The organism is Paenibacillus sp. cl141a, assembly GCF_900109305.1.
In the GTDB taxonomy this organism is placed as follows: domain Bacteria; phylum Bacillota; class Bacilli; order Paenibacillales; family Paenibacillaceae; genus Paenibacillus_AQ; species Paenibacillus_AQ lautus_A.
Genome location: NZ_FNZO01000017.1, coordinates 1 through 55,532 on the forward strand (window position 1 = coordinate 1; position 55,532 = coordinate 55,532).

General features: G+C 48.9%; 72 protein-coding genes, 1 rRNA gene and 1 other annotated feature (1 of these 74 running past the window's edge). Of the genes, 3 read left to right on the plus strand and 70 right to left on the minus strand.

Annotation, left to right across the window (positions count from 1 at the left end; genetic code table 11):
* From BMX45_RS28960 to BMX45_RS28970, 3 genes are all read right to left on the minus strand, one after another.
* Positions 1-309: ribosomal RNA gene (locus BMX45_RS28960) — 16S ribosomal RNA — on the minus strand; the annotation flags it as partial.
* A 320-nt stretch (positions 310-629) separates the two neighbouring features.
* Complete coding sequence (locus tag BMX45_RS28965; RefSeq protein WP_009592811.1) at positions 630-860, minus strand: hypothetical protein; 231 nt, start codon at positions 858-860, stop codon at positions 630-632.
* A gap of 210 nt (positions 861-1,070) precedes the next feature.
* Positions 1,071-1,679 (minus strand): stage II sporulation protein M, encoded by a 609-nt coding sequence (locus BMX45_RS28970; protein WP_009589220.1) that lies wholly within the window; start codon positions 1,677-1,679, stop codon positions 1,071-1,073.
* A 95-nt stretch (positions 1,680-1,774) separates the two neighbouring features.
* Here BMX45_RS28970 and pdaB point away from each other — a divergent pair, with 95 nt between their 5' ends.
* Positions 1,775-2,578, plus strand: coding sequence for a polysaccharide deacetylase family sporulation protein PdaB (pdaB, locus tag BMX45_RS28975; RefSeq protein ID WP_090914078.1), 804 nt, complete (start codon positions 1,775-1,777; stop codon positions 2,576-2,578).
* Positions 2,579-2,631: 53 nt separating this feature from the next.
* Here the strand turns inward: pdaB and BMX45_RS28980 are convergent, their stop codons facing one another.
* Complete coding sequence (locus tag BMX45_RS28980) at positions 2,632-3,225, minus strand: KinB-signaling pathway activation protein (RefSeq protein WP_015737612.1); 594 nt, start codon at positions 3,223-3,225, stop codon at positions 2,632-2,634.
* A 193-nt stretch (positions 3,226-3,418) separates the two neighbouring features.
* On the opposite strand from BMX45_RS28980, the gene gerD reads away from it, so the two are divergent.
* The gene (gene gerD / locus BMX45_RS28985) at positions 3,419-4,132 is read left to right on the plus strand and encodes a spore germination lipoprotein GerD (protein ID WP_090914080.1); all 714 of its coding nucleotides are present in this window, start codon (positions 3,419-3,421) and stop codon (positions 4,130-4,132) included.
* Between the two features lie 70 nt (positions 4,133-4,202).
* Here gerD and BMX45_RS28990 read toward each other — a convergent pair whose 3' ends face one another.
* From BMX45_RS28990 to cysE, 63 genes are all read right to left on the minus strand, one after another.
* The gene (locus BMX45_RS28990; protein WP_015737614.1) at positions 4,203-5,297 is read right to left on the minus strand and encodes an Mrp/NBP35 family ATP-binding protein; all 1,095 of its coding nucleotides are present in this window, start codon (positions 5,295-5,297) and stop codon (positions 4,203-4,205) included.
* A 63-nt stretch (positions 5,298-5,360) separates the two neighbouring features.
* Positions 5,361-6,134 carry an N-acetylmuramoyl-L-alanine amidase CwlD gene (cwlD, locus tag BMX45_RS28995; protein WP_009589216.1) on the minus strand — a complete coding sequence of 258 codons (774 nt, stop codon included), beginning with the start codon at positions 6,132-6,134 and terminating at the stop codon, positions 5,361-5,363.
* A gap of 70 nt (positions 6,135-6,204) precedes the next feature.
* A complete protein-coding gene (gene sat, locus BMX45_RS29000) occupies positions 6,205-7,374 on the minus strand; it encodes a sulfate adenylyltransferase (RefSeq protein WP_090914082.1) in 1,170 nt (389 codons plus the stop codon).
* Between the two features lie 55 nt (positions 7,375-7,429).
* Positions 7,430-8,122 (minus strand): phosphoadenylyl-sulfate reductase, encoded by a 693-nt coding sequence (locus BMX45_RS29005; RefSeq protein ID WP_090914085.1) that lies wholly within the window; start codon positions 8,120-8,122, stop codon positions 7,430-7,432.
* 195 nt (positions 8,123-8,317) lie between these two features.
* A complete protein-coding gene (locus BMX45_RS29010) occupies positions 8,318-9,964 on the minus strand; it encodes an MDR family MFS transporter (RefSeq protein ID WP_090914087.1) in 1,647 nt (548 codons plus the stop codon).
* Positions 9,965-9,973: 9 nt separating this feature from the next.
* Positions 9,974-10,423, minus strand: coding sequence for a MarR family winged helix-turn-helix transcriptional regulator (locus BMX45_RS29015; protein ID WP_090914089.1), 450 nt, complete (start codon positions 10,421-10,423; stop codon positions 9,974-9,976).
* 428 nt (positions 10,424-10,851) lie between these two features.
* Positions 10,852-11,244 (minus strand): 30S ribosomal protein S9, encoded by a 393-nt coding sequence (gene rpsI, locus BMX45_RS29020; protein ID WP_006212891.1) that lies wholly within the window; start codon positions 11,242-11,244, stop codon positions 10,852-10,854.
* 20 nt (positions 11,245-11,264) lie between these two features.
* On the minus strand, positions 11,265-11,702 hold the full coding sequence (rplM, locus tag BMX45_RS29025) for a 50S ribosomal protein L13 (RefSeq protein WP_090914091.1): 438 nt from the start codon (positions 11,700-11,702) through the stop codon (positions 11,265-11,267).
* A 301-nt stretch (positions 11,703-12,003) separates the two neighbouring features.
* A complete protein-coding gene (truA, locus tag BMX45_RS29030; RefSeq protein ID WP_090914093.1) occupies positions 12,004-12,795 on the minus strand; it encodes a tRNA pseudouridine(38-40) synthase TruA in 792 nt (263 codons plus the stop codon).
* Between the two features lie 326 nt (positions 12,796-13,121).
* Complete coding sequence (rplQ, locus tag BMX45_RS29035) at positions 13,122-13,487, minus strand: 50S ribosomal protein L17 (protein WP_009589203.1); 366 nt, start codon at positions 13,485-13,487, stop codon at positions 13,122-13,124.
* A gap of 37 nt (positions 13,488-13,524) precedes the next feature.
* Complete coding sequence (locus tag BMX45_RS29040) at positions 13,525-14,469, minus strand: DNA-directed RNA polymerase subunit alpha (protein WP_006212895.1); 945 nt, start codon at positions 14,467-14,469, stop codon at positions 13,525-13,527.
* A 134-nt stretch (positions 14,470-14,603) separates the two neighbouring features.
* Positions 14,604-14,999, minus strand: coding sequence for a 30S ribosomal protein S11 (gene rpsK / locus BMX45_RS29045; RefSeq protein WP_009589209.1), 396 nt, complete (start codon positions 14,997-14,999; stop codon positions 14,604-14,606).
* Positions 15,000-15,018: 19 nt separating this feature from the next.
* Positions 15,019-15,387 (minus strand): 30S ribosomal protein S13, encoded by a 369-nt coding sequence (gene rpsM, locus BMX45_RS29050; RefSeq protein ID WP_006212897.1) that lies wholly within the window; start codon positions 15,385-15,387, stop codon positions 15,019-15,021.
* Positions 15,388-15,407: 20 nt separating this feature from the next.
* On the minus strand, positions 15,408-15,521 hold the full coding sequence (gene rpmJ / locus BMX45_RS29055; protein WP_003333770.1) for a 50S ribosomal protein L36: 114 nt from the start codon (positions 15,519-15,521) through the stop codon (positions 15,408-15,410).
* Positions 15,522-15,652: 131 nt separating this feature from the next.
* Positions 15,653-15,868 carry a translation initiation factor IF-1 gene (gene infA, locus BMX45_RS29060; protein WP_006212898.1) on the minus strand — a complete coding sequence of 72 codons (216 nt, stop codon included), beginning with the start codon at positions 15,866-15,868 and terminating at the stop codon, positions 15,653-15,655.
* 2 nt (positions 15,869-15,870) lie between these two features.
* Positions 15,871-16,182, minus strand: coding sequence for a KOW domain-containing RNA-binding protein (locus BMX45_RS29065; protein WP_015737620.1), 312 nt, complete (start codon positions 16,180-16,182; stop codon positions 15,871-15,873).
* 4 nt (positions 16,183-16,186) lie between these two features.
* Positions 16,187-16,939 carry a type I methionyl aminopeptidase gene (gene map / locus BMX45_RS29070; protein WP_009589222.1) on the minus strand — a complete coding sequence of 251 codons (753 nt, stop codon included), beginning with the start codon at positions 16,937-16,939 and terminating at the stop codon, positions 16,187-16,189.
* A 5-nt stretch (positions 16,940-16,944) separates the two neighbouring features.
* Complete coding sequence (locus BMX45_RS29075; protein ID WP_009589204.1) at positions 16,945-17,589, minus strand: adenylate kinase; 645 nt, start codon at positions 17,587-17,589, stop codon at positions 16,945-16,947.
* 89 nt (positions 17,590-17,678) lie between these two features.
* Entirely contained in the window at positions 17,679-18,977 is a 1,299-nt protein-coding gene (secY, locus tag BMX45_RS29080; RefSeq protein ID WP_090914095.1) for a preprotein translocase subunit SecY, read from the minus strand.
* Positions 18,977-19,417 (minus strand): 50S ribosomal protein L15, encoded by a 441-nt coding sequence (rplO, locus tag BMX45_RS29085; RefSeq protein ID WP_006212903.1) that lies wholly within the window; start codon positions 19,415-19,417, stop codon positions 18,977-18,979. The genes secY and rplO overlap by 1 nt, the downstream gene beginning before the upstream one ends.
* A gap of 46 nt (positions 19,418-19,463) precedes the next feature.
* Positions 19,464-19,649 carry a 50S ribosomal protein L30 gene (rpmD, locus tag BMX45_RS29090; RefSeq protein ID WP_006212904.1) on the minus strand — a complete coding sequence of 62 codons (186 nt, stop codon included), beginning with the start codon at positions 19,647-19,649 and terminating at the stop codon, positions 19,464-19,466.
* Between the two features lie 12 nt (positions 19,650-19,661).
* Complete coding sequence (rpsE, locus tag BMX45_RS29095; RefSeq protein ID WP_009589212.1) at positions 19,662-20,159, minus strand: 30S ribosomal protein S5; 498 nt, start codon at positions 20,157-20,159, stop codon at positions 19,662-19,664.
* A gap of 26 nt (positions 20,160-20,185) precedes the next feature.
* Positions 20,186-20,554, minus strand: a complete 369-nt coding sequence (gene rplR, locus BMX45_RS29100) for a 50S ribosomal protein L18 (RefSeq protein ID WP_090914097.1) — start codon at positions 20,552-20,554, stop codon at positions 20,186-20,188.
* A gap of 112 nt (positions 20,555-20,666) precedes the next feature.
* Positions 20,667-21,209: a 50S ribosomal protein L6 gene (gene rplF / locus BMX45_RS29105; protein ID WP_015737622.1), complete on the minus strand. Its 543-nt coding sequence runs from the start codon at positions 21,207-21,209 to the stop codon at positions 20,667-20,669.
* 29 nt (positions 21,210-21,238) lie between these two features.
* On the minus strand, positions 21,239-21,637 hold the full coding sequence (gene rpsH, locus BMX45_RS29110) for a 30S ribosomal protein S8 (RefSeq protein WP_006212908.1): 399 nt from the start codon (positions 21,635-21,637) through the stop codon (positions 21,239-21,241).
* Between the two features lie 33 nt (positions 21,638-21,670).
* Entirely contained in the window at positions 21,671-21,856 is a 186-nt protein-coding gene (locus tag BMX45_RS29115; protein WP_013312154.1) for a type Z 30S ribosomal protein S14, read from the minus strand.
* Between the two features lie 46 nt (positions 21,857-21,902).
* Positions 21,903-22,445, minus strand: coding sequence for a 50S ribosomal protein L5 (gene rplE / locus BMX45_RS29120; RefSeq protein ID WP_007132558.1), 543 nt, complete (start codon positions 22,443-22,445; stop codon positions 21,903-21,905).
* A 28-nt stretch (positions 22,446-22,473) separates the two neighbouring features.
* Complete coding sequence (rplX, locus tag BMX45_RS29125) at positions 22,474-22,830, minus strand: 50S ribosomal protein L24 (RefSeq protein WP_006212910.1); 357 nt, start codon at positions 22,828-22,830, stop codon at positions 22,474-22,476.
* 77 nt (positions 22,831-22,907) lie between these two features.
* Positions 22,908-23,276 carry a 50S ribosomal protein L14 gene (gene rplN / locus BMX45_RS29130; protein ID WP_006212911.1) on the minus strand — a complete coding sequence of 123 codons (369 nt, stop codon included), beginning with the start codon at positions 23,274-23,276 and terminating at the stop codon, positions 22,908-22,910.
* 36 nt (positions 23,277-23,312) lie between these two features.
* Entirely contained in the window at positions 23,313-23,579 is a 267-nt protein-coding gene (gene rpsQ / locus BMX45_RS29135; protein WP_009589223.1) for a 30S ribosomal protein S17, read from the minus strand.
* Positions 23,580-23,623: 44 nt separating this feature from the next.
* Positions 23,624-23,821 (minus strand): 50S ribosomal protein L29, encoded by a 198-nt coding sequence (gene rpmC, locus BMX45_RS29140; protein WP_007132561.1) that lies wholly within the window; start codon positions 23,819-23,821, stop codon positions 23,624-23,626.
* Positions 23,811-24,245 (minus strand): 50S ribosomal protein L16, encoded by a 435-nt coding sequence (gene rplP, locus BMX45_RS29145; RefSeq protein ID WP_009589221.1) that lies wholly within the window; start codon positions 24,243-24,245, stop codon positions 23,811-23,813. The genes rpmC and rplP overlap by 11 nt, the downstream gene beginning before the upstream one ends.
* 2 nt (positions 24,246-24,247) lie before the next feature.
* The gene (gene rpsC / locus BMX45_RS29150) at positions 24,248-24,913 is read right to left on the minus strand and encodes a 30S ribosomal protein S3 (RefSeq protein ID WP_006212915.1); all 666 of its coding nucleotides are present in this window, start codon (positions 24,911-24,913) and stop codon (positions 24,248-24,250) included.
* 13 nt (positions 24,914-24,926) lie between these two features.
* Entirely contained in the window at positions 24,927-25,259 is a 333-nt protein-coding gene (gene rplV / locus BMX45_RS29155) for a 50S ribosomal protein L22 (protein ID WP_015737624.1), read from the minus strand.
* 36 nt (positions 25,260-25,295) lie between these two features.
* Positions 25,296-25,571, minus strand: coding sequence for a 30S ribosomal protein S19 (gene rpsS, locus BMX45_RS29160; protein ID WP_006212917.1), 276 nt, complete (start codon positions 25,569-25,571; stop codon positions 25,296-25,298).
* Between the two features lie 73 nt (positions 25,572-25,644).
* On the minus strand, positions 25,645-26,475 hold the full coding sequence (rplB, locus tag BMX45_RS29165) for a 50S ribosomal protein L2 (RefSeq protein ID WP_009589218.1): 831 nt from the start codon (positions 26,473-26,475) through the stop codon (positions 25,645-25,647).
* A 29-nt stretch (positions 26,476-26,504) separates the two neighbouring features.
* A complete protein-coding gene (gene rplW / locus BMX45_RS29170) occupies positions 26,505-26,798 on the minus strand; it encodes a 50S ribosomal protein L23 (RefSeq protein ID WP_006212919.1) in 294 nt (97 codons plus the stop codon).
* Positions 26,798-27,421 (minus strand): 50S ribosomal protein L4, encoded by a 624-nt coding sequence (rplD, locus tag BMX45_RS29175; RefSeq protein ID WP_009589231.1) that lies wholly within the window; start codon positions 27,419-27,421, stop codon positions 26,798-26,800. Before rplD ends, rplW begins: the two co-directional genes overlap by 1 nt.
* Positions 27,422-27,447: 26 nt before the next feature.
* A complete protein-coding gene (gene rplC, locus BMX45_RS29180; RefSeq protein ID WP_009589211.1) occupies positions 27,448-28,071 on the minus strand; it encodes a 50S ribosomal protein L3 in 624 nt (207 codons plus the stop codon).
* 41 nt (positions 28,072-28,112) lie between these two features.
* The gene (gene rpsJ / locus BMX45_RS29185; protein WP_009589214.1) at positions 28,113-28,421 is read right to left on the minus strand and encodes a 30S ribosomal protein S10; all 309 of its coding nucleotides are present in this window, start codon (positions 28,419-28,421) and stop codon (positions 28,113-28,115) included.
* 287 nt (positions 28,422-28,708) lie between these two features.
* Positions 28,709-29,335: a methyl-accepting chemotaxis protein gene (locus tag BMX45_RS29190; RefSeq protein WP_090914099.1), complete on the minus strand. Its 627-nt coding sequence runs from the start codon at positions 29,333-29,335 to the stop codon at positions 28,709-28,711.
* 30 nt (positions 29,336-29,365) lie between these two features.
* Positions 29,366-29,545 (minus strand): protoglobin domain-containing protein, encoded by a 180-nt coding sequence (locus BMX45_RS32310; protein ID WP_090914102.1) that lies wholly within the window; start codon positions 29,543-29,545, stop codon positions 29,366-29,368.
* A gap of 506 nt (positions 29,546-30,051) precedes the next feature.
* Complete coding sequence (gene tuf / locus BMX45_RS29200) at positions 30,052-31,242, minus strand: elongation factor Tu (protein WP_090914104.1); 1,191 nt, start codon at positions 31,240-31,242, stop codon at positions 30,052-30,054.
* 96 nt (positions 31,243-31,338) lie between these two features.
* Positions 31,339-33,420, minus strand: coding sequence for an elongation factor G (gene fusA, locus BMX45_RS29205; protein WP_090914106.1), 2,082 nt, complete (start codon positions 33,418-33,420; stop codon positions 31,339-31,341).
* A gap of 48 nt (positions 33,421-33,468) precedes the next feature.
* A complete protein-coding gene (rpsG, locus tag BMX45_RS29210) occupies positions 33,469-33,939 on the minus strand; it encodes a 30S ribosomal protein S7 (RefSeq protein WP_006212929.1) in 471 nt (156 codons plus the stop codon).
* A gap of 53 nt (positions 33,940-33,992) precedes the next feature.
* Entirely contained in the window at positions 33,993-34,412 is a 420-nt protein-coding gene (gene rpsL, locus BMX45_RS29215; RefSeq protein WP_006212930.1) for a 30S ribosomal protein S12, read from the minus strand.
* A 139-nt stretch (positions 34,413-34,551) separates the two neighbouring features.
* On the minus strand, positions 34,552-34,803 hold the full coding sequence (locus BMX45_RS29220; protein ID WP_009591977.1) for a ribosomal L7Ae/L30e/S12e/Gadd45 family protein: 252 nt from the start codon (positions 34,801-34,803) through the stop codon (positions 34,552-34,554).
* Between the two features lie 164 nt (positions 34,804-34,967).
* On the minus strand, positions 34,968-38,582 hold the full coding sequence (gene rpoC, locus BMX45_RS29225; RefSeq protein WP_009592004.1) for a DNA-directed RNA polymerase subunit beta': 3,615 nt from the start codon (positions 38,580-38,582) through the stop codon (positions 34,968-34,970).
* Between the two features lie 93 nt (positions 38,583-38,675).
* Positions 38,676-42,221 carry a DNA-directed RNA polymerase subunit beta gene (gene rpoB, locus BMX45_RS29230; RefSeq protein WP_090914108.1) on the minus strand — a complete coding sequence of 1,182 codons (3,546 nt, stop codon included), beginning with the start codon at positions 42,219-42,221 and terminating at the stop codon, positions 38,676-38,678.
* A 348-nt stretch (positions 42,222-42,569) separates the two neighbouring features.
* Positions 42,570-43,175 carry a class I SAM-dependent methyltransferase gene (locus tag BMX45_RS29235; protein WP_090914110.1) on the minus strand — a complete coding sequence of 202 codons (606 nt, stop codon included), beginning with the start codon at positions 43,173-43,175 and terminating at the stop codon, positions 42,570-42,572.
* 182 nt (positions 43,176-43,357) lie between these two features.
* Positions 43,358-43,720 carry a 50S ribosomal protein L7/L12 gene (gene rplL / locus BMX45_RS29240; protein ID WP_009591984.1) on the minus strand — a complete coding sequence of 121 codons (363 nt, stop codon included), beginning with the start codon at positions 43,718-43,720 and terminating at the stop codon, positions 43,358-43,360.
* A 68-nt stretch (positions 43,721-43,788) separates the two neighbouring features.
* Entirely contained in the window at positions 43,789-44,292 is a 504-nt protein-coding gene (rplJ, locus tag BMX45_RS29245; RefSeq protein WP_090914113.1) for a 50S ribosomal protein L10, read from the minus strand.
* Between the two features lie 58 nt (positions 44,293-44,350).
* Positions 44,351-44,509 (minus strand) — a sequence feature (ribosomal protein L10 leader region).
* A 69-nt stretch (positions 44,510-44,578) separates the two neighbouring features.
* Positions 44,579-45,271, minus strand: coding sequence for a 50S ribosomal protein L1 (gene rplA, locus BMX45_RS29250; protein WP_009591966.1), 693 nt, complete (start codon positions 45,269-45,271; stop codon positions 44,579-44,581).
* Between the two features lie 80 nt (positions 45,272-45,351).
* Complete coding sequence (gene rplK / locus BMX45_RS29255; RefSeq protein ID WP_006212938.1) at positions 45,352-45,777, minus strand: 50S ribosomal protein L11; 426 nt, start codon at positions 45,775-45,777, stop codon at positions 45,352-45,354.
* 72 nt (positions 45,778-45,849) lie between these two features.
* Entirely contained in the window at positions 45,850-46,383 is a 534-nt protein-coding gene (gene nusG, locus BMX45_RS29260; RefSeq protein WP_006212939.1) for a transcription termination/antitermination protein NusG, read from the minus strand.
* Between the two features lie 21 nt (positions 46,384-46,404).
* Positions 46,405-46,596, minus strand: coding sequence for a preprotein translocase subunit SecE (gene secE, locus BMX45_RS29265; protein ID WP_006212940.1), 192 nt, complete (start codon positions 46,594-46,596; stop codon positions 46,405-46,407).
* A gap of 24 nt (positions 46,597-46,620) precedes the next feature.
* Positions 46,621-46,770 (minus strand): 50S ribosomal protein L33, encoded by a 150-nt coding sequence (gene rpmG, locus BMX45_RS29270; RefSeq protein ID WP_006212941.1) that lies wholly within the window; start codon positions 46,768-46,770, stop codon positions 46,621-46,623.
* A 561-nt stretch (positions 46,771-47,331) separates the two neighbouring features.
* A complete protein-coding gene (sigH, locus tag BMX45_RS29275; RefSeq protein ID WP_006212942.1) occupies positions 47,332-47,976 on the minus strand; it encodes an RNA polymerase sporulation sigma factor SigH in 645 nt (214 codons plus the stop codon).
* Positions 47,977-48,180: 204 nt separating this feature from the next.
* On the minus strand, positions 48,181-48,699 hold the full coding sequence (locus BMX45_RS29280; RefSeq protein WP_036662755.1) for an NYN domain-containing protein: 519 nt from the start codon (positions 48,697-48,699) through the stop codon (positions 48,181-48,183).
* A gap of 5 nt (positions 48,700-48,704) precedes the next feature.
* Positions 48,705-49,457 carry a 23S rRNA (guanosine(2251)-2'-O)-methyltransferase RlmB gene (gene rlmB, locus BMX45_RS29285; RefSeq protein WP_090914115.1) on the minus strand — a complete coding sequence of 251 codons (753 nt, stop codon included), beginning with the start codon at positions 49,455-49,457 and terminating at the stop codon, positions 48,705-48,707.
* Between the two features lie 91 nt (positions 49,458-49,548).
* The gene (locus BMX45_RS29290; RefSeq protein WP_090914117.1) at positions 49,549-49,995 is read right to left on the minus strand and encodes a Mini-ribonuclease 3; all 447 of its coding nucleotides are present in this window, start codon (positions 49,993-49,995) and stop codon (positions 49,549-49,551) included.
* Positions 49,992-51,398: a cysteine--tRNA ligase gene (cysS, locus tag BMX45_RS29295; protein WP_090914119.1), complete on the minus strand. Its 1,407-nt coding sequence runs from the start codon at positions 51,396-51,398 to the stop codon at positions 49,992-49,994. The genes BMX45_RS29290 and cysS overlap by 4 nt, the downstream gene beginning before the upstream one ends.
* A gap of 153 nt (positions 51,399-51,551) precedes the next feature.
* Positions 51,552-52,241: a serine O-acetyltransferase gene (gene cysE / locus BMX45_RS29300; RefSeq protein ID WP_036662760.1), complete on the minus strand. Its 690-nt coding sequence runs from the start codon at positions 52,239-52,241 to the stop codon at positions 51,552-51,554.
* A gap of 180 nt (positions 52,242-52,421) precedes the next feature.
* Here cysE and BMX45_RS31520 point away from each other — a divergent pair, with 180 nt between their 5' ends.
* Positions 52,422-52,616, plus strand: a complete 195-nt coding sequence (locus BMX45_RS31520; RefSeq protein WP_145041115.1) for a hypothetical protein — start codon at positions 52,422-52,424, stop codon at positions 52,614-52,616.
* Between the two features lie 313 nt (positions 52,617-52,929).
* Here BMX45_RS31520 and gltX read toward each other — a convergent pair whose 3' ends face one another.
* The 3 genes from gltX to ispD all read right to left on the minus strand — a co-directional run.
* On the minus strand, positions 52,930-54,393 hold the full coding sequence (gene gltX / locus BMX45_RS29305) for a glutamate--tRNA ligase (protein WP_090914121.1): 1,464 nt from the start codon (positions 54,391-54,393) through the stop codon (positions 52,930-52,932).
* A gap of 68 nt (positions 54,394-54,461) precedes the next feature.
* Positions 54,462-54,950 (minus strand): 2-C-methyl-D-erythritol 2,4-cyclodiphosphate synthase, encoded by a 489-nt coding sequence (gene ispF, locus BMX45_RS29310; protein ID WP_009591976.1) that lies wholly within the window; start codon positions 54,948-54,950, stop codon positions 54,462-54,464.
* Positions 54,947-55,532, minus strand: the 3' portion of a protein-coding gene (ispD, locus tag BMX45_RS29315) for a 2-C-methyl-D-erythritol 4-phosphate cytidylyltransferase (RefSeq protein WP_090914123.1). The gene runs 110 nt beyond the window's last position; 586 of the gene's 696 nt are visible here — the last part of the coding sequence; the start codon falls outside the window, past its right edge; it ends in the stop codon at positions 54,947-54,949. The genes ispF and ispD overlap by 4 nt, the downstream gene beginning before the upstream one ends.

Consider the following 55,532-nt stretch of genomic DNA (forward strand, 5'->3'; position numbering starts at 1 on the left):
CTCAGGTCGGCTACGCATCGTCGCCTTGGTGGGCCGTTACCCCACCAACTAGCTAATGCGCCGCAGGCCCATCCTCAAGTGACAGATTGCTCCGCCTTTCATTATTTCACAATGCTGCAAAATAAATTATCCGGTATTAGCTACCGTTTCCGGTAGTTATCCCAGTCTTGAGGGCAGGTTGCCTACGTGTTACTCACCCGTCCGCCGCTAACCTTCAGGAGTGCAAGCACTCCATCAAGTCCGCTCGACTTGCATGTATTAGGCACGCCGCCAGCGTTCGTCCTGAGCCAGGATCAAACTCTCCAATAAAGTTTGACTTGCTCATTTCTAAACTGACGAGAATTTGTTCAATTCTCTATTTCAACGTCCCACCAAAGTGGTTCGTTTTACTCACTCGTTGTTCAGTTTTCAAAGATCAATCTGTGTTTCTTGTTTGTCGTCCGCATCTCAGCGGCGACTTTTATAATATATCACACTTCCTATCAACTTTGCAAGCATTTTTTTTAAAAAAGTTTTTTGAAGTTTGTTTTGAAGTTTGATGGCCGCCGGTTGGCGGCATCACCTTCGAAAAGGAAGCGAAAATTAATTTAACATATAGTTAGCTGGTTAGTCAACACTTTTTCGCAGAATTAGTGTTTGATTTGCGGAAACTTCCCGTTACGCGCATATTTGGAGAGTTCTTTCTGCGGGGCAAACCGGGCATACATGCGAAATACCGTTTTATATCGGTTAGCGATTGCCTGCCTGATATTTTGGTCCAATCGTTGGTCGCTCAAATCCAGCAGCATTTCATCCAGTTCTTTTCGCAGTACATAATCAAGCTCTTTGCACTCTTTCTCATTGAATAGCATTCCCAGCATGATAGGACCTCCTTATATATTTAAGCGAACATGTCATGTCTCTTCAATCGGATTTAAAGCTGCACTTGCCTATGTAATGGTGATTAACCGTTTTGGCGGGATCTCTAAACCGAAAGTAAGCTGTCTGCACATCATGATGAACGCCCTGTCCACGCAGCTCTCTTTGCTCTGCCAAGCTGCTTTATTAGGTATGCACAAATTCCGGGAAAATTATGACATCAGCCACAACGTAATTGTACTTTCGATCATAGCGGCCACGAGCAGCAGCACGACAACCCATAAGGAAGCAGTACCCAGCTTCCGCCAAAAGCCGCGCCACTCCGCGCCTATGCCGCTTCTGCGCTCCCCTGTTGCCACAACGCTTCTCAATACCAGCCCGCCAAAAGCCAGGCCGTACCCGCAGGCAATCACAATGACCGGTATCTCAATGATGCCATGAGGCAGCAGCCCCTTCACGATCAGATCGAACAGACTCTCTCCGCTCTCCCCCACGACCTTCACCAGGAAACCAATCACCATGCCGTTAACGACCAGGAAGAAAAATGGAATCACTCCCAGCAGCAAGCCCGAAAACATAACCAGCACGCTTTTAATGCTGTTGTTCAGAAAGATGAACACAAAAAAGTTCCATTCCGGATGATCGGAGGAACCTAGCTGCTGGCTAATCTCCCCTAGCCCTTGAAGCTGACCCAGGAGGAATTGTTCAAATCCCTCAGAGCTTGCTCCCGCTGCGATTCCGGCTATGAATAAAACGGCTGCCAAGAGCAATGCCTTCCGGATGGATCTTAAATCTCTAAGAAAAATGCTAAAACGTAACATTCGAGAACCTCCTAAATTGGTATAACTCGCAAGTACGAGCATATGTTGAAAGTAAACAAGCTATTGCACACTGAAGGGAGAGGGGCGCACGTATTATGAATTCTTTTTATGTATTCAACGGCAGAAAGATTAAGCGGTTTTTCTTCGTTCTTGCCGCGGCGATCTTTGCAATCGGCGTTATTTATGTGGAGAGTGACAACATCTCGGTCTTCTCCGAGGACAACCCATCAGCGATTTACAGCGTGTCTACGGACAAGAAACAGATTGCGTTGACCTTTGACATCAGCTGGGGCGAAAAACGCGCAGAGCCCATTTTACAGGCCTTAAAGGACAATGGAGTTCAAAAGGCAACCTTCTTCCTGTCTGCGCCATGGAGCAAAACGCATCCCGATATCGTGAATGCCATCAAGGAAAGCGGATTTGAAATCGGGAGCCACGGATTCAAGCACGATAATTACAGCACGCTCACCGACGAGGAAATACGCAAGCAGATTTCTTCGGCACACACTATTTTAACCGCAATGACCGGACAAGAACCCAAATTGATACGGATGCCGAACGGGGATTTTGACAAAAGAGTCCTCAGCATCGCCCAAAGCCTGAACTACACGGTGATCCAGTGGGATACCGACTCCAGGGATTGGAAGAACATCGGCGTCGAGAAAATCGTCGATCGCGTCGTCTCCAAAGCCCATCCGGGAGATATCGTGCTGATGCACGCCAGCGATTCGGTGAAGCAAACCCATGAAGCGCTGCCTCTCATCATCAAGGAACTTCGCAATCAAGGCTACGAGTTCGTTACGGTCACCGATCTGCTTCAACAGGGCAGCACCCAAGGCACCGAGGTCCGCGATCACGCTTCATTGCAGAAGAGCATCGAAGACGCAGGCGGGCTATGACTCATGAAGACCCTTAACATTCAATAATGCTTAACAAAAAAAGAGCTAAGGCGTTAGCTCTTTTTTTCGTCTTGTGTAACTTTATGAAGCGTCAGAATCTGGTATGCATTACAGATCAGCAACGGTACAACCATAAAAATCGTGGCGTTGCTCACTCCGATTTGCAGCACGCCGATAATCTCTACGATGGAAATGGCCATCATGAAGAACAGCGTCGGGATCCACGCGTTGGCATTTGTGCTCTTTACTTTGAGGTAAGCAACGACAATGGCAATGACCAGTATGGAGATACCCAAAATCAAATCCTGCTGCAGGCTGGTGGATCCGCCGACAAACGTACGGAAGAACATCAGCTCCAGCAATGCCAGTACAGCCAACACAATCTGAATGTATTGCCAAGTCTTTCTTCGGAATATGCCAATCCCCATATAATTTAACGTCAGGTATGCAAAAAAGCCCATCTGGGAGTATACGCTCACCAGCGCCCCAGAGCCTAACAAAATCAGCGGGTATATCAATAAATCGGCCATTCCCGTGAACTCGATAGCGCCATTAAACAACTGCAGGATCAGACCTACGATCAATGCCGCCACTGCCCCGACGAGCAGCGTTTTCAAAAACAATTTGGACCACTTACGTAAGCTCAACTAACTTCCACCCCCACAGATCATTATTTTACCAACGTTCACAATAAAAAACCATTCTGAATCCGACATATTTCTGCAAATCCATCGCATACTATGCGAAGACCCGTAAGAAAAATGACAATCAACTTACTTTCACGAAAAGACAGACCGTATGCAGAAGGATTTTTCTTGCGAAAAAAGGAGGACAACGGTAATGAAGTGGCCGTTATTTCGTTTATGTATTATCGTCTTCGTTGCTGCCATGGTGCTTACCGCTTGTGGCGCAGAACAAAGCTCGTCCCCACAGCTTGGCTATAAAGAAATCAAGTCTATGGTGGTCGACATTCTGAAAACCGATGAAGGCAAAAAAGCGGTGGAAGAAGCGATTGGGGGCGGAACCGGCGGTTCCTCAAGCAGCGGAGGCTCAATGGGAATGCGAATGATGTCCGCCCAATCTGGCGATCAAATTCGCCTGGCTGTTAAGGATACGCTGGTGTCGGAGGAATATAAGAAAGAAATTGAGAAGATCATGACCGATCCTAAATTCGCCGGTGAATTTGCCAAAGCCATCAATAGCGAAAGCAAGCAATTGCATATGCAGCTCATCAAGGACCCGACGTATCAAAAATCGATTCAGGATATGTTAAAGTCTCCCGATGTGATGAAATCCTTTCTTGAATTGACCAAAACCCCGGACTATCGCAAACAGTCCATGACCGTGATGCAGGAAGCTATGGAGAACCCGCTGTTCCGCTTGGAGGTAATGGAACTTCTTAAAACGGTTGTGAAAGACGAACTGCAGCCTAAAGTAGAGAAGAAAAAACAAGGCGAGGGAAAAGGCCAAGAAGGGCAAGGCGGCAGTGGGGGTGATGGTGGCAGTGAAAGTGGTGGCGGTGAAGAAGGCGGCGGCGATGGGGGCGGCGGTTAGAGCATCCATTCCGAAAAATAGAACAAGCTCCCTGCAGAGGGAGCTTGTTTCGTCATATTATGAGCTGGTCTTAAACGGATCCTTCAAGCTTAGCCGCGATTCGTGAGGCGATCTCTTCGTAAATCGCTGCGCTCTCGGTCCCCGGTTTATAAACCGATGGCGAGAAATCCGGTTCCGAAGGGTGATTATCCGGGGCCCCCAACGGAAGCTGCGCGAGAAGCTCCGTATGAAGCGTCTCGGCAAGCTTGCCTCCGCCTCCACGACCAAACACATAATCCTTCTCTCCGCCATGGGAGCAGACATAATAGGACATGTTCTCGACGACGCCCAGAATTTCGTGATCGGTCTGCAAGGCCATCGCACCCGCTCTGGCGGCAACAAACGCCGCCGTAGCATGAGGGGTGGTTACGATGATCTCTTTGCTCTGCGGAATCATCTGATGCACGTCCAGCGCCACGTCACCTGTTCCTGGCGGCAGATCAAGCAGCATGTAGTCCAAATCCCCCCAAGCGACATCAGTGAAAAATTGACGCAGCATTTTGCCAAGCATCGGTCCGCGCCAAATCACCGGACTGTTCTCACGGATGAAGAAGCCCATCGACATGACCTTGACGCCAAAGCGCTCAACCGGGTGAATGACGCCGTCTTCGGTTACGGAGGGCCCTTCCTCAATGCCCATCATGTCCGGCACGCTGAATCCGTAAATATCCGCGTCGATCAGACCGACTCTCTTCCCTTGTCGGGCCAAAGCTGCGGCTAAATTCACCGTAACGGTGGATTTGCCGACGCCGCCTTTGCCGCTTGCGATCGCAATGAAATGAACGCCGGATTGTTCGCTTAGAAGCGTATTCTGCTCCATGCCGGCAGCATGCCCTTTTGTCAGCTTATCGCGATCGTTGGCTTCCTCGCGGTTCGCTTGGTTTGAGGCATTGTCCAGGGGACGCATGCGGATATGAATATCCTCTGCCCCCATCGCCTCCAGAATTTCTCTGATCTGCGCTTCCAGGGAAGCGCGTACATCTTCGCTGCTGTACGTCACGGATAATCGAACCGTGCGTTCCTTGACTACAATATCTCGAATACGCTGGAGCTCCATCAGGCTCTTCCCGGTTTCGGGATCACGTAAAGGCTGGAGTATCTCCTGTACCGTTTCTCTAGTCAGCATATAAGCACCTCTGCTCTATGTAATGGAATAGACAATGTTTCGATATTCGTGTCTATTATACCATTACTCTGCAGCTTGTGACGACTCGCTGATGGACTCTCCGGAGGTATACCGCAAAATGCCGTTATACACGGAAGCTGCGACCTTCCTCTGATATTTCTCGTCCCGAAGCAATTCGGATTCCTGCGGGTGGGACAAGAAACCGACCTCGACCAGGGCGGATGGCATGCGCAGGGCTTGGAGCAAATATATCTTATCGTCCGTTTTGGCCAGACGCTGCGTATTCTCCAGGTTATGCCTGATTTCAGCCTGGATCAATTCCGCAAGTTTTTTGCTGTCCTCGTTATTCGGCGGGAAAAAGGTCTGCGCGCCTCTCCACCGATTGGACGGAATGCTGTTCAGATGCATGCTGATAAACAGGTCGGCCTTGCTGTCCTCGATCATCCGCACGCGTTGTTTGAGGTCTTCCGTTTTCCGCTTGGAATAGCCCTTGGTGCTTTCCGCCGCCAGGTCGTAATCTCCTTCTCTTGTCATAATGACAAGCGCGCCTGCCTGCTGCAAGTAATCACGTAGATACAAGGTGATGGCCAGATTTACATCCTTCTCTATGACGCCTTGGCGGCTTACTGCTCCCCCGTCTGGCCCGCCATGGCCTGCATCAAGGGCAATGACTTTGCCGGCAAGCGGCAGGCTCCAGGTATTGGATGTTTTAGCAGAGGGGATTTCGTACGTCACTACGATAATGAGCAGTGCCAGTAGTACGGCACCAATCAGGGTTTGCTTGATTCTCTTCAACGATATCCATACCGTAACCTTGTCCGTTCTCCGCCTGGACATAACAAAACCACCTCGTCCCATGAGTTGTTCTACTCCATCATATGGGACAAGGCAGTTATTTATGCCTTCGTTATACCGTGATCTGCTCTTTCATGCCTTCGATCAGTACTTGCGCAACTTCCGGGCGCGTAAATTCCGGCGGCGGGCACTGCCCCTCGCGAAGCAAGCCGCGAACCTTCGTTCCCGACAAGGTTAGATGATCCTCTTTAGGATGCGGGCATGTTTTGCTCGAGGCCATGTTTCCGCATGTTGTGCAGAAGAAGCTGTGCTCGAAGAACAGCGGAGTAATGCCTAACTCTTCCGCAGTGAAATTCTTGAAAATTTCCTGTGCCTCATAAGTGCCGTAGTAGTCGCCGACTCCGGCGTGATCCCGGCCCACGATAAAATGAGTGCATCCATAATTTTTGCGAACCATGGCATGGAATATGGCTTCCCTTGGGCCTGCATAACGCATGGCAGCCGGAAATACGCCCAGGAAGGTACGATCAGCGGGGTAATAGTTCTCCAGCAAGGTCAGGTAACTCTTCATCCGCACGTTGGCAGGAACGTCATCCGATTTGGTCTCTCCCACGAGCGGATTGAGGAATAGCGCATCTACGATTTCCATTGCGCTTTTCTGAATGTACTCATGTGCACGGTGAACCGGATTTCGAGTCTGAAAGCCGACAACCGTATTCCAGCCCTTGGCTTTAAACTGCGCGCGTGTTTCAGCCGGGTCATAATAAAACTCGCCAAACCGTTCCGGCTGCGGGCGATTCAATACTTGAATCGGACCTCCAACATACGTCGCAGGTCGTTCCAAAAGCTTTTTCACGCCTGGATGCTCCGGATCATCGGTCTTGAATACTTGTACAGCCTCGACTTGCTGATCGACCTGGTAGACGCTCTCGACATCGATGACGCCATAAACGACGCCGTCTTCTTCGCCTACAAGCGCCGCCTTCTCGCCGACAATGAGCTTCGCGGCCGTGTCTTCATCTACGGCCAGCGTGACCGGTATGCTCCACACCGTTCCGTCAGATAAACGCATATTGGAAACGACGGACTTATAGTCCTGCTCGTTCAGAAATCCCACCAATGGCGAAAATGCTCCGACCCCGATTAGATCCAAGTCCGAAATGCTCCAGGCGTTTACAGGGATCCTATGAAAGGTGTCAACCTGCTTCAACAAAGCTTCACGTTCTTCTCCTTGGGCTACCCGCTGCACCAGCGTTCCGCCATGAGGGAGTATGGCTGTCATGAATAATTCCTCCTTCTAATGCTGCAACTGTAATAAGGCAAGTGGTCTTATCTGTTTATTTATGAAGCCCGCACTCCGTCTTCTCATGCCCGGACCAGCGGCCTGCACGTGGATCTTCTCCCGGCATGACCTGCCGCGTGCAGTATTCGCAGCCAATGCTAGGATAATTCTGATCATGCAGCGGGTTATAGATGATCTCGTTCGTGCGGATATAATCCCACACATCCTCACTCGTCCAGCCCGCGATCGGATTGAACTTCACCAAACCGAACTTGGTATCATATTCAATCTTCTTCGAGTTCGCCCGGGTAGGGGCTTGATCTCTTCGTATGCCTGTGATCCAAGCCTCGTATTGAGACAGAATCCGGGTCAACGGCTCTACCTTGCGGATGTTGCAGCATTCGTTCGGGCTGACGCTCCATAATGCTTCTCCATGCTGAGCCGCTTGCTCTTCCGGCGTGATGAGCGGAGATACGCGTACAAATTCCAGGCCATAACGTTCTGCCATACGATCCCGCGTTTCATATGTCTCCTTGAAATGAAAGTCGGTATCCAGATAAAAAATATCCGTCGACGGACTGATCTTCTGAATCATGTCGACCAATACCACATCTTCTGCTCCAAAGCTGCAAGCAAACGTTATGTTAGGAAACGTCTTGATTGCGAATTCGATGACTTCCTCAGCCGATGCATGCTCAAGCTCTTCAGCTTGCACTCTGATCAGATCTTCTTTCTCCAGCAAATTCATGATTGGATGCCTCCCCCATTATTCATTAATCCCGATAATCCTACTGAAATAATATGAATTAAATACAGTATAAAACATTCCTAATAAATGTCAACCATCAAATCGTTACCATAAGAAACGAAAAAACCCTTCCTGCTCAAGCAGGAAGGGACTTCTCTCTATTCTATTTTCCAAACATTATGACAAGTCTTGGACTTACTCCGATGCTACGGATACCTCTTTGGCTCTCATGCCTGCGCCGGAACTCTTTCCTTCCGAATCCTCGGACTTGGAAGCCGATGCCTGATTCGTTGTCCGCAGCGGGATTTCCTTCAAAAAGAATACGAGAAGCAATGCGACTACGAGAACTAACGTGCCTGTGAGAAACACCATCGACAATGTATTTCCGAGTGCATCGCGGATACTATCGATCATTTGTACGAATAATGGCTGTACCTCAGCAGGAAGACTTGCCTGCGTCTGCTCAATCAGCGGTTTATTCATCAGTGTCTGTGGATTGGCGAAGGAGAGCATCTGCTGAGCTAGCTGCGGATCCACAGAGCTAAAATCAGGTGCATTAGCTGACTGAAGTGCTTCCTTCAGATTCTTTGTCAGGTTGTTCGACATAACCGTGCCCATGACCGCGATCCCGATTGTCCCCCCAAGATTACGGAATAATTGGGATGAAGCCGTTGCTACACCGAGCTCTTTGTGCGGTACCGCATTCTGCGTAGCCAGCGAGAATACCGGCATGCCCAAACCAAGACCGACACCGAATATAATGGTACTAACCACAGTAAGCCAAATGTTGTCCATGAACACCATAATTCCCATACCGACCATCATAATTGGAACTCCAAGAAGTGCGTACCGTTTGTACTTACCACTCTTAGCAATGAGTTGACCTGCTACGGCACTTGTACCCATCATGAAAATCGACATGGGTATGGTTACATAACCCGCATAAGTTGGTGAGATACCAAGTACACCTTGAACATAGAAGGAAATATAAATCATGGCACCCATCAAACCAAAGTTCATAAAAAATCCAATCAGATTAGAAACCGTAACGACACTATTTTTGAACAAACTAAGCGGCAATACAGGTTCTTTCGCTTTCATCTCAACCAAGATAAAGATAAGAGCCGATACGACCGAAGCTGCGATGAGACCAATAATCTCCGGTGATCCCCAAGGATACTCCGTACCTGCCCAAGAAAAGGCCAGTAGTAAAGGAACGATGGACGTTGTAAGAAACAGAGAGCCCAGATAGTCAATGGACTGGCCAGGTTTGCGTTCAACCTTCGGAAACAACGTCCAGATCATGATAAAGGCCACTACACCCAGCGGCAGGAAGATCCAGAACAACCAACGCCACTCGATGTTATCGACCAGATATCCGCCTAGCGTAGGACCCAGGACACTGGAAAAACCGAATACCGCCGTCATCAGGCCCATCCATTTACCACGTTCCCGCGGCGGGAATAAATCCCCGACCGACATAAATGCCGTCGACTGGATAATGCCGGCACCTATACCTTGAATTCCACGATAAATAATGAATTGGTACACGTCTGTGGATGTACCCGTCAGGAAAGCCCCTAACATGAAAAATAATATACCTATCAAAATAAACGGCTTACGTCCGAACATATCGGACAGCTTGCCAACCAGTATGGTTGCGATCGTTGATGTTAACAAATAAATGTTGATGGTCCATGTATAATAATCCATGCCATCGAGAATGGCGATAATCCGCGGCATCGCGGTGCTTGTTATCGTCTGGTTAATGGCTGCGAAGAACATTGCAGCCATGATCGCGATCATAATCGAAACTTTACGTTTAAGCGTTAAATGCTCCATGCTCCACCTCTACCCGTTGTGATTGTTTTTATCTATGTTTGACAGCATCAAGGAGAAGATTCTTCTTAAATGCTGAATGTCTTCCTCAGAGAGGAAGTCAAAAAATCCCTGGATCATTTCTTTTTGATCCTTCTTCACTTTTTTAATGATCTCTAGCCCCGGTTCCAAGAGCGTGATGTTGACAACTCTGCGATCATCCTCGGCGCGTTCTTTCTGCAGATATCCTTCTGCAACCAATTTATCCGTCAGTCCGGTTATAGCCGGCGGCGTCAAAGACAAAACTTCAGCAAGCTCCGAGACCTTTAGAGGCCCTTTCATCTTTAATACATACAGCACCTGAAATTGAGGGAAACTTAAATTGTATTTCCCGGCGCTCGACTTGTTCCATTCTTGAGAAATGTTCTTTAGCAGCGCCCGGAACATCGACGACACCTTAAAAATCTCTTCATTGCGATCCAACCATATCCCCCCCTTACTGCTCCAAGAAATTACTTATCTAATTAATGATTAAATATTAATTATTTAAGCACTTAATTAATTTGCAATTAATAATATATCTCTATTTACATATGAAGTCAAGTGGTTAACGATGTCAGATAATCATGCTCGGAAGCCAGCTTCATTCTTTCTATCCTCAGCCTGTGCACATGATGTGAACAACATGCCCCAAAACACGCGAACGTATCCCTAATGGGCTCACCATAATGTGCATATCTTTGTGGACAATCTGACAACAAATGTCTTGTCCACTTCCTAATCAGTAGAGAGACTTCGATGCAGATAACGGTGAGTTGCGATAGCCGGAGTCCTATGCTTCGAGAATTATGCTTTCTTACACTACAAAAAAGCCCTTGACCGTAATGGCCAAGGGCTTCGTAAATCGAATATTAACGTTTGGAGAACTGAGGCGCGCGACGAGCTGCTTTAAGACCGTATTTCTTACGTTCTTTCATACGAGGGTCGCGAGTCAGGAATCCAGCTCTTTTCAGAGAAGGACGGAATTCAGGATCTGCTTTCAGAAGAGCACGGGAGATACCGTGACGGATTGCTCCAGCTTGACCGGAGATGCCGCCACCGTGAGCGATGACAAGCACGTCATATTTGCCCAGTGTTTCTGTCAGATTCAAAGGTTGTTTAACGATCAGTTTGAGTGTTTCCAAACCGAAATATTCATTGATATCACGTTTATTGATGACAATGCGTCCTTCACCCGGTACGAGGCGTACACGTGCTACCGAGTGCTTACGACGACCTGTCCCATAGTATTGTACTTGTGCCATGAAACTGTCCTCCTTTTTAATTAACCGCGAAGTTCGTAAACTTCTGGTTTTTGTGCTTCATGTGGATGTGCCGTGCCTGCGTATGCTTTCAGTCTCAGCTTCATTTTCTCGCCCATGCGAGTTTTAGGAAGCATGCCGTGAACCGCGCTTTCGATTACACGTTCTGGGAATTTAGCAATCAGGTCTTGAGCTGAAGTTACTTTCAATCCACCTGGATGCAGGGAGTGACGATAATATTTCTTGTTCTCCATCTTTTTGCCAGTGAGGTGGATTTTCTCGGAGTTGATAACAACCACGAAATCCCCTGTGTCAACATGTGGAGTGAATTGAGGCTTATGTTTGCCGCGGATCAGAGCCGCAACTTCACTTGCCAAACGGCCAAGCGTTTTGCCTTCGGCATCAACGATGTACCATTTGCGCTCAACTTCATTTGGCTTCGCCATATAGGTGGTACGCATGTATAGTTCCTCCTTGTATTCGTCCGAAAATCATCATTAATTTTCATCATTTATCTTCGTTCATGTGTAAAGCATTTTCATGGTGTTGCTGTCTTGCTATTGGCATTCTCTTAACCGGGGCTGTGGGAGAGCCGTTAAGAAAACACAACTTATATAATACAGGATTACGCCCACTTCCGCAAGTGTTTTTTGCTTTTCCACCTTACACCATGCGATTTGATTCAAACAAGCCGGCAAACGCATTCCGAACGCTTTCCGGTTCTTGGGGGAATAGCCGTCTGCGTGGTACGTATCGCATCAGTCATTGCGGCTTCTCTTGGCCGGCGATATCGTAATCCACTTCCCATAACATCAGGCCCTTGCCCATCGCTGTGGGACCGGCTGCCGCCCGATTTTGGGCTTCCAATATGACCTTCATATCATCCGGATGGCGCTTGCCTTCCCCTACCTCAATCAACGTTCCCATAATGATCCGGACCATGTGCTGCAGAAACCCGTTCCCGGATATGAACGTATGAATGATTCCTTGATCTCTGGTGCCTGGGCGGCACATGGATGTATCCTTCTCGATCCAAGCATCAAAAATCGTACGGACATGGGACGGCTTCGTCGACTTTCGTGACGCAAACGTTGTAAAGTCATGCGTTCCGATCAGATGAGAAAGTCCCTGCTCCATCGCTGCGATATCCAGTTTTCCATGATGATGGATCTGGTACCGACGGTTGAATAGATCCGGATATTGATTCGCATTGATGGTAAAACGATAGGTTTTGCGTTTCGCTGCATGGCGGGAATGGAATTCCATCGGTACCTCCATTGCATCCGAAACCACGATATCTTCCGGCAGCCAAGTGTTTAATGCCATGCACCAACGCTCCACGGGAATAGGGGAAGCCGTGTAAAAATTAAACACCTGGGCGCGGGCATGCACCCCGGCATCTGTCCGGCCGGAAGCCGTAATCTTGAGCTGCTCTCCGGACAAGCGGCGAATGGCTTCCTCTAAATAGTCCTGAATCGTGTGGCCACCGGGCTGGGTCTGAAAGCCGTTATAATCGGTACCGTCGTAACTGACCTTCATCAGAAGATTACGCATTGCTTGCCTCCTGCGTGCTTTCATCGAATGATTCCGCAACGAAACTTGCGATTTAGAATCTCATCAGCATCGCTGATAACTCATGAGTTCCATATCTATCAAAAAAAGAGCCCCATAGGAGCTCCTTTTCATCATGTTAAGCCGAACCCTTCGAGTCAGCCACATGACTAGAAGGTCCCCGTTATCGTAGCCCATGGAGTAGTCGAGACGAGTCGAACCAAATGATCGACTATATCTCGCACCACTTCCCGTTCATGGCCCCTAGAATAAACATCTGAAGAGCCGGGCATACATAACTTCAGTCACTTCAATGGAACAAAACGAAATTACGCGCGATCTACCAGTTCCAAATAAACCATTGGAGCTGCGTCACCACGACGAGGACCCAGTTTCAGGATACGCGTGTATCCGCCTGGACGCTCTACGTAGCGAGGAGCGATTTCGGAGAACAATTTTTGGATTGCATCTTGTTCACCGTCAACCGTTTCACGACGCACGAATGCAGCTACTTGACGACGAGCGTGCAGATCACCTTTTTTTGCTTTTGTGATCAGTCTCTCAGCGATCGAACGAACTTCTTTCGCTTTGGCTTCAGTCGTTTGAATACGCTCATATAAGAAAAGGTCGGTTACCAGGTCACGGAACAACGCTTTACGCGCACTGGAATCGCGGCCCAACTTTTGGTATGCCATGTGTTTTTCCCTCCTTTGCTAAGCTAAGCCGAATCTGCTATTCTTCCGTACGAAGTCCCAGGCCCAACTCTTCGAGCTTCTCTTGAACTTCCTCCAAGGATTTGCGTCCGAGGTTCCGGACTTTCATCATATCCTCTTCGGTTTTCGTAGTCAGCTCTTGTACCGTATTAATGCCGGCACGTTTCAAGCAGTTGTAGGAACGAACGGAAAGATCCAGCTCTTCGATCGTCATTTCAAGCACTTTTTCTTTCTTGTCTTCTTCTTTCTCGACCATGATCTCCGCATCCTTCGCTTCGTCGGTCAGACCCACGAAGAGGAACAGATGCTCAGTCAAGATTTTCGCACCGAGACTAACGGCTTCTTCTGGGCGGATGCTGCCATCCGTCCAAATTTCAAGCGTCAGTTTGTCGTAGTTGGTTACTTGGCCAACACGCGTATTTTCCACGCCGTAGTTAACACGGCTAATCGGAGTGTAGATCGAATCGACGGGAATGACGCCGATAGGCTGGTCATCGCGTTTGTTCCGATCCGCCTGGACATAGCCACGACCGCGACTGGCAAAAATACGCATATGAAGTCTTGCACCAGGGCCCAGCGTCGCAATATGAAGATCCGGATTCAGAATCTCCACATCACTATCCGCTCGGATGTCACCAGCAGTAACAACCCCTTCACCCTCCGCATCAATCTCGAACACTTTCTCTTCATCGGAATGAATTTTCAGAGACAAAGCTTTCAGGTTCAGGATGACCTCGGTCACGTCTTCCATGACACCCGGAATCGTGGAGAATTCATGAAGCACGCCATCGATCTGAATCGATGTGACGGCTGCACCCGGGAGTGAGGATAACAAGATGCGGCGAAGCGAGTTCCCCAGCGTCGTGCCATATCCTCTCTCTAGAGGCTCAACAACGAATTTCCCATAGGTTCCTTCTTCATTGACATCAACGGTCTCAATTTTCGGCTTTTCGATTTCAATCACGCAAGTACCCCTCCTTCAAACGTCGCTCCTATATGAAACTGTCATCTTATCCAGTAATCCATGTAGTAGTATGCCTAAACAACCATTATTAGCAGATTGCAACGGATTTATACCACATTAACAGGATGACTTCATTATACGCGACGACGTTTTGGTGGGCGGCATCCGTTATGTGGAATTGGTGTTACGTCTTTGATCAGGTTAACTTCGAGACCTGCTGCTTGCAGGGAACGAATGGCTGCTTCACGACCAGCACCAGGACCTTTAACCATGACTTCCACCGCTTTCATACCGTGTTCCATAGCCGCTTTGGCAGCTGTTTCAGCAGCCATTTGCGCAGCGAACGGGGTCGACTTACGGGAACCTTTAAATCCAAGGCCGCCGGAGCTTGCCCAAGAAATCGCGTTTCCGTGAGGATCCGTAATCGTTACGATGGTATTGTTGAACGTGGAGCGGATATGAGCCACGCCACTTTCAATATTTTTGCGGTCACGACGTTTAGTACGTACGACTTTTTTTGGTTTAGCCATTGTCTATTATCCCCCTTTCTTATTTCTTCTTGTTCGCTACGGTACGACGAGGACCTTTACGTGTACGAGCATTCGTTTTAGTACGTTGACCACGAACAGGCAATCCACGACGGTGACGAATACCGCGGTAGCAGCCGATCTCCGTGAGACGTTTAATATTTAAGGAAATTTCACGACGCAGGTCACCTTCTACCTTAACCATACCATCGATCGTTTCGCGCAATTTGCTGACTTCATCTTCTGTCAAATCACGGACACGAGTGTCTGCATTGATTCCAGTTTCTTTCAATACTTTCTGGGAAGTCGTTTTACCGATTCCGAAAATGTAAGTCAAGGCGATCTCAACGCGTTTGTCACGTGGCAAATCCACACCAGCTATACGAGCCATTTTACGCTACACCCCCTTCTTTAACCTTGTTTTTGTTTGTGTTTCGGATTTTCACAGATAACCATTACGTTCCCTTTGCGGCGAATGACTTTGCATTTTTCGCAAATAGGCTTTACAGAAGGTCTTACCTTCATGCTAATTACCTCCTCCAAGTTTTACGTTGTAAAACCAGCTTCGAAACTAAAGTAGTTTGTTACCGCTGCTGAGTTTTACGTCAGTAAAACCGCTTCGCAGCTTTCCTTGATTCCCCAGGGGAACCTTGAATCTATTTACGGTACGTGATACGACCTTTGGTTAAATCGTACGGCGAGAGTTGAACAACCACTTTGTCTCCTGTAAGGATACGGATAAAGTGCATCCGCAGCTTTCCGGAAACATGAGCGAGAATCTGGTGACCATTCTCCAGCTCGACTTTAAAGGTAGCATTCGGCAACGGCTCGATGACCGTTCCTTCGACTTCAATGACATCTTCTTTAGCCACAGTTAGTCTCCTTTCTGATCTGCCTTGGATTTATCGGATACAAATTGGCCAAGTGCGAAACGCAGTTTACCGTTTGTAACCCGACCGCTTTCTTGCAAACTGTTTACCACTTCACTGCTAATGTAGGATTGAGGTTCAAGATGAAGAACATTCTTCTTCTTGGCCCCGTCAAACTTGCGTTTGTCCCCATCCGCGATCCACACGAACCTGCTGTCCTCAATCGAAACGATAACGGCATACTGTCCGGCATCTCTGCCCTTCAGTATCTTGACAATCTGACCGGGTTGAAGCGTGATTTCATGATTCAATGTCATCACCCTATTCCGGCAGCTTCGTCAAAATTTCCATGCCATCCGGCGTGACTGCTACCGTATGCTCGAAGTGAGCACATAGCGAGCCGTCAACCGTTACAACCGTCCAGTTGTCTTCCAGCGTCTTGACATTCCGTTTCCCGGCATTGACCATCGGCTCAATCGCGAGCACCATGCCCGGTTTGAGTCTTGGTCCGCGGTCAGGGATGCCATAGTTCGGAATTTGCGGATCCTCATGCAGATCGGTACCCACGCCATGACCAACGTACTCCCGGACGACAGAGAAACCTGCATCCTCGATATGACGCTGAATGGCATGAGAGATTGTAAACAAGCGGACATCGGGTTTGACTAGCGCAAGTCCAGCATAGAGCGATCCTTCCGTAACGTCCAGCAAACGCTGGGCCTCTTCGGAGATTTCTCCTACAGCGTAGGTCCATGCCGAGTCACCATGGTAACCCTGGTATTGCGCGCCGATATCAAACGTAACGATATCGCCCTCGATCAATTTGCGTTTGCCTGGAAATCCATGCACCAATTCTTCGTTGACTGATGCGCAAATGCTGGAAGGAAATCCGTTGTAGCCTTTAAAAGATGGCACAGCGCCTTGGCTTCGAATGAACTTGTCGGCCATAAGGTCCAGTTCCCCGGTCGTAATGCCCGGTTCAACATGAGCGGCAAGGAGCTTGTGGCATTCCGCCACGATCCTTCCTGCTTCTCTCATCAAGCTCAGTTCCGTTTCGGATTTACAAATGATCATTATACTTAACCTCTCAGTATAGACGCAATTTGTGATGAAACCGCGTCGATTTCCTGATCACCATCGATTTGACGCAAAAGACCTTTGTTCTCATAAAACGTGAGGAGTGGTGCTGTTTTGTTGATATATTCGTCTAAACGAATGCCGACGCTCTCTTCGTTATCATCGGAGCGTTGGTACAATTCGCCGCCGCATTTATCACAAATGCCTTCCTGTTTAGGAGGATTAAAGATCACATGATAAGTCGAACCGCAGTTTTTGCAAATCCGGCGGCCGGTTAGGCGGGCCAGAAGCTTTTCCCGATCCACTTTCAGGTTGATGACGTGATCGAGACCAGTATTCAAGCGGGCGAGAATGTCATCCAGCGCTTCCGCTTGCGAAAGGGTTCTTGGAAAGCCGTCCAATAAAAAACCTTTTTCGCAATCGGACTGCTGCAAACGCTCTTCCACAATACCAATCGTTACGTCATCGGGTACCAGCAGACCCTGATCCATGAATTCCTTCGCTTTGATCCCGATGGGAGTTCCTTGTTTAATCGCGAGACGAAATGCATCGCCTGTAGAAATATGAGGAATACCGAATTCATTCACGATGTTTTCTGCTTGCGTTCCTTTTCCTGCCCCAGGAGGACCCATGAATAAGATGTTCACCTTACGTCACTCCCTCCCCTTGATTGACTAGCAAGAACAACACAATAGGCGCCGGGAAGCGATACAGACCACTCGCCGGAACCTATCGCCTATTTATTGATAAAACCTTTGTAATGACGTTTGATCAGTTGGCTTTCGATCTGCTTCATCGTATCCAGTGCAACACCGACCACGATCAAGATGGACGTACCACCAATCTGAACTGTACGCGGGAGACCTGCAAGTGATCCAAAGAACACCGGAAGTACGGAGATCACGGCCAGGAACAGAGCCCCTGTCATGGTCAGACGGGTCATAACCCGAGTCAGATACTTCTCGGTAGCTTTACCAGGACGAATACCCGGTACATAGCCGCCGTTCTTCTTCATATTGTCAGCCATTTGGTTCGGATTCATCTGCACGAAGGTGTAGAAGAACGTGAAACCAATGATCATGAGTACATACAGTACCATTCCAAGCGGGCTGTCATAAGCCAGGTTCGCCGTAATCCACTTCGCCCAGTTCTGGTGTGCCCAGAAGCTGGCCAGGATAACCGGGAACTGCAGCAATGACATCGCAAAGATTACCGGAATAACGCCTGCTCCGTTAATCTTGAGCGGAATGTGTGTGTTCTGTCCGCCGTACATTTTGTTTCCTACAACACGCTTCGCGTATTGAACCGGAATTTTACGGATACCTTGCTGAATGAATACAACACCGGTAATGATCAGAACCAAAATCAGGAGGATGATGACACCCTTCAGAATGTTCATGAAGACCTGACCATCCTGAATGAAGTTCGATTCAATCGTTGTCCGAATGTGCATCGGAATACCAGCAGCGATACCTGCAAAGATAATGATCGAAATACCGTTACCGATTCCGCGTTCCGTAATCTGTTCACCGAGCCACATCAGGAATGATGTACCTGCGGTAAGCACGATCGCAATAACAACAAAATCGATAAAGGTTGCTCCAGGCACCATATCCATGCCATACAGGCGGTTAAACCCGATGGACATACCGAACGCCTGAATCAGACCCAGTATTACCGTACCATAACGAGTAATTTGAGCCAACTGCTTCTTCCCGTGTTCCCCTTGTTTATTCCATTCCGCAAACTTTGGAATGACGTCCATCGACAGCAACTGAACGATAATGGACGAAGTAATATATGGAAATATCGAAAGGGCGAAGATCGAAAACTGTGATAACGCGCCCCCCGAGAACGTGTTAAGAAGACCGAACAATTCATTGCCTGCCTGATTCGTCTGGGTAAAGACATCCTTGTTAACACCGGGAACCGGTACAAAGGATCCGATACGGAAGATGATCAGAACGAATAAGGTGAACAAAATACGCTTGCGAAGGTCCTCGACACGCCATATATTTTTCAGGGTCTTAAACATTAGATCACCTCGGTTTTACCGCCGGCAGCCTCGATCTTCTCTACCGCAGATTGAGAAAACTTATTAGCTTTTACAGTCAAAGAAACGGTAACTTCACCGTTGCCAAGAATTTTGATTCCGCTCTTTGTATTGTTAACAATACCGCTCTCAACCAAAACTTCTGGAGTCACTTCAGTACCTGCTGCAAAGCTGTTAAGTTCTTCGATGTTCACAATCGCGTACTCTTTCCGAGTTGGGTTTACGAAACCGCGCTTCGGAAGACGACGATACAATGGGTTCTGTCCACCTTCGAAGCCTGGACGTACACCACCGCCGGAACGAGAGTTTTGTCCTTTGTGACCGCGACCCGACGTTTTACCCGTACCGCTACTAGTACCGCGTCCAACGCGCTTGCGCTCTTTGCGGGATCCAGGTGCTGGGCTCAGCTCATGTAACTTCATCGTTCGTTGCACCTCCTTAATATGTCCGGGGATAAACTGCCCGGGATTAACCTTCGATTTCTTTAACAGAAACCAGGTGATTTACTTTCTTGATCATTCCGCGAATTGCAGCATTGTCGCTTTGAACCACGGAATGGTTGATTTTGCGAAGTCCGAGTGTTTTCACGGTTGCACGCTGATCCTCTGGACGACCAATCACGCTGCGTACGAGGGTGATTTCAAGTTTAGCCATGAGATTCCCTCCTTAACCCAACAGCTCTTCGACGGATTTGCCGCGAAGCTTGGCAACATCTTCAACACGCTTCAGGCGGGACAAGCCTTCCAAAGTCGCATTGACCATGTTCATGGAGTTCGAAGAACCTAGAGATTTTGTCAAAATGTCGCCTACGCCAGCCAGCTCGAGTACTGCACGAACCGGTCCGCCAGCGATAACCCCAGTACCTTCAGATGCCGGCTTCAACAATACGCGGCCTGCTCCGAAGTGTCCTGTTACGAGGTGAGGAATAGTGGTTCCAACAAGTGGAATGTGAATCAGGTTTTTCTTAGCATCTTCAATACCTTTGCGGATTGCATCCGGTACTTCGCCTGCTTTACCGATACCTGCTCCTACCCAACCTTTGCCATCACCGACAACTACCAGTGCGCTAAAGCTAAAGCGACGTCCGCCTTTTACAACTTTAGCAACGCGGTTAATGTTTACTACTCTTTCAGTCAGTTCTAAAGTGTTAGGATCTACACGCAAGTCGTTTACCTCCTTTTGAAAATATCTTAGAATTCAAGGCCTGCCTCGCGAGCTGCCTCTGCAAGTGCTTGAATACGTCCATGGTACAAATATCCACCACGATCGAATACGATCGATTTATAACCTTTGTCTGCAGCACGTTTTGCAACGAGTTCGCCGACTTTACGAGCGGATTCAACGCTTCCGCCGTTCTTGATGTCGCTAACCAGTTCTTTGTCCAGCGTAGAAGCTGATGCCAAAGTCACGCCAGCCACGTCGTCGATCAATTGAGCATAGATGTGTTTCGAAGAACGGAACACGTTCAGACGTGGACGTTCTGCAGTGCCTTGGATTTTCTTACGGACACGCAGGTGTCTTTTCAGACGAGCTTTGTTCTTGTCTTGTTTCGTGATCATGCTTCCATTTCCTCCCTTCAGTTTTGCCTTAAGAGCTTCACTTTTAGACGCATCGGGTAAGTATGGGAGAAGAGGCAAGTTATCAACCAGGCAGATCCCCAGTTATCTAACCTTACTTCTTCTTACCAGCTTTACCTTCCTTACGGATAATGCGTTCACCTTCGTATTTAATCCCTTTACCTTTGTAAGGCTCAGGCTCACGTACGGAACGAATCTTAGCAGCGTATGCACCTACGCGCTCTTTATCGATACCGCGAACCGTGATTTTCGTGTTAGCCGGTACGTCGAATTCAATACCTGGCTCCGGTGTAATTTCAACTGGGTGGGAGTAACCCACGTTCAGAACGATTTTATCTCCGGATTTGCTTGCACGGTATCCGACACCAACCAACTCAAGGTTTTTCGAGAATCCTTCAGTTACACCGTTGACCATATTCGAGACAACGCTGCGGGTCGTGCCGTGAAGAGAGCGATGTGTTTTGTTGTCGGAAGGACGAACAACATTGATCTCGTTGTTTTCTACTGTAATTTGCATGTCTTTATGCAATTCACGAGTCAAGGTACCTTTAGGTCCTTTTACAGTGATTACAGCGTTATCCAGTGTGACTTCCACACCGTTAGGAATAGCAATTGGTTTACGACCAATACGGGACATTCATTACACCTCCTATCTTGTGACGTTGATTACCATACGTAGCAGAGAACTTCTCCGCCAGCTTTGGATTGACGAGCTTCTTTGTCGGTCATAACTCCCTTAGACGTGGAGATGATCGCAATACCCAAACCACCAAGTACGCGAGGTACTTCGTTGCTTTTCGTGTAAACGCGAAGACCTGGTTTGCTGATTCTTTTCAGACCTGTGATTACGCGCTCGTTGTTGGAACCATATTTCAGGAATACACGAATGATCCCTTGTTTATTGTCTTCCACAAACTCTGCATCACGGATGAAGCCTTCACGCTTCAAGATGTCAGCGATTTGTTTTTTAATCGTCGAAGCAGGCATTTCTACTGTTTCGTGGCGAACCGTGTTCGCGTTACGAATACGAGTTAGCATATCTGCAATTGGATCGGACATAGTCATGTAGGATAAACCTCCTTCCCGTTTATAAACTTCTTACCAGCTTGCTTTTTTCACGCCAGGAATCTGGCCTTTATAAGCTAATTCACGGAAACAAATTCTGCAAATTTTAAACTTCTGCAGTACCGAATGTGGGCGACCACAACGTTCACAACGGGTATATGCCCGTACTTTGAATTTCGGTGTACGTTGTTGTTTAACTTTCATCGAAGTTTTTGCCACTTAGCCTGACACCTCCTAAATAGTTTCGGAGAAAAGGACAACCGTCTTATTTCGCGAAAGGCATGCCCAGTTGAGCAAGCAGTTCACGGGATTCTTCGTCGGTTTTGGCAGTCGTTACGATAACGATGTCCATACCGCGAACCTTATCCACTTTGTCATACTCAATTTCAGGGAAAATGAGCTGCTCTTTCAGACCGAGCGTATAGTTACCGCGTCCGTCAAATGCTTTGGTGGACACGCCTTGGAAGTCACGTACACGTGGGAGTGTAACGTTGAACAGCTTGTCGAGGAAGTAGTACATACGCTCACCGCGCAGCGTTACCTTCACACCGATTGGCATGTTCTCACGCAGTTTGAATCCCGCGATGGATTTCTTTGCACGGGTGATAACCGGTTTTTGACCAGCAATCAGCTGCATGTCGTTCACAGCGGAATCAAGCACTTTCGAGTTGGCTACAGCGTCACCCACACCCATGTTGATGACAACCTTCTCGATTTTTGGTACCTGCATTACTGTTTTATAGCTAAACTTCTGCATCAGAGCAGGAGTTACTTCGTTCAAAAAACGCTCTTTCATTCTTGCTGCCATGATTCAAGGACCTCCTTTCTAAACCGTCTTATTTATCGATAACTTCTCCGGATCTTTTAGCTACGCGAACTTTTTTACCGTTGTCCAGTACTTTGTAACCGATACGAGTTACTTTTCCGCTCTTCGGATCAACGTGCATAACGTTCGATACATGGATCGGAGCTTCCTTCTCGATGATACCGCCTTGTGGGTTCATTTGGTTTGGCTTCTGGTGTTTCTTGATCATGTTCACACCTTCAACCAAAACACGATTTTCACGAGGGTACGCTGCGATGACACGGCCTTTTTTGCCTTTGTCTTTACCGCTGATGACGATAACTGTATCATCTTTTTTCACGTGCAGTTTGTTGCTATGGGATTCCAGAACTTTTTTCACTTTAGGCATTCGTTACACCTCCTATGACTAGCCAGTTCAACTATTTATCGGGTTCCCGAAAAGTTACGTCACTTTTTGGGGTGTTATTAGATTACTTCCGGAGCCAAGGAAACGATTTTCATGTAGTCTCTTTCGCGAAGTTCGCGAGCAACTGGTCCGAAAATACGAGTTCCGCGTGGGCTTCTGTCGTCTTTAACAACAACAGCTGCATTCTCGTCAAATGAGATGTAAGATCCGTCTTTACGACGTACAGAACGCTTCGTACGAACGACTACCGCTCTTACCACATCACCCTTTTTGACAACGCCGCCTGGTGTTGCTTGTTTGACGGAACATACGATCAAATCACCGATTTGAGCTGTACGACGACCAGTACCACCCAATACGCGGATACACATCAGTTCCTTCGCACCGGAGTTGTCAGCAACAGCTAAACGTGTAAATGGTTGAATCATTTAAATTTCCTCCTTCCATCAAAAACTGATCATATCTTAGATGATAACCGCTTTTTCAACCACTTCTACCAGTCTCCAGCGCTTGTCTTTGGAGAGAGGGCGAGTTTCCATGATTTTAACGGTATCTCCGATTTGAGCTTGATTGTTCTCATCATGCGCTTTAAATTTTTTCGTGTATTTAATGCGTTTGTGATACAAGTCATGCTTCTTATAAGTTTCAACAGCTACAACAATGGTTTTATCCATTTTATCGCTGACAACTTTACCGATTTGCACTTTACGAGCATTGCGTTCTTCGCTCATTTGTTAGCCTCCTTCCTGAATACAGAACATGACGTTCCATTTCATTAACTAATCCCAAGTTCTCTTTCACGGATAACGGTTTTAGCACGAGCTATTTCTTTGCGAACGTCACGGATCCGAGTCGGGTTATCAAGCTGGCCAGTGGCCAATTGAAAACGGAGGTTAAAGAGTTCCTCTTTAAATCCGGCGATTTTTTGCTCGATTTCTGCAGTGGTTAAGTTGCGCAGTTCATTAGCTTTCATTTGCTTCACCACCCACTTCTTCTCGTTTCACAAACTTCGTTTTTACAGGCAGCTTGTGAGCGGCGAGACGCATCGCTTCGCGGGCGATTTCCTCGGACACGCCTCCAAGTTCAAACATGATCTTGCCTGGTTTTACAACGGCAACCCATTTCTCAACGTTACCTTTACCGCTACCCATCCGCACTTCGAGAGGCTTTTGAGTAATCGGCTTATCTGGGAAAATCTTAATCCATACTTTACCGCCACGACGGATGTAACGAGTCATCGCGATACGAGCAGCTTCGATCTGACGGTTCGTGATCCAGCCTGGTTCTGTAGCTTGCAGACCGAATTCGCCGAAGTTCAGTTCAGTACCGCCTTTCGCTTGGCCTCTCATATGGCCGCGCTGTTGTTTGCGGTGTTTTACACGTTTTGGTACCAACATGATTAGTTGCCTCCTTCCTGAGCAGCTTGTTTCTTAGCCGTAGGAAGAACCTCTCCACGATAGATCCATACTTTCACGCCGATACGGCCGTAAGTCGTATGCGCTTCTGCTGTACCATAGTCGATGTCTGCACGAAGCGTATGAAGTGGAACAGTTCCTTCACTGTAGCCTTCCGTACGAGCAATCTCGGCTCCGCCAAGACGTCCGCTGACCGATGTTTTAATCCCTTTCGCTCCAGAGCGCATAGTTCTTTGAATCGCTTGTTTCAGTGCACGACGGAAAGATACACGACGTTCCAGCTGTTGTGCAATGCTTTCAGCAACAAGAATTGCGTCCAGTTCAGGGTTTTTGATTTCAGAAATGTTGATATGAACTTTTTTACCGCCGGCAATTTTAGTCACTTGTCCGCGCAGTACTTCTACTTCGGAACCACCTTTACCGATAACCATACCTGGCTTCGCAGTGTGGATCGTCACGTTCACACGATTAGCCGCTCTCTCGATTTCGATACGGGATACAGCGGAGTCTTTCAATTTATTTTTCAGGTATTCACGGATTTTCACGTCTTCCAGCAAAAGATCACCGAAATCTTTGCCTGCATACCATTTGGATTCCCAATCACGGATAATACCGATACGGAGTCCTACTGGATTTACCTTTTGGCCCACACGTTTTCCCTCCTTATTTTTCAGCTACCACCAAAGTAATGTGGCTGGTGCGTTTATTGATCCGGCTTGCACGTCCCATCGCACGAGGGCGGAAACGTTTCATAGTCGGTCCCTGGTTGACATAAGCTTGCGTCACAACCAATTTAGTTACATCCAAAGAGTAGTTATGCTCAGCGTTTGCGATAGCCGAGTTCAAAAGCTTCTCAACAACCGGAGATGCAGCTTTCGGAGTGTGACGAAGAATTGCGATCGCTTCGCCGACTTGCTTACCGCGGATCAAGTCAACAACGAGTTGAGCTTTACGAGGAGCAATACGAATCGATCTAGCATGTGCTTTTGCTTCCATATGTTTAACCTCCTCTCAAACAAAGAGCTTCGTTAATTATCTTCTTGTTTTCTTATCGTCTTCATGACCTTTGTAAGTACGGGTTGGAGCGAACTCACCCAACTTATGTCCTACCATGTCCTCAGTTACATATACAGGTACATGTTTACGGCCATCGTATACACCGAACGTGTGACCGATAAATTGCGGGAAAATAGTGGAGCGGCGGGACCAGGTTTTGATCACAGCCTTTTTGCTTGCGGCGTTCATATCCTCCACTTTTTTGAGCAGATATCCGTCAATAAAAGGTCCTTTTTTCAAACTACGGCTCATATTGAAATCCTCCCTTCATCAAATTGTCTCGTTACCTTCGGGCCTGACACGAAGTTATGCACTTAAGCGCGCATTACTTCGTGCGGCGGCGAACGATATATTTGTCAGAAGCTTTACCTTTTTTACGAGTCTTGGCACCAAGGGTTGGTTTACCCCATGGAGACATAGGAGACTTACGTCCGATTGGAGCGCGGCCTTCACCACCACCGTGAGGGTGATCGTTAGGGTTCATGACGACACCGCGTACTTCAGGACGTTGTCCGAGCCAGCGGCTGCGGCCTGCTTTACCGATTTTGATCAACTCATGGTCTTGGTTACCCACAGAACCGATGGTTGCACGGCAAACTTTCAGGATGCGGCGAACTTCACCGGAAGAAAGACGAACCGTTACGTACTTGTCTTCTTTACCGAGAAGTTGAGCTTCCGTACCAGCAGCACGAACCAATTGTCCGCCTTTGCCTGGTTTCAATTCGATGTTGTGGATAACTGTGCCTACTGGAATGTTTTCCAGAGGAAGCGCGTTACCGATCTTGATGTCAGCACCTACTCCAGATACTACTTGGTCTCCAACTTTCAGACCTTTAGGAGCGATGATATAACGCTTTTCACCATCTACATAGTGAATCAGAGCGATGTTGGAAGTACGGTTCGGGTCGTATTCGATTGTAGCAACGCGACCTGGAATGCCGTCTTTATTCCGTTTGAAGTCGATGATACGGTATTTACGTTTGTGTCCGCCGCCATGGTGACGAACCGTAATTTTACCTTGGTTGTTGCGGCCAGCTGTTTTGCTCAGTGGAGCCAGCAACGATTTCTCCGGCTGATTCGTGGTGATCTCTTCGAAAGTCGACACGGACATGTTGCGTCGAGCCGGGGATGTCGGTTTATACTTTTTAATAGGCACTGAATTTTCCCTCCTTACTTAAGAAATTCTTATTCAACCGATTCAAAGAACTCGAGCGGTTTGCTGTCTGGTGCCAAAGTCACGATTGCCTTTTTCCATTCGGTTGTGTAACCGGAATAACGGCCGTAACGTTTTGGTTTAGCAGGGACACGCATCGTATTCACGTTCGATACTTTTACTTTAAAAATAGATTCGACAGCTTGCTTGATCTCGGTCTTGTTAGCACGGATATCCACTTCAAAAGCATATTTCAGCTCTGCCATGTAGTCAGCCGTACGTTCCGTGATCACCGGGCGCTTGATTATATCGCGTGGGTCTTTCATTACGCGAGCACCTCCTCTACCTTCTGAACTGCTTCCTTCGTAATGATCAGTTGATCGTACGACAGTACGTCAAGAACATTAATGCCGTCAGCCGCTACGAATTTCACACCAGGAATATTGCGTGCGGAAAGGGCTACATTATCATCATAGCTTGGAGCAACGATCAGAGCTTTACGGCCTACTTTCAGGTTGCTAAGGATGTTAGCAAACTCTTTCGTTTTCGGCGTGTTCAGCGTCAGTTGATCCAATACGATAATTGCGTTGTCAATCACTTTGGAAGACAAAGCGGATTTGATAGCCAAACGACGAACTTTCTTAGGAAGTTTAAACGTGTAGCTGCGCGGAGTCGGTCCAAATACCACGCCGCCGCCTTTCCATTGTGGAGAACGGATCGAACCTTGACGAGCACGGCCGGTACCTTTTTGTTTCCAAGGCTTACGTCCGCCGCCGCGTACTTCAGAACGTCCTTTTACTTTGTGGGTACCACGACGAAGGGAAGCGCGCTGCAGCAATACTGCGCTGTGCAGCACGTGAGCGTTCGGCTCGATGCCGAATACAGCTTCATTCAATTCTACTTCGCCAACCTGGCTACCGCTGACATTATAAAGTGCTACTTTAGGCATTGTTTGTTCCTCCTTTCTTTAGGCGATTATTTCTTCACCGTTTCTTTGATTTGAACGAAACCTTTTTTAGGTCCAGGAATGGAGCCTTTAACAAGGATTACGTTACGCTCTGCGTCGACTTTAACAACTTCGAGCTTTTGGATCGTAACTGTCTCATTGCCCATGTGACCTGGCAGACGCTTTCCTTTAGGAACACGGTTTGCCTGGATCGAACCCATGGAACCTGGTCTACGGTGATAACGGGAACCGTGAGACATTGGTCCGCGGCTTTGGCCCCAACGCTTGATTACGCCTTGGAATCCTTTACCTTTGGAAATACCCGTTACGTCAACAAATTCGCCTTCTGCGAAGACATCAGCCTTCAGCTCTTGTCCAACCTCGACACTCGCGAGGTCAACACCGCGAATTTCGCGAACGTAGCGCTTAGGCGCAGTGTTTGCTTTTTTCGCATGGCCTGCTTCTGGTTTGTTAGATCTGTTCTCTTTCTTATCGGAGAAACCAACTTGGATCGCTTCGTATCCGTCGTTTTCCAGATCTTTCTTTTGAAGAACAACACAAGGACCTGCTTCGATAACCGTTACAGGAATTACAACACCCTCAGGGGTAAATACTTGAGTCATTCCGAGCTTTCTACCTAAGATACCTTTCATGTTGACACCTCTTTTCTCTTCTCTAATTCGTTATGCAATGCTTACAGTTTGATTTCGATATCTACACCGGACGGCAGGTCCAAGCGCATCAAGGCATCCACAGTTTGTGGAGTCGGGTTCACGATGTCGATCAAGCGTTTATGTGTACGCATTTCGAACTGTTCCCGAGAATCCTTATACTTGTGCACCGCACGGAGAATGGTAATTACTTGTTTCTCAGTTGGAAGCGGGATCGGACCGGATACACCAGCACCCGAACGTTTTGCTGTCTCAACAATTTTCTCAGCGGATTGATCAAGAACTCTGTGGTCGTATGCTTTCAAGCGAATACGAATTTTTTGCTTTGCCATTTTATTCCCTCCTTCTATCGCCCAATTTGGTATCGGACATACTCCGTGAAAATTTTCCAACCACCCACCTCATGGCAAAGGGGCCGGGTGTGTCGGTAACCTCTCACATCATCGCAACGTCGCAGAACAACATTCACTATTATATATAAAAGATAGGCGCAATGCAAGCACTAATTCATAATTGATATGTATTTACATTCGCTCCGTGCTTTCCTTAAAATTTTCGGCAGAAACCGCAGTTTTGGACGTCGCTTCCCGGATGCTTCCGATCGTCATGGAGAGCTGCTTCATTTCTTTCTCCGCCTCATCATTCGATCCGCACTGGACTGTACGGACATCAGAATGCTGGAGAACCGCTTGCTGGATTCCTCAGATTGTCTCTTCCCTTGCTTCGTTAGCTGCTGCAGCTGATTAATAGATTCTACCACTTCCGCCGTGATGGATCTCGACTTGGATACGATACCGGCAATTCGGTTCACGGTCGCCCTCGTGTCCTCCGACAGGCGGCTTACCTCTTGAGCTACAACGGCAAAACCTTTACCATGCTCTCCGGTGGCATTTAAGGAAAGCAGTTTGATCTGGTAGGCTATTTCCTGAACACTCACCGCTATAACAGAAATCTGCTTGGAGGATTCCTGAAGTTCTTGCACCGCCTGCTGCATCCCGACCGCGCTTTGATCGATCGCATTCATCTGGTCCTCCAACTCTGCTATGTTTGCTTCACCGGCCCTTGCATCCGATATCGAGCACTGCGTTATCGTTGAAGTGCGTCCGCCAACAAAAGAAGCAATGTTCTGTTTCAGCTCTTTTCTTCCCCTCTCATACTGGACCTGCTTCTCACTTACATTTTCTCTCTCGTAAGCTTCCAGCACAAGCTGCTGCTCCAGGTTAAGCAACTTGGTTATCGTCGACACTAGCCGTATTTGTTGTTCTTCTCCTATAACCTATCTATAGATCATCTTGAAAAATTCGTTCTGTAAGTTCTGGAAAGCGGACAAGCACCATTTAAGCTCAAGCCCCACGCGCTTATGCACCTCGGCAATGCGCAGCCTTTTAGCCACATAAGCTTCATTGATGTCTCCATTCCATATTTCGAGGAGATGATCACGCCAGACTGATAAAATGCTTCTGTTATCTCCTCGAGCCTCTCCTCCATTTGCGGACGGAGCTGCCTCTCAAAAGTTGAAGATCTCCATCGGTAATGCCAATCATCCGCATTTGATCATTCAGCTCGCCCAATGGTTCTTGATACACATAACAGGCCTCTTCTGATTTGCGCTACTGCAGGCTGAACTTCATCTTCCAAACTCCTCTTCATCATTGCAAACGGACATATCATACAAGACTATGATCTCCATTCTATATATGTAGATATCTTCTAATTCCTTAATTGACTTCAATCAAAGATTGTAATCACATTGGAAGCAAATAAATAGAATAAATCCTTGAATATATGGCATATTCTGTACAGTAAGCTTGACTAAGCTTAGTTTGGAGGTAGAGATCACAGGGGTATCACGGCAAATAGAAAAAGAGCCCGATCCAAGGGATCAGACTCTTTTATCAGGACATCACATTGTTGCTCGTTACAATACACTGTTGCTATATGCAAGGCTGTTCGAAGCCTTAATTATTTAATGATGGTAGCAACGGAGCCAGCACCTACGGTACGGCCGCCTTCACGAATGGAGAACTTAGTTCCTTCTTCGATCGCGATTGGGCTGATCAGGTTAACCGTAACGGTGATGTTATCACCAGGCATAACCATTTCAGAACCTTCTGGCAAGTTGATCACGCCAGTTACGTCCGTAGTACGGAAGTAGAACTGTGGACGGTAGCCAGTGAAGAAAGGCTTATGACGTCCGCCTTCTTCTTTGCTCAGTACGTATACTTGAGCTGTGAACTCAGTGTGTGGTTTAACGGAAGCAGGCTTAGCAAGTACTTGACCGCGCTCGATTTGAGTACGCTCAACACCACGAAGCAATGCACCGATGTTGTCACCAGCTTGTGCGGAATCCAGCAATTTACGGAACATTTCAACGCCCGTAACAACGGATTTCTTAGTTTCTTCAGCGATACCCACGATTTCGATCTCGTCACCAACTTTGATCGTACCACGCTCTACACGACCTGTAGCAACGGTACCACGACCAGTGATGGAGAATACGTCCTCGACAGGCATCAAGAAAGGCTTGTCAGTGTCGCGCTCAGGCAATGGGATGTACTCGTCGATTGTTTTGAACATTTCAACGATTTTTTGTGCCCATTCGCCATCTGGGTTTTGCAGAGCTTCACGAGCGGAACCACGAGTGATCGGAGTGTCGTCGCCTGGGAAGTCGTACTCGCTCAGAAGGTCGCGAACTTCCATTTCAACCAATTCCAAGAGCTCTTCGTCTTCAACCATGTCGCATTTGTTCAAGAATACAACGATGTAAGGAACGCCTACTTGGCGGGACAACAGGATGTGCTCGCGAGTTTGCGGCATTGGGCCGTCAGCTGCGGATACAACCAGGATCGCTCCGTCCATTTGAGCAGCACCAGTGATCATGTTTTTAACATAGTCGGCGTGACCTGGGCAGTCAACGTGTGCATAGTGACGAGTATCAGTTTCGTATTCAACGTGAGCAGTGGAGATTGTGATACCGCGCTCGCGCTCTTCTGGAGCTTTGTCGATTTGGTCGAATGCTACAGCAGCACCACCGTAAGTTTTGGACAATACAGTTGTGATTGCAGCAGTCAAAGTTGTTTTACCATGGTCAACGTGACCGATAGTACCGATGTTAACATGGGGTTTCGTACGTTCGTATTTAGCCTTTGCCATTTGAACAATTCCTCCTTAAGGGGATTATATATGTTGGGCCGGAAGCGGAGTTAACGGGATGATGCTCCCGCCTCCTATCCAGCAGGTAAAACGTTATTACTCTCCGCCTTTGATCTTGGACACAATTTCATCTGAGATGTTCTTAGGAACTTCTTCGTAGTGGGAGAGTTCCATGGAGAACACGCCGCGTCCTTGCGTACCGGAGCGAAGGGTAGTGGAGTAACCGAACATTTCGGAAAGAGGCACTTTCGCACGGATAATTTGAGTGCCGCCACGGGAGTCCATACCTTCGATACGTCCACGGCGGGAGTTCAGCATACCCATTACGTCGCCCATGTATTCCTCAGGCACGGTAACTTCAACTTTCATGATTGGCTCGAGCAGGACAGGCTTACACTTGTCTTTAGCTGCTTTCAGAGCCATGGAACCGGCGATTTTAAACGCCATTTCATTGGAGTCAACATCATGGTACGAACCGTCGACGATGGTTGCTTTAACGTCAACAAGCGGGAAGCCGGCAAGTACACCGTTCTTCATTTGCTCTTCAATACCTTGTTGTGCAGGACCAATGTATTCTCTTGGTACAGAACCACCGACAACCTTGCTGTCGAATTGGTTACCGCTACCTGGTTCCAGAGGTTCGAACTCAACCCATACGTGACCGTATTGACCACGACCACCGGACTGACGAACGAATTTACCTTCAACGCGAGCTGGCGCACGGAATGTTTCGCGGTAAGCTACCTGTGGTTTACCCACGTTGGTTTCTACCTTGAACTCACGACGCATACGGTCAATGATGATGTCCAAGTGAAGCTCACCCATACCTGCCAAGATGGTTTGGCCAGTTTCTTCATCGGTATGCGCACGAAGAGTTGGGTCCTCTTCCGTCAACTTACCGAGAGCCACGCCCATTTTATCTTGGTCAGCTTTTGTTTTAGGCTCAACTGCGATTTCGATAACCGGATCAGGGAAGTTCATGGACTCCAGGATAACCGGATTTTTCTCATCACATAGTGTATCACCTGTGCCCGTATCTTTCAAACCTACGGCAGCTGCGATATCTCCGGCGAATACTTCGGAAATTTCTTGACGGCTGTTCGCATGCATTTGAAGGATACGACCAATGCGCTCGCGCTTGCCTTTTGTTGCATTCAGTACGTAAGAACCGGATTGCAGTACACCGGAGTATACGCGGAAGAATGTCAGCTTACCAACGTAAGGGTCGGTTGCGATTTTGAATGCCAAAGCCGAGAACGGCTCTTCATCGGAAGAATGCCGAATAGCTTCAGTTCCGTCTTCAAGGGTACCCTTGATGTCTGGAACGTCAGTTGGAGCCGGCAAATAATCGATTACGGCATCAAGCATCAACTGAACGCCTTTGTTACGGTAAGAAGATCCACAGATAACCGGGAAGATCTTAACTTCGACAACACCTTTACGCAGAGCAGCTTTCAACTCAGCGATGGTGATTTCTTCACCTTCAAGATATTTCATTGTCAAGTCTTCGTCAAGTTCTGCTACCTTCTCAACCAACTCGTTTCGAAGCTCTTCCACTTGATCCTTGAATTCTGCTGGAATTTCGGTTTCTTCGATATTTTGCCCGAGGTCATCCTTATACATATAAGCTTTTTCCTCGATAATATCGATGATGCCAATGAAATCATTCTCTGCACCGATCGGAAGCTGAATTGCTACCGCGTTCGCTTGCAGACGCTCTCTCATATCTTTAACTACGTTCAAGTAGTCGGCACCGATAATATCCATTTTGTTTACGTATGCGATCCGCGGAACTCCGTAACGGTCTGCTTGTCTCCAAACAGTCTCCGACTGAGGTTCAACGCCCTCTTTCGCACTGAATACACCTACTGCCCCATCCAATACACGAAGGGAACGTTCAACTTCTACTGTGAAGTCAACGTGCCCCGGGGTGTCGATAATATTAACGCGATGACCCTTCCAAGAAGCGGTAGTCGCAGCGGACGTAATCGTGATACCGCGCTCCTGCTCCTGTTCCATCCAGTCCATTGTAGCTGCACCCTCGTGAACTTCCCCGATTTTGTGCGTACGGCCTGTATAGAACAAAATCCGCTCTGTAGTGGTCGTTTTACCAGCGTCAATATGCGCCATGATCCCGATATTACGTGTATTTTTCAAGGAGAACTCTCTTGTCGCCATGCGAATAGTCTCCCTTCAAAATTTGAAGTATAAATTAGTTGCTGAATCCTACCAGCGGTAGTGAGCAAACGCTTTGTTCGCTTCAGCCATTTTGTGCGTGTCTTCGCGTTTCTTAACGGAAGCGCCTGTGTTGTTGGAAGCGTCGATGATCTCAGCCGCCAAACGCTCTTCCATCGTCTTCTCACCGCGGTTGCGGGAGTAGTTTACGAGCCAACGTAATCCAAGGGATGTACGTCTCTCTGGTTTAACTTCGATCGGAACCTGGTAGTTAGCACCGCCGACACGACGAGCTTTAACTTCCAATACTGGCATGATGTTCTTGATAGCTGCTTCAAACACTTCCATCGGATCATTACCAGTACGTTCCTTGATGATGTTGAACGAATTGTAAAGGATGCTTTGAGCAACACCTCTTTTACCATCCAACATGATGCGGTTGATCAGACGAGTTACCAGTTTGCTGTTATACACCGGATCTGGCAGCACGTCTCTTTTAGTTACTGGACCTTTGCGTGGCATGGATATCCCCCTTTCTTCAGTCATGAGTCATGTTAAGAAAACATGAGCATCAATTAGCTTTTTGCTTTAGGACGCTTCGTGCCGTATTTGGAACGAGCTTGCATCCGGTTGTTAACACCAGCGGTATCAAGTGCGCCGCGAACGATATGGTAACGTACACCCGGAAGGTCTTTTACCCGTCCACCGCGAACCAATACAACACTGTGCTCTTGCAGGTTATGTCCGATACCCGGAATGTAAGCCGTCACCTCAATGCGGTTCGTCAAGCGAACACGAGCATATTTACGAAGTGCGGAGTTCGGTTTTTTCGGCGTCATCGTGCCTACACGAGTGCATACACCGCGTTTTTGCGGAGCGCTCAAGTCGGTCTCCTCACGTTTCAAAGCGTTAAAACCTTTTTGAAGAGCTGGAGATTTCGATTTGTAAACTTTAGCTTGACGGCCCTTGCGAACCAGTTGGTTAATTGTTGGCATGCTAGCCACCCCCTTCCCGTATTTATCATTCGATTACGAACTCGTTTAAGTCCACAGACCCAGGCGGTTCATAAAAGAACAAATGAAAAGTTTTTGCCGAGAGAAGTAACGCCTTCTCCAACAAAAACGATTTCTCCAATCATGATTTCAAGACAGCTACCATAGCTGCACCGACTTCAATACCGCATGCTTCTCCAAGCTCTGTCATCGTGGGTACATAGTTGATATGCACGCCATTCTTATCACACTCGGATACGACTTTTGAAATCAAACGCTGGTCGCAATCTTCAGCCACATAAACCTCAGCGGCCAGGCCAGATTCAACGGCCTTCATCGTTTGTTTGGTGCCAATCTTGATGTGTGCATCCTGTAATCCTTTATCATTAGACACAAGTCATTCCTCCAAAAGAACAGGGAACAAAGAAACTATTCACGCACCTTTGCTATATTAGCATCTGCCCTAAACGATGTCAAGCTATTAAATCAGGAAAAAAGAAACATTGGAACAGGGAGATTCATCGTCTTACGACGCGTCATCTCCCCGTCACCTGTCTCTTAATCTATAGAAGCTGTTTCGAGTTCCTGACTTTCGTCATTCACATCGTCCTGTCCCTCGAACTTCACGCTGCGGTAACGGTTCATACCGGTACCTGCAGGGATCAGCTTACCAATGATAACATTCTCTTTCAGACCAAGCAGCTGATCGACTTTGCCTTTAATGGCTGCATCGGTCAACACGCGAGTCGTCTCCTGGAAGGAGGCTGCTGACAAGAACGAATCGGTTTCGAGAGAAGCCTTCGTAATCCCGAGGAGAACCGGTTTGGCAACCGCAGGTTCTTTCCCGGAAAGAATAGCGTCTTTATTAGCTGTTTCGTATTCATGCATATCCACGAAGGAGCCTGGTAGCAGGTTCGTATCCCCCGCATCCACGATACGGAATTTACGCAGCATCTGTCTGATCATAACTTCAACGTGTTTATCGTTAATTTCTACGCCTTGGTTACGGTATACGCGCTGAACTTCCTGAAGGATGTAGTTCTGCACGCCACGGATACCCTTAATGCGAAGCATTTCCTTTGGATCAATGGAACCATCGGTCAGTTCATCCCCGGCTTCAATGTGCTTGCCTTCGCTTACGCGCAGACGAGAGCCGTAGGTAACCGCGTAAACCTTAGTCTCAGCTTCACCTTGTACTTCGATTTCACGACGGTCCTTCGTTTCACGGATCTCTTTAACCACGCCGTCGATCTCACTAATGGTCGCTTGACCTTTAGGATTACGGGCTTCAAAGAGCTCCTGGATACGCGGAAGACCTTGCGTAATATCATCACCGGCAACGCCGCCTGTGTGGAACGTACGCATCGTGAGCTGCGTTCCCGGTTCGCCGATGGATTGGGCTGCGATAATACCAACCGCTTCACCAATCTCAACATGCTTACCGGTCGCCAGGTTACGACCGTAACATTTTTTGCAGACGCCGTAACGTGCACGGCAGCTCAAGATGGAACGAATTTGAAGCTGCTCGACACCAGCCGCCACGATCTCTTCAGCTTTGTCGGAATCGATCAATTCGTTGCGGTTTACGATGATCTCTTTGGTTTCCGGATGACGGACGGTTTCAAATGCATAACGTCCCTCGATACGGTCATAGAGATCCTCGATTACTTCCTTGCCGTCCTGAATACGGCTAACCATAAAGCCTTTATCCGTGCTGCACTCGTCCTCGCGAACGATGACATCCTGTGCCACGTCGACAAGTCGACGAGTCAAGTAACCGGAGTCAGCGGTACGAAGCGCTGTATCGGCAAGACCTTTACGCGCACCGTGCGTGGACAGGAAGTACTCGAGTACCGTCAGTCCTTCACGGAAGTTCGATTTGATCGGGAGTTCGATGATACGGCCCGACGGGTTCGCCATCAGACCCCGCATGCCACCCAGCTGGGTGATCTGCGATTTGTTACCCCGCGCCTTGGAATCCACCATGAGCATGATGGAGTTAAAGCGATCCATCGACTTCATGAGTACATCCGTAATATCGTCTTTGGTCTTGGACCAAATGTCGATAACGCGGTCATAACGTTCTTCGTTCGTGATCAAGCCACGGCGATACTGGTTGGTTACCACTTTAACCTTCTCGTCGGACTCTTTCAGGATTTCATTCTTCTCGTCAGGCACGATAACGTCGGATACCGCAACGGTTACGCCTGCACGGGTAGAGTATGTGAAACCGATCTGCTTGATTTTATCCAAAATCACAGAGGTTTCCGTTGTATGGTACGTTTCGAAACAGCGTGCAATGATGGAACCCAGGTATTCCTTGCCAACAGCTCCGCTGACCGGCAGTTCCTGAATTACTTTTTGAATATCTGCACCCTTCTCGTATACGAAATACTTTTCAGGCGTGCCTTGCAGCAGGTTCGTACGAGTCGCTTCATTGATGTACGGGAAGCTGGCAGGGAAAATCTCGTTAAAGATAATCCGGCCGATCGTCGTAATCAAAATCGCATCCTGCTGTTTGTCGGTGAAGCTGGTTTTGCCAAGGGCTTTAACCGGAATCGCTACGCGTGCATGCAGACCTGCTGCTTCACGCTGATAAGCGGAGACCGCTTCGTTCACGCTGCCCAGAATCATGCCGGTACCTTTCTCTTCCTTGTTATCCATCGTCAGATAGAAGGAACCCAGTACCATATCCTGAGACGGCGTAACAACCGGCTTACCGTCTTTCGGGTTCAAAATGTTGCCCGATGCCAACATCAACAGACGCGCTTCAGCTTGAGCTTCAGCGGACAAAGGAACGTGAACCGCCATTTGGTCACCGTCAAAGTCAGCGTTATACGCTGTACATACGAGCGGGTGGAGACGGATCGCATGGCCCTCAACCAGAATCGGCTCAAATGCTTGGATACCGAGTCTGTGAAGCGTCGGTGCACGGTTCAGAAGAACCGGATGCTCTTTAATAACCTCTTCGAGCACATCCCATACTTCTGGACTTACACGTTCTACTTTGCGTTTCGCACTCTTGATATTATGTGCCAGGCCTTTGTTCACCAGTTCTTTCATTACGAACGGCTTGAAGAGCTCAAGCGCCATTTTCTTAGGCAGACCGCATTGGTACATTTTCAGGTAAGGACCTACGACGATAACGGAACGACCAGAGTAGTCAACCCGTTTACCGAGCAAGTTCTGACGGAAACGTCCTTGTTTACCCTTCAGCATGTGGCTGAGGGATTTAAGCGGACGGTTACCAGGACCTGTGACCGGACGACCGCGGCGGCCGTTGTCAATCAGTGCATCGACAGCTTCCTGCAGCATGCGCTTCTCGTTTTGTACGATAATATCCGGCGCACCGAGATCCAGCAGTCTTTTCAGACGGTTGTTCCGGTTAATAACTCGACGGTACAGATCGTTCAAATCGGAAGTCGCAAAGCGTCCGCCATCAAGTTGAACCATCGGACGAAGCTCCGGCGGAATGACCGGCAGCACATCCATGATCATCCATTCCGGATTGTTGCCGGAATTGCGGAACGCCTCAATCACTTCCAGGCGTTTGATCGCCCGGTTGCGGCGCTGACCTTGTGCAGTGCGCAGTTCTTCCTTAAGGAATTCAAGCTCTTTCTCAATATCAATGTCTTGAAGAAGTTTCTTGACCGCTTCAGCACCCATGCCGGCTTGGAAGCCGTAGCCGTACTTCTCACGATAGCTGCGGTATTCCTTCTCGGACAGCAATTGCTTCTTCTCCAGCGGCGTATCTCCTGGATCGGTTACAACATAAGATGCGAAGTAAATGATCTCCTCAAGAGATCTTGGGGACATATCCAGAGCCAGACCCATGCGGCTTGGAATGCCTTTGAAATACCAAATGTGCGATACAGGAGCTGCGAGCTCGATATGGCCCATCCGTTCGCGACGGACTTTGGCGCGCGTGACTTCAACGCCGCAGCGATCGCAGACTACTCCTTTATAACGGACACGCTTATACTTACCGCAATGACATTCCCAGTCCTTCTGAGGACCGAAAATACGCTCGCAGAAGAGGCCTTCTTTCTCCGGCTTCAATGTACGGTAGTTAATCGTTTCCGGCTTCTTCACCTCTCCGCGAGACCAAGAACGGATTTTTTCCGGTGAAGCAAGACCGATTTTCATGTACTCAAAATTGTTAACGTCCAACAAGGAGCAACCCTCCTCAACCTAGTCCTATTTATGTGCTGTACGACCATAACACCACCGCCGACTAATCAGCCGACGGGGGTGAATGATTGACCGTTATTCCACTCCGACTTCAGCGCCTTCCAAGTTAAGGCTCAGTTTATCACCTTGAGCATCGTCTTCGTCATCGAGTTCTTTCATCTCGATTTCCTCTTCGTTCTCGCTCAGGATTTTAACGTCCATGCCGAGAGACTGAAGCTCTTTAATCAATACCTTGAACGATTCAGGAACACCCGGTTCCGGAACGTTCTCGCCTTTGACGATCGATTCGTAGGTTTTCACCCGGCCGACCACGTCATCGGACTTGACGGTAAGAATTTCTTGCAGCGTATAGGCAGCACCGTAGGCTTCAAGCGCCCATACTTCCATCTCACCGAAGCGCTGTCCGCCGAACTGGGCTTTACCACCCAGCGGCTGCTGCGTAACGAGGGAGTATGGTCCCGTGGAACGGGCGTGAATTTTATCATCAACCATGTGCGCGAGCTTGATCATGTGCATGACACCGACGGTAACTTCACGTTCAAAACGTTCGCCCGTCCGTCCGTCGTACAACACGGTCTTACCATTCCGCTGCATGCCTGCTTCTTCCATCGTATCAAACACGTCATACTCGCTTGCACCGTCGAATACCGGTGAAGCCACGTGAATGCCGAGCTGGAGCGCAGCCATACCCAAGTGAACCTCAAGCACCTGACCGATGTTCATCCGTGATGGAACCCCCAGAGGGTTCAACACAACTTGAACCGGCGTGCCATCCGGCAGGAACGGCATGTCTTCCTCAGGCAAAATACGGGCAACGACACCTTTGTTACCGTGACGTCCGGCCATTTTGTCGCCTTCGGAAATTTTACGTTTCTGTGCGATGTAGACGCGAACCAATTGGTTGACGCCCGGCGGCAACTCGTCGCCGTTCTCACGAGTAAACACCTTCACGTCCACGATGATTCCATCACTACCGTGAGGAACGCGCAGCGAGGTATCGCGCACTTCGCGAGCCTTCTCACCGAAGATCGCATGCAAGAGACGCTCCTCTGCCGTCAGCTCGGTTACGCCTTTAGGCGTTACCTTACCAACGAGAATGTCGCCAGCGCTGATTTCGGCACCGATGCGGATGATTCCGCGCTCGTCAAGGTTCTTGAGCGCTTCTTCCCCTACGTTAGGAATATCGCGCGTGATTTCCTCCGGACCGAGCTTCGTGTCACGCGCCTCGGATTCGTACTCCTCAATATGGATCGAAGTGTACACGTCCTCTTTGACCAGCTTCTCGGAGAGAAGAATCGCATCCTCGTAGTTGTAGCCTTCCCAAGTCATGAACGCAACGACAACGTTGCGGCCCAGTGCCAATTCACCCATCTCGGTGGACGGTCCGTCTGCCAGGATGTCACCTTTTTTAATCACATCGCCGCGCTTGACGATTGGACGCTGATTGATGCATGTTCCTTGGTTCGAACGCATAAATTTGTGTAATTTATATTTAACAATATCGCCTTTGACTTCTTGTCCGTCGATATTTTCCACGCGGCGGAGCCAGATTTCGTTGGCGGATGAACGTTCAATAATCCCGTCGTATTTGGATACAATACATACACCGGAGTCTTTCGCAGACTTATGCTCCATCCCGGTTCCGACGAGCGGAGCCTTAGGAATAAGAAGCGGAACAGCCTGCCGCTGCATGTTCGATCCCATCAGCGCGCGGTTGGAGTCATCGTTCTCGAGGAACGGAATGAGCGCCGTCGCTACCGACACGACCTGCTTAGGCGATACGTCCATGTAGTCCACACGGTCACTCGGCATCGGAAGGATGTTGTCGGATTGCTTGTTATAACGGACGATAACCATTTCGTCAGCGAAGGTACCGTCTTCGTTGAGTTCGGCGTTCGCCTGGGCAACGATGTAGTTATCCTCTTCGTCTGCAGTCAGGTAATCGATTTGGTCCGTGACTTTACCGGTCTTCGGATCCACCCAACGGTACGGAGCTTCGATGAAGCCATACTCGTTGATGCGAGCAAACGTCGACAAGGAGTTGATCAGACCGATGTTCGGTCCCTCCGGTGTCTCGATCGGACACATACGGCCGTAGTGACTGTGGTGAACGTCCCGCACCTCAAAGCCCGCGCGCTCACGCGTCAAACCGCCCGGTCCGAGTGCAGACAGACGACGTTTGTGCGTCAGTTCCGCTAGCGGGTTAGTCTGATCCATGAACTGGGACAACTGGGAGCTGCCGAAGAACTCTTTGATCGATGCGATAACCGGACGGATGTTGATGAGCGCCTGCGGCGTAATCACGTTCGCATCCTGGATCGACATTCTCTCACGAACAACGCGTTCCATCCGGGACAAACCGATACGGAACTGATTTTGGAGCAATTCGCCCACAGAACGCAGACGACGGTTACCCAGGTGATCGATATCATCCGTATTGCCGATTCCATGCAGCAGGTTGATGAAGTAGCTGATGGAGGAAATGATATCCGCCTGCGTAATATGCTTCACGGATTTATCGATGTTTGCGTTCGCAATGACCTTCACGACTTTTCCGTCCTCGATCGGAGAGAATACGTCGATCGTTTGCAGCGGGATATCCTCGCTGTCCATCACGCCGCCGGCAACATGATAATTCTTGAAGCCTACGCTCTTCTCAAGGTAAGGCATAATCTCGTCCAAAAGACGACGGTCTACGGTTTGACCGGCTTCCGCAACGATCTCACCCGTATCCACGTCTATCAAACTTTCTGCCAAACGTTGATTAAAGAGACGGTTCTTAATATGAAGCTTCTTGTTGATCTTATAACGACCAACGTTAGCCAGATCATAACGCTTCGGATCGAAGAAACGAGCAACGAGAAGGCTCTTTGCATTCTCCAGTGTTGGCGGCTCGCCCGGGCGAAGGCGTTCATAGATTTCAATGAGCGCTTTTTCCGTGGAGTCCGTGTTGTCTTTATCCAGCGTATTTTGAATATATTCATCATTGCCCAGAAGATCCAAAATCTCGGCATCCGTGCCAAAACCAAGCGCACGTAAAAGCACCGTTACAGGGATTTTACGGGTGCGGTCGATCCGGACATAAATAATGTCCTTCGCGTCCATCTCCAGTTCCAGCCAAGCGCCGCGGTTAGGGATAACTGTTGCAGTGTACGTCGTCTTACCGTTTTTATCCACTTTCGTGCTGAAATAGACGCTGGGAGAGCGAACCAACTGGCTGACAATAACCCGTTCGGCACCATTGATAATGAATGTTCCGGTTTCCGTCATTAACGGGAAGTCTCCCATGAACACTTCCTGCTCCTTGACCTCTCCGGTCTCCTTGTTAATGAGCCGGACTTTCACGCGGAGCGGCGCCGCATAAGTAACGTCGCGTTCTTTCGCGTCATCGACGGTGTATTTCGGTTCTCCAAGGCTGTAGTCAATGAACTCTAGCACCAAATTGCCCGTGAAATCCTGAATCGGCGAGATGTCCTGAAACATTTCGCGGAGTCCTTCCTCCAAAAACCATTCATAAGATTTTTGTTGGATTTCAATCAGGTTCGGAACTTCGAGTACCTCGTTAATACGAGCATAACTTCGCCGAGTGCGTCGACCATATTGAACAAGATGTCCTGCCAACTTAAACTCACCCCTCATGTCTACTCACTTTAAAAATTTCATTGCGAACCTCTGTTTGTAACACTATAATGAAACATACAGAGGACACTCCCATAAATAGAGAAAAGCCCTTATCGAATACCTTTTCGAAAAAAGAGCAGCTTATCCATGGTTATGATAATCATCTCATATCCTGTAGATTTGCCCAAAATGTACATATTATACGTCAATATGACCGACTTTATGCGTATTTCCGCATAATAAGTCTTGACATTTCAGCCAACTAAAGACAAAGAGACCATCCTAATACTGACATTTTATAATAATACCATACCAGCATACCCAAGTCAACAGCCTAGTCGAACTATTCTAAGAAGATTTCGTCGCTTTGAATATTCGGTACCCTTTATCCTTCGTTACTTCCTCAACCTGTTCAAATAAACTCTCCAGCTTCGCTTTCGCCGAAGGTGCACCCTGCTTCTTCTGAATCACAACCCACAATTGTCCATTCTCGCGCAGATGTTTCCACGATTCCTCGAATATGGCATGCACTGTTTCTTTTCCCGCACGAATCGGCGGATTGGTGAGAACCACATCAAATTGCTGATCCTTCACCGCCTCAAACAAGTCGCTTTCTAAGATTGTAACGTTGATTATACCGTTGCGCTTCGCGTTCTCTTTGGCCAATTCGACAGCACGGCTATTGATGTCGATCATCGTCACATGGCCTTGTGCGGCGATTCTTGCCGCCGTTAGTCCGATCGGACCGTATCCGCATCCTACATCCAGCACCTGGGCATTCTGCCCGAAATCCATGGCGTCTATTAATACCTTGCTGCCATAATCCACGCCGCCCTTGGAGAACACGCCGGCGTCGCTGATCAAACTAAATGACTGCCCCCGAAGTTCCGTTTTTAACTCTTTACGATCATGAGCAATCTCCGGCTGATTTGAGTAATAATGTTGATTCGGCATCATTTCCTCCGTCTTGAATCAAATTCTGCCCGCCTAAGGATATCAGCCTTAAGCGCTCCATTATCCCAGTATAACCTTTCCTGCAGAGAATCAGTACGCGTTGAACCCCCGCCACAATAACAAACCCCTTGAACAAATATTCAAGGGGTTTGCTTCTTGCTGACATTCATCTAGAGAAGTAATTACTTCACTTCTACGGATGCGCCTGCTTCTTCCAATTTAGCTTTAACAGCTTCAGCTTCTTCTTTAGCTACTTTTTCTTTCAATGGTTTTGGAGCGTTGTCAACCAGTTCTTTTGCTTCTTTCAAGCCAAGACCTGTGATTTCGCGAACCACTTTGATTACGTTGATTTTGGACGCGCCTGCGCTAGTCAGGATTACGTCGAATTCGGATTGCTCTGCTTCAGCAGCTGCACCAGCGCCACCTACAACAGCTACTGGAGCTGCAGCAGTTACACCAAATTCTTCTTCGATTGCTTTTACGAGATCGTTCAGTTCCAGAACAGACATACCTTTAATTGCTTCCAAGATTTGCTCTTTGCTCATTTAAGTTGAACCTCCATTTATTATTAAGATTTGATAGTTGTTGTTACACAGCTTTAGCAAGACAAAGCTTATGCGCCTTGTTCTTCCTTCTCAGCAACAGCTTTAACTGCAAGCGCGAAGTTGCGCACTGGAGCTTGAAGCACGCTGAGGAGCATGGAGAGGAGACCTTCGCGGGACGGAAGTTCTGCCAGAGCTTTGATTTCGCTCTCTCCGATGACACGGCCTTCTACTACGCCGCCTTTCAATTTCAACGCGTCGTTTTTCTTAGCAAAATCGTTAAGGATTTTTGCTGGAGCGACAGCGTCATTGGTACCAAATGCAACAGCTGTCGGACCAGTCAAGACTTCGTCCAGATCACTCAGCTCTGCTGCCGCAGTTGCACGGCGAAGCAGCGTGTTTTTCAGTACTTGGAACTCGACGCCAGCTTCACGAAGCTGTTTACGAAGTTCAGTTACTTGCGCAACGTTCAGTCCGCGATAGTCAGCAACTACTGTCGATACGCTCTCGCGCAGCTTAGCAGCAACGACATCAACCGCTTCTTGTTTCGCTTGAATCACTTTTGCGTTTGCCAATGATTACACCTCCTGGTTGTATTAGTAGCGTAAGAGCACCAAGCTCTCCGCTCTTCCTACGGGCACTAAAAAAGCCTCCGTAGAATCACGAAGGCCTGATGAATCATCATTTGGCCGGTACTACCGGACAAATTGTTGACGTTCTATCATAACACCTCGGTAGGAAATTAAGCCTGCTTAGGGCACCTACTGTCTACGGTAAGCATATTCAACTTTAAGGGTCAGTCTCGAAGACTCACAACTGTTACATAATATCAAACCTCATTGACCAAAGTCAATGGTAATATTATCTGTAAACGGTTGTGTTCACGCGAGCGCTTGGTCCCATCGTCGAGGAAACAGCGATACCCTTCAGGTATACACCTTTAGCAGCAGCTGGTTTCGCACGATTCAATGCATCGATGAGAGCTTTGAGGTTCTCATTCAATTGAGCTGCATCGAAAGACACTTTGCCGATTGGCGCGTGAATTTGACCTGCTTTGTCCAGACGGTACTCGATTTTACCGGCTTTGATTTCTTGAACAGCCTTGGCAACATCGAATGTAACCGTACCAGCTTTAGGGTTAGGCATCAGGCCTTTACCACCGAGCAGACGGCCAAGTTTACCGACTTCACTCATCATATCAGGTGTAGCTACGCAGACATCGAACTCGAACCAGCCTTGTTGGATTTTGTTGATCATGTCCTGATCGCCAACAAAATCAGCGCCAGCCGCTTCAGCCTCTTTCGCTTTTTCACCTTTTGCAAATACCAGAACGCGTTGTGTTTTACCTGTGCCGTGTGGCAAGACAACAACACCACGAACAGCCTGGTCTTGTTTACGAGGGTCTACGCCCAAACGTACAGCCGCTTCAACAGTTTCGTCGAATTTGGCAGTTGCAGCCTTCTTCACAAGCTCTACAGCTTCCAAAGGCTCATAAGTTGCTTCGCTGTCAATCAGCTTGGCAGCTTCAACGTATTTCTTACCGTGTTTAGCCATGTTTGTTTTCCTCCTTTGTGGTGTTAGCGGAAATTCCTCCCACATAATCCGGACCTCGTCCGGTTTCAACCGAAAGACGATTAGTCTTCGATTGTGATACCCATACTACGGGCAGTACCTTCTACCATCTTCATTGCAGCTTCAACAGATGCAGCGTTCAGGTCAGGCATTTTTTGCTCAGCGATTTGACGAACAGCGTCACGCTTAACGGTAGCCACTTTCTTCTTGTTAGGCTCGCCGGATCCTTTTTCGATCTTAGCAGCCACACGAAGCAGAACGGCAGCCGGTGGAGTTTTCGTGATGAATGTAAAGGAACGATCTTCAAACACCGAAATTTCAACCGGAATGATCAGACCAGCTTGATCAGCAGTACGTGCGTTGAATTCTTTACAGAATGCCATGATGTTGACACCCGCTTGACCCAATGCAGGACCTACTGGAGGAGCCGGATTCGCTTTACCTGCAGGAATTTGCAGTTTCACAATCTTGATAACTTTTTTAGCCATGGTTGACACCTCCTTGCATCAATAGTGGTAGACGGACGCGTATTTACGCCCTCCCACAAGAAACCTGAAGAATCAGATCTTCTCCACTTGAGTATAATCCAACTCCAGCGGGGTTTCCCGTCCAAACATGTTGACGTGAACTTTCAACTTGCTCTTTTCAGCCAAAATCTCTTCCACGGAGCCCACAAAATTCGCAAAAGGACCAACCTTGATACGAACGGATTCCTTGATGTCGAATTCGATCTTCGGTTTCGGCTCTTCCATGCCCATATGCTTCAGAATCTGTTCCACTTCTTCCGGAAGCAAAGGCGTCGGTTTAGAACCGGACCCTGTCGAACCAACAAAACCGGTCACTCCTGGCGTATTGCGGACAACATACCAAGAATCATCGGTCTGAATCATTTCGACCAAGACATATCCCGGGTAAACTTTACGCATGACGGTTTTTTTCTTGCCGTCTTTGTTTACGATTTCTTCTTCCATCGGAACAAGAACGCGGAATATTTTGTCCTCCATGCCCATGGACTCGACACGTTTTTCCAAATTGGCTTTGACTTTATTCTCATACCCAGAATAGGTATGAACTACGTACCATCTTTTTTCCATATCAAGCCACCTGGGACCCTTCTAAATTATCGCTTCGATCACAGCGGAAATACCGATGTCTACAACCCAAAAATAAATCGTGACAAACACAATGGTGCCTAGAACAATGAGAGTATAGTTCGTCAGTTCTTTACGATTGGGCCAGCGAACTTTTTTAAGTTCCGCCCAGCTTTCAGAGAAAAAGGAAAACAGAGACTTGAAACCACGTTTCACGCCGACTACACCTCCAAAAGAAAACTATCTGGTTTCGCGATGAGGAGTTTGCTCGTTACAGAACTTGCAAAATTTCTTCATCTCCATGCGGTCGGGGTGATTTCGCTTGTTTTTGGTGGTTGTGTAGTTTCTTTGTTTGCAGCTTGTACAAGCCAAAGTGATAATTACCCGCATGATGTGCACCTCCCGAAGACGTCCTTCTTTGTCAGAAGAATCGATATTGATCCTAGTAGAAACAACCTTGTTCTCATCGAAACCCGGTTATTTCTGCGAGATGAATAAAACCGTTGTTCCAAAAGCTGTAACAACGATCCATTCATAAAACACGCGAATTTAGGCCTACCTAAAACACTTTATCACAAGGATAGCGCCATTTCAAGCCTTTTTCTCTCTGATTGCGGGCTGCAATAAATGCCATTGCCAGCTAAACCAGGGAATAAGTCCCCGGCTTATTGTACACCTTCCGCTGTAAAAAACTGTGGCGTTTCACAGTCTTTGTCCATCTTGCATAGCATTTAGCCTATATCCAGTATGTTCAATCTTCCAACAGATGAAACACCGAATATTACACATTATGCGAAAATGGACATCTCTGAATTGCGTCCTATCACGCCTGCCGACAAAAGATCACGGAGGTAAAGCATGCAAAGATCCTTCACCCGCCATCCCGAAATACGATGCTGCAATTAAAAAAAGGCTCTGATTGAGCCTTCTGCTTCTTGTCCGACATTTGCTTTAATTATCCCTGACCTCCAGATAACGCTCAAGCTTTCGCTTTACCCGCTGGAGGGCATTGTCAATCGATTTCACGTGACGCCTCAAATCTACCGCAATCTCTTGATAGGAACGACCGTCCAAATAAAGCATCAAGACTTTCCGTTCCAGATCGCTTAAGATCTCTGACATCTTGTCTTCCAGGCCGACAAACTCCTCTTGATTGATGATCAGTTCCTCCGGATCGCTTACCGCTGTGCCGCAAATGACATCCAGCAGCGTACGGTCCGAGTCCTCGTCATAAATCGGCTTGTCCAAAGAGACATACGAATTGAGCGGAATATGCTTCTGTCTCGTAGCGGTCTTGATCGCCGTAATGATCTGCCTGGTAATGCAGAGCTCGGCAAAGGCCTTGAACGAGGACAGCTTATCCCCTTTAAAATCACGAATTGCCTTGTACAGCCCGATCATGCCTTCCTGGACGATATCCTCCCGGTCGGCGCCAATTAGAAAATAGGAACGGGCTTTAGCACGTACAAAATTCCGGTACTTATTGATCAAATACTCCAGCGCCCCGCTATCACCCTCGCGGACCGCCTCGACAATGTCTTCATCGCTTATCACATCATACCCTGACAACATGACTTCCTTGAGGTCCACACTCAATAGAATCCCTCCGGCCCGGAACGCACGGTAGCCCGTCACTCGCTTGAAATATATGACAAGTATATATGATGTCTACTAGACCGTCAACCACGTTCTACCTAAATAGACCGATAATAACATTTAATGTAAACTATTTCGTAGATTCATATATTGTTTCATTTTCCAAATGAGCCGACCTTTCGTCCCTCATGGTGTAAAACTGTGTTACTCCCTTCGCCAGCGCTCGAACGCCTGTCTCACATCCGGCGGCAGCTTCCCGTCCAGGGTATTTCTGCTCTTGGTATGCTCTTTTGTAATCTTCTGCTTCACTTCGCGCTCGCTCTGCTCGACCTCGCTCAGCAATTCCCTGGCGGACAGCCGGAGTGCTCCTCTAGCAAAAATGACGTGCTGCTCGATTAAATCGCTGGTCGCCACATAAATTTTACGCCGTCGATGGCTAAACTCGCCGACAAGCCGCTCAATGCACTCATCGGCGGTTTCCTTCTCTTTCGTAAAAAACACCTGCACCTTGCCTTGCGTGTAGGATTTCCCCAAGCCCGGGACCCGGTACGCGTCAAAAATCACCACGACTCTGAGGCCTGAATACGCTTGGTAATCCGCTAATTTCTCAAGCAGCAAGTCCCGCGCTTCGTGCATGCTGCTGTTGGCAAGCTTCGCAAGATGCGGCCAGCCGCCGATCATGTTATAACCGTCGACCAGCAGCACATCCCGCCAATCGGCCATCATCGCTAACCTTGCAGGCGGCGACGGCGAAGCACTTCGTACATGACGACGCCTGCGGCAACCGAGGCGTTAAGCGAATTGATTTTTCCGGCCATCGGCAGTTTCACAAGCACATCGCATTTCTCGCGGATCAGACGCCCCATCCCTTTATTCTCATTGCCGATAACGATGGCGACCGGCCCGTCAAAAACCTCGGTATCATACAATTCCTGAACGGCATCGACCACGGTTCCGACAACCCACACGCCCATTTCCTTCAGTTGATCGATCGTTTGGCCCAGATTAGTCACTCTGGCTACAGGCACATACTCCACCGCGCCGGCCGATGTTTTGGATACCGTTGCCGTTACCTGCGCGGATCTGCGCTTAGGCAATATGACGCCGTGAGCGCCCGTGCAGTCTGCCGTTCGGAGAATCGATCCGAGATTGTGCGGATCCTCGATCTCGTCCAGAAGCAGCAGGAAAGGCAGCTCGCCTTTTTCCTCCGCGGCCTTCAGCAGATCGTCCACTTCCACATAAGCGTAGGGTGCCGCCTGGGCAACCACGCCTTGATGCTGGACTCCGGGAACCATCTGATCCAGCTTCCGTTTGTCCACATGCTGAATGACGATGCCCAGCTTCTTCGCTTCCGCGATGATCGGCAGGGTCAGATGCTTTTGCGCGTTTTCGGCAATCCATATTTTGTTGATCGTGCGTCCGGATTTGAGCGCTTCCGTAACGGAGTGCTTACCGGCTACTACTTCCTCTTCTTGCATCATGTAGGTCTCCTCCTGCATATCAGCCGGCGTCCCCCGTTTGGGAGATACCGGCTGTATCGTTTCAATGTTGATGCCTATATTGCCACACGGTCTATTTAACGGACCCTTCGATAAACTCGATGCTCTTTCCGATGAGTTCACGGAGACGGTCCTGCTCTCCCGCATAATATAAATACCCAACCAGCGTCTCGAATGCCGTTGCATGCCGATATTCCAGCACGTCGGCATTCTTCGGTATGCTGCCTGATTTGGCATTGCGCCCCTGACGCACCACATCGCGCTCTTCCTCCGTCAGCTCCGGATCCAGAAAAGCCAATATCCGGCTCTGCGCCTTCGCCGACACGAAGCTCGTAGCCGAACGGTGCAAGTGATGGGGACGGAGATTAGCCCGTGATATCAAGAACTGCCTCACCGCCACCTCATAAATGGCATCCCCGATGTAAGCGAGCACGATGGGCGGAATTAAACGGGCCGGCTTCGACGGCGGAAAATCAAACCAGCCTACTACTGCAGGATCCTGATGCTTATCCCCGCTCATTTACGCCGCCAGCGCATGCCCTGCGCCGTATCCTCCAATACGATGCCTTCGTCCGCCAGCTTGTCGCGGATTTCGTCCGCTCGGGCCCAGTTTTTATTCTTGCGGGCTTCGACACGTTCGGCAATCAGCGCTTCGATTTCCTCATCCAGCAATTCATCCGGACCTGTGTTCACGATGCGGAGCACGCCGTTCATTTCGTTGAAAGCCCGCAGCACTTCATGCAGGTCCGCGGCAGGAATCGATGCTTCCTTCAGCAGCTGATTCGCCTCGCTGGCCCATTGGAACATCGCGGTGATGGCGTCCGGCGTGTTGAAGTCGTCCTGCATTTTCTCGTGAAATTCGACAAGCACGGCCGATATTTTGTCGGCTACGTCCTGGCTGACTTGATCGTCCTTGGAGCCAATCGCCGTGCCCAATCGATGTTCGACGTTTGCCGCCGCATTCGCGAGGCGTTCCACGCTGTTCTGTGCCTGTTCCATCACCTCGTCGCTGTAATTCAGCGGGTTGCGGTAGTGGGTGGACAACATGAAATAGCGCACGGCTTCTTTCGTATATTGTTCGCGAAGTTCCTTAACCAATACGCCGTTGCCCAGCGATTTCGACATTTTCTCGTTGTTGATGCGGATATATCCATTATGCATCCAATAGTTCGCGAGCGGTTTGCCCGTCAATGCCTCGGACTGCGCCACTTCGCATTCATGGTGCGGGAACTGCAGATCCTGGCCGCCTCCGTGGATATCCAAGGTATCCCCGAGATAGCGGCGAGCCATGGCGGAGCACTCGATATGCCAGCCCGGGCGGCCGTCGCCCCATGGACTGCTCCAGTAGATCTCTCCCGGCTTCGCGGCTTTCCACAGCACGAAGTCCTCCGGATTTTCCTTTCGTTTATCCACTTCGATCCGGATCCCGAACTGCAGCTCATCGAGGTTCTGCTGGGACAGCTTGCCGTAATCGTCGAACTTGCGGGTCCGGTAGAATACGTCTCCGCCGTTCTCATAAGCAAAGTCGCGATCCATGAGCTCCTGGATGAATTCGATGATGCTCTCCATATTGTCCGTTACCCGCGGATTCAATGTCGCTCTTGGTATGCCGAGACCGTCCAAATCCTCGTAATAGGCGTTGATGAACTTCTCCGCAACCTCCGGAACGGTCGTCCCGGTTTGCTCCGCTTTCCGAATCATTTTGTCATCCACATCCGTGAAGTTCACTACATAATTCACGTCGTTGCCCTGATTCTCGAAGTACGCTCGAACCACGTCGAAAAAAATCATTGGCCGGGCATTGCCGATATGGATGTAGTCGTACACGGTAGGACCGCATACGTAGATCTTTACCTTTCCGGGTTCCTGGGCAACAAACGTTTCTTTCATGCGGGTTAGCGTGTTATAGATTTGCAGTGCCATATTGTATCATCTCAATCCTTTCGTTCCATCGCTTATTGTCTCTTACTTCAAGCCTGCGTAACGCATTGATTCATGTTGAAGATGATGTATCGAAATCGCTATATGAAGTCAGGCTATGCATCGTCCAAGGCATCCAAGGTTACGGGAGTTCTTCTATTCTTCCTTGGCCGAAGACACGACAGCCTCGGAAACCATCGCTTGATGCCGGCTTCCCTTGCTCTCATCCAGCTCCGCCCGGAGCTGATCGATCTCCTTCTGCATCGAACGGAGCGTATCGACAATCGGATCGGGCAGGTTGGTGTGATCCAGCCGGTCGCGCACCCGCTCCCCGTTCTGTTTCACGACTTTGCCGGGATTGCCGACAACGGTGCTGTTCGGGGGTACGGGCCTTAATACGACCGCGTTGGATCCGATGTTACAGTTATCCCCAATCGTAAAAGAACCTAGCACTTTCGCTCCCGATCCGATGACCACGTTGTTGCCGATCGTCGGATGCCGCTTGCCTTTTTCCTTGCCGGTTCCGCCAAGGGTCACCCCCTGGTAGATCACCACGTCGTCTCCGATCTCGCAGGTCTCTCCAATGACAACCCCCATGCCATGGTCGATGAACAGCCGACTACCGATACGGGCGCCCGGATGAATCTCGATGCCTGTCATGAACCGGCTGATCTGAGATATGATCCGTGCCAGCGTATACCACCGCCGCTTAAATAAGGCATGAGCCACCCGGTGCGCCCACAGGGCGTGAAGTCCCGAGTAGGTGAATACCACTTCAAAAAGTCCCCGGGCGGCCGGGTCATTCTCGAACACTGTCCGAATATCCGATTTCATCTGTTTAAACATGAACGCTCCCTCTTTCCCCTCTTCCAATCGCGCATGCAACTTGCTATCCATCGTTATTCCTGTAATAAAAAACGCCCCTGCAGCTTATCGCTGCAGAGGCGCTAGACCGCGGTTCCACTCTGCTTCGAACCGGCACAAGACTCCTCCCTTCGTCAGGGACGGATTCTACCGATTCTCTTCATGTCATTAACGGCAGACGACCGGCATGATCTAACGATTGCGTTCGCTTCAACCATGCAGCTCACAGGTGCATTTCCGCTGCAGGCGACGGGACAACTCTCAGCCGGCAAATTCAAGTGGTTCTTGTCTTCTGCCGATTGTCCTCTCTGGAACGTGCCTGTTTTACGCGTACTTCTCCTGATCGTAGCTTTTTAAACGTTTATATTTGTTGATCCAGACTTCATAAATGACCGCGTGGCTCACTAGAGACGCTGCGCTGACGGCTTGTGCTTCCGATCGCTGTTGATTCCGATTTCTTTAACGATATTGCTTAGGTTGAAATCGGAAGACAAAGGCGAACGCTTCGCTTCTCCAGCACAATTCCGTCCTCTCCGCTACTTCCCTGTATGAGTAAATGCACCATTTAATAAAACCCTAAGATCAAAGAATATTTCACTTCTAGTTTGGTGTAATTATAACTGATGATATACGGGCTGACAAGGAACGTTTATTGCGGATGCCGCCCGACTTATGCGCCTTTGATCTGGGAACGCAAACGGTCAAGCACGCGGTCCCTGCCAAGCAGCCAGATCGTCTGGTTCAAGTCGCGGCCATGGGTTTGTCCCGTCAGGGCTACGCGGATCGGCATGAAGAGCTGTTTGCCCTTAAACCCGGTCTCCTTCTGGACTTCCTTGATCATGGCGGCGATCTTCTGCGCGTTAAACTCATCGGACTGTTCGATCTTCGCCAGGAATGCGGACAGTACGGCAGGCACCTGCTCGCCGCCCATCACTTCGATCCCCTCGGCATCCAGCTCCAGGTGCGTGCGGAAGAACACTTCCGACAGATCCACGATATCCGAAGCCGCCGTCATCTGCTCCTGATAGAGCGCCACGAGCGCACGTGCCCATTCCTCCTGCTCGGCCGTAAGCTTGGACGGCAAACGGCTGGCTTTCTGCAAATGCGGAATGGCCAAATCGGCGATCCGGTCCGGATCCGCGTTCTTAATGTACGTGTTGTTCATATGAGCCAGCTTGTTCGTGTCGAATACCGCCGGGCTCTTGGACAAGCGATGCTCATCGAAGATCGAGATCAGCTGCTCTTGGGAGAACACTTCCTCCTCCCCTTCCGGAGACCAGCCCAGCAGCGAGATGAAGTTGAACAGCGCTTCAGGCAAATAACCAAGCTGGTCATACTGCTCGATGAACTGGATGATCGATTCGTTGCGCTTGCTCAGCTTCTTGTGATCCTCGCCCACGATCAGGGTCATATGCCCGAACTGAGGGGGCTCCCACCCGAAGGCTTCATAGATCATCAGCTGACGCGGCGTATTGGAGATATGATCCTCCCCGCGCAGCACATGGCTGATCTTCATGAGATGATCATCCAAAGCTACCGCGAAATTGTAGGTAGGAATGCCGTCTTTTTTGACGATGACGAAGTCGCCCGTCTCTTTGCTGTTAAACGAAATCGTGCCCTTCACCATATCGTCGAACGTGTAGACGCGGTCTTCCGGCACGCGGAAGCGGATGCTCGCCACGCGGCCTTCAGCCTCAAGCGCCTGGCGCTGCTCTTCGGTCAAATCGCGATGCTTCCCGGAATAACGCGGCGTTTCGCCCCGAGCCATCTGCTCTTCCCGCTCCTGCTCCAGCTCTTCCTCTGTGCAGTAGCAGCGGTAAGCCAGCCCGCGATCCAGAAGGTCCTGCCAATATTCTTTATAAATATCAAGACGCTCGGTCTGGCGATAAGGTCCGTACTCGCCCCCAACATCTACGCTCTCATCCCAATCCATGCCCAGCCACTTCAAGTACTTCAACTGGCTCTGCTCGCCGCCCTCCACGTTGCGTTTCACATCCGTATCCTCGATACGGATAATGAATTTCCCGTTGTTCTTGCGGGCGAATAAATAATTGAATAATGCCGTTCTGGCATTGCCGATATGTAAATGTCCCGTTGGACTCGGTGCATAGCGCACGCGGACTTCTCCGGTCATTGTAACCCCTCCGCTTCCCTATTCTACAAAGTTTCCCCGTTCAAAAACTCCCTTTTTGAACGCATACTTCAAGATGATAGCACACCTTTTACAAGGCAGACAACCGACTGCGCGGCGATTCCTTCGCCCCTGCCGGTAAACCCGAGCTGCTCGGTGGTGGTCGCCTTCACGTTCACCTGATCCACCTCGGCATCCAGCGCTTTGGCGATCACTTCGGCCATTTGCGGAATGTATGGCGCCATCTTCGGCTTCTGGGCAATAATCGTGGAATCGATGTTACCCAGTCTATACCCGCGTTCTTTCGCCATAACCCATACCTGTTCCAAAAGCTTCAGGCTGTCGGCGTCTTTAAAGGCAGGATCGTTATCGGGAAAATGGCGTCCGATGTCGCCAAGCCCCAGCGCCCCCAGGATCGCGTCCGTTACGGCGTGCAGCAGCACGTCGGCGTCGGAGTGCCCAAGCAGACCTTTGTCATGCGGAATCGTGACGCCTCCGATGATGCACGGCCTTCCTTCTACGAGCTGATGTACGTCAAACCCTTGTCCTACTCGAATCATTCCATGTCCTCTCCCTTACGTTTCTGTAAAAAAGCCGCATATTCCAGATCCTCCGGCGTGGTGATTTTGATGTTGCTGTATTTCCCCTCCACCACGGTGACCGGATGCCCTGCCCGCTCCATCAGCATGGCGTCGTCGGTGCCGGCAAATCCCTCCTTCGCCGCAGCTTCATGCGCGGACAGCAGGTCGGAAAGACGAAAAGCCTGTGGGGTCTGGACGGCCCACAGACTTTGACGGTCGGGGGTACCTGTAATGAGCCCCTTACCGTTCACCTGCTTAATCGTATCCTTCACGGGAACCCCGAGTACCGAGGCGCCTTCGCGGATCGCCGCATCGCGGCAGGCTTCAATTTCCTCTTGCGTTACGAACGGCCTTACGCCGTCATGTATCATTACCCATTCTGAAGAGATTTGCTTGATGCCTTGATATACGGACTGTTGTCTCTCGCTTCCGCCAGGGATTACGGTCGATACCTTATCCAAACCGTATTCCTGCACCCAGGACTGACAGCGAGGAACATCCTCCATCCCCGTTACAAGCACAATTTCCTGCAGCCATGGTATCCGGCTGAATGCTTCAAGC

Excerpts from the sequence above, each read along its gene's own strand:
- BMX45_RS28965 (WP_009592811.1), bottom strand. The coding sequence starts at position 860 with ATGCTGGGAATGCTATTCAATGAGAAAGAGTGCAAAGAGCTTGATTAT.
- BMX45_RS28970 (WP_009589220.1), bottom strand. The coding sequence starts at position 1,679 with ATGTTACGTTTTAGCATTTTTCTTAGAGATTTAAGATCCATCCGGAAG.
- pdaB (WP_090914078.1), top strand. The coding sequence starts at position 1,775 with ATGAATTCTTTTTATGTATTCAACGGCAGAAAGATTAAGCGGTTTTTC.
- gerD (WP_090914080.1), top strand. The coding sequence starts at position 3,419 with ATGAAGTGGCCGTTATTTCGTTTATGTATTATCGTCTTCGTTGCTGCC.
- BMX45_RS28990 (WP_015737614.1), bottom strand. The coding sequence starts at position 5,297 with ATGCTGACTAGAGAAACGGTACAGGAGATACTCCAGCCTTTACGTGAT.
- cwlD (WP_009589216.1), bottom strand. The coding sequence starts at position 6,134 with ATGTCCAGGCGGAGAACGGACAAGGTTACGGTATGGATATCGTTGAAG.
- sat (WP_090914082.1), bottom strand. The coding sequence starts at position 7,374 with ATGACAGCCATACTCCCTCATGGCGGAACGCTGGTGCAGCGGGTAGCC.
- BMX45_RS29005 (WP_090914085.1), bottom strand. The coding sequence starts at position 8,122 with ATGAATTTGCTGGAGAAAGAAGATCTGATCAGAGTGCAAGCTGAAGAG.
- BMX45_RS29010 (WP_090914087.1), bottom strand. The coding sequence starts at position 9,964 with ATGGAGCATTTAACGCTTAAACGTAAAGTTTCGATTATGATCGCGATC.
- rpsI (WP_006212891.1), bottom strand. The coding sequence starts at position 11,244 with ATGGCACAAGTACAATACTATGGGACAGGTCGTCGTAAGCACTCGGTA.
- rplM (WP_090914091.1), bottom strand. The coding sequence starts at position 11,702 with ATGCGTACCACCTATATGGCGAAGCCAAATGAAGTTGAGCGCAAATGG.
- truA (WP_090914093.1), bottom strand. The coding sequence starts at position 12,795 with ATGCGTAATCTTCTGATGAAGGTCAGTTACGACGGTACCGATTATAAC.
- rplQ (WP_009589203.1), bottom strand. The coding sequence starts at position 13,487 with ATGGCATACCAAAAGTTGGGCCGCGATTCCAGTGCGCGTAAAGCGTTG.
- rpsK (WP_009589209.1), bottom strand. The coding sequence starts at position 14,999 with ATGGCTAAACCAAAAAAAGTCGTACGTACTAAACGTCGTGACCGCAAA.
- rpsM (WP_006212897.1), bottom strand. The coding sequence starts at position 15,387 with ATGGCTCGTATAGCTGGTGTGGATTTGCCACGTGACAAACGCGTTGAG.
- rpmJ (WP_003333770.1), bottom strand. The coding sequence starts at position 15,521 with ATGAAGGTAAGACCTTCTGTAAAGCCTATTTGCGAAAAATGCAAAGTC.
- BMX45_RS29065 (WP_015737620.1), bottom strand. The coding sequence starts at position 16,182 with ATGACATTGAATCATGAAATCACGCTTCAACCCGGTCAGATTGTCAAG.
- map (WP_009589222.1), bottom strand. The coding sequence starts at position 16,939 with ATGATCATTTGTAAATCCGAAACGGAACTGAGCTTGATGAGAGAAGCA.
- secY (WP_090914095.1), bottom strand. The coding sequence starts at position 18,977 with ATGTTTAAGACCCTGAAAAATATATGGCGTGTCGAGGACCTTCGCAAG.
- rplO (WP_006212903.1), bottom strand. The coding sequence starts at position 19,417 with ATGAAGTTACATGAGCTGAGCCCAGCACCTGGATCCCGCAAAGAGCGC.
- rpmD (WP_006212904.1), bottom strand. The coding sequence starts at position 19,649 with ATGGCTAAACTTGAAATCACCCTCGTACGCAGCGTGATTGGTCGTCCA.
- rplR (WP_090914097.1), bottom strand. The coding sequence starts at position 20,554 with ATGATCACGAAACAAGACAAGAACAAAGCTCGTCTGAAAAGACACCTG.
- rplF (WP_015737622.1), bottom strand. The coding sequence starts at position 21,209 with ATGTCCCGTATTGGTCGTAAACCAATTGCTATTCCTAACGGTGTGGAA.
- rpsH (WP_006212908.1), bottom strand. The coding sequence starts at position 21,637 with ATGACTATGTCCGATCCAATTGCAGATATGCTAACTCGTATTCGTAAC.
- rplE (WP_007132558.1), bottom strand. The coding sequence starts at position 22,445 with ATGGCAGCAAGAATGAAAGAGCGTTTTTTGAACGAAGTAACTCCTGCT.
- rplX (WP_006212910.1), bottom strand. The coding sequence starts at position 22,830 with ATGCCTAAAGTGAAAAAAGTTCTGGAATCCCATAGCAACAAACTGCAC.
- rplN (WP_006212911.1), bottom strand. The coding sequence starts at position 23,276 with ATGATTCAACCATTTACACGTTTAGCTGTTGCTGACAACTCCGGTGCG.
- rpsQ (WP_009589223.1), bottom strand. The coding sequence starts at position 23,579 with ATGAGCGAAGAACGCAATGCTCGTAAAGTGCAAATCGGTAAAGTTGTC.
- rpmC (WP_007132561.1), bottom strand. The coding sequence starts at position 23,821 with ATGAAAGCTAATGAACTGCGCAACTTAACCACTGCAGAAATCGAGCAA.
- rplP (WP_009589221.1), bottom strand. The coding sequence starts at position 24,245 with ATGTTGGTACCAAAACGTGTAAAACACCGCAAACAACAGCGCGGCCAT.
- rplV (WP_015737624.1), bottom strand. The coding sequence starts at position 25,259 with ATGGAAGCAAAAGCACATGCTAGATCGATTCGTATTGCTCCTCGTAAA.
- rpsS (WP_006212917.1), bottom strand. The coding sequence starts at position 25,571 with ATGAGCCGTAGTTTGAAAAAAGGACCTTTTATTGACGGATATCTGCTC.
- rplW (WP_006212919.1), bottom strand. The coding sequence starts at position 26,798 with ATGAAAGACCCACGCGATATAATCAAGCGCCCGGTGATCACGGAACGT.
- rplD (WP_009589231.1), bottom strand. The coding sequence starts at position 27,421 with ATGCCTAAAGTAGCACTTTATAATGTCAGCGGTAGCCAGGTTGGCGAA.
- rplC (WP_009589211.1), bottom strand. The coding sequence starts at position 28,071 with ATGAAAGGTATCTTAGGTAGAAAGCTCGGAATGACTCAAGTATTTACC.
- rpsJ (WP_009589214.1), bottom strand. The coding sequence starts at position 28,421 with ATGGCAAAGCAAAAAATTCGTATTCGCTTGAAAGCATACGACCACAGA.
- tuf (WP_090914104.1), bottom strand. The coding sequence starts at position 31,242 with ATGGCAAAGGCTAAATACGAACGTACGAAACCCCATGTTAACATCGGT.
- fusA (WP_090914106.1), bottom strand. The coding sequence starts at position 33,420 with ATGGCGACAAGAGAGTTCTCCTTGAAAAATACACGTAATATCGGGATC.
- rpsG (WP_006212929.1), bottom strand. The coding sequence starts at position 33,939 with ATGCCACGCAAAGGTCCAGTAACTAAAAGAGACGTGCTGCCAGATCCG.
- rpsL (WP_006212930.1), bottom strand. The coding sequence starts at position 34,412 with ATGCCAACAATTAACCAACTGGTTCGCAAGGGCCGTCAAGCTAAAGTT.
- BMX45_RS29235 (WP_090914110.1), bottom strand. The coding sequence starts at position 43,175 with ATGCCGAATCAACATTATTACTCAAATCAGCCGGAGATTGCTCATGAT.
- rplL (WP_009591984.1), bottom strand. The coding sequence starts at position 43,720 with ATGAGCAAAGAGCAAATCTTGGAAGCAATTAAAGGTATGTCTGTTCTG.
- rplA (WP_009591966.1), bottom strand. The coding sequence starts at position 45,271 with ATGGCTAAACACGGTAAGAAATACGTTGAAGCTGCCAAGCTGATTGAC.
- rplK (WP_006212938.1), bottom strand. The coding sequence starts at position 45,777 with ATGGCTAAAAAAGTTATCAAGATTGTGAAACTGCAAATTCCTGCAGGT.
- nusG (WP_006212939.1), bottom strand. The coding sequence starts at position 46,383 with ATGGAAAAAAGATGGTACGTAGTTCATACCTATTCTGGGTATGAGAAT.
- rpmG (WP_006212941.1), bottom strand. The coding sequence starts at position 46,770 with ATGCGGGTAATTATCACTTTGGCTTGTACAAGCTGCAAACAAAGAAAC.
- BMX45_RS29280 (WP_036662755.1), bottom strand. The coding sequence starts at position 48,699 with ATGGCCGATTGGCGGGATGTGCTGCTGGTCGACGGTTATAACATGATC.
- rlmB (WP_090914115.1), bottom strand. The coding sequence starts at position 49,457 with ATGATGCAAGAAGAGGAAGTAGTAGCCGGTAAGCACTCCGTTACGGAA.
- BMX45_RS29290 (WP_090914117.1), bottom strand. The coding sequence starts at position 49,995 with ATGAGCGGGGATAAGCATCAGGATCCTGCAGTAGTAGGCTGGTTTGAT.
- cysS (WP_090914119.1), bottom strand. The coding sequence starts at position 51,398 with ATGGCACTGCAAATCTATAACACGCTAACCCGCATGAAAGAAACGTTT.
- cysE (WP_036662760.1), bottom strand. The coding sequence starts at position 52,241 with ATGTTTAAACAGATGAAATCGGATATTCGGACAGTGTTCGAGAATGAC.
- BMX45_RS31520 (WP_145041115.1), top strand. The coding sequence starts at position 52,422 with ATGTCATTAACGGCAGACGACCGGCATGATCTAACGATTGCGTTCGCT.
- gltX (WP_090914121.1), bottom strand. The coding sequence starts at position 54,393 with ATGACCGGAGAAGTCCGCGTGCGCTATGCACCGAGTCCAACGGGACAT.
- ispF (WP_009591976.1), bottom strand. The coding sequence starts at position 54,950 with ATGATTCGAGTAGGACAAGGGTTTGACGTACATCAGCTCGTAGAAGGA.